General features: G+C 69.0%; 52 protein-coding genes and 1 tRNA gene. 27 read left to right on the forward strand and 26 right to left on the reverse strand.

Translation table 11 applies throughout. The features are described 5' to 3' along the window. Positions 1–231: 231 nt before the first annotated feature. Both tyrS and KBY90_RS13710 read right to left on the reverse strand, forming a co-directional pair. Complete coding sequence (tyrS, locus tag KBY90_RS13705; protein WP_254969218.1) at positions 232–1,566, reverse strand: tyrosine--tRNA ligase; 1,335 nt, start codon at positions 1,564–1,566, stop codon at positions 232–234. A 55-nt stretch (positions 1,567–1,621) separates the two neighbouring features. Then, positions 1,622–1,945 carry a DUF1825 family protein gene (locus KBY90_RS13710; protein WP_254969219.1) on the reverse strand — a complete coding sequence of 108 codons (324 nt, stop codon included), beginning with the start codon at positions 1,943–1,945 and terminating at the stop codon, positions 1,622–1,624. 152 nt (positions 1,946–2,097) lie between these two features. On the opposite strand from KBY90_RS13710, the gene KBY90_RS13715 reads away from it, so the two are divergent. The 5 genes from KBY90_RS13715 (at position 2,098) to KBY90_RS13735 (ending at position 6,101) form a co-directional block, all read left to right on the forward strand. Continuing rightward, positions 2,098–2,811: a response regulator transcription factor gene (locus tag KBY90_RS13715; protein ID WP_254969220.1), complete on the forward strand. Its 714-nt coding sequence runs from the start codon at positions 2,098–2,100 to the stop codon at positions 2,809–2,811. Positions 2,812–3,019: 208 nt separating this feature from the next. Continuing rightward, positions 3,020–3,553: a hypothetical protein gene (locus KBY90_RS13720; RefSeq protein WP_315858744.1), complete on the forward strand. Its 534-nt coding sequence runs from the start codon at positions 3,020–3,022 to the stop codon at positions 3,551–3,553. A 95-nt stretch (positions 3,554–3,648) separates the two neighbouring features. Beyond that, positions 3,649–4,218, forward strand: a complete 570-nt coding sequence (locus KBY90_RS13725) for a GIY-YIG nuclease family protein (protein WP_254969222.1) — start codon at positions 3,649–3,651, stop codon at positions 4,216–4,218. A 38-nt stretch (positions 4,219–4,256) separates the two neighbouring features. Beyond that, on the forward strand, positions 4,257–5,774 hold the full coding sequence (locus tag KBY90_RS13730; RefSeq protein WP_254969223.1) for a leucyl aminopeptidase: 1,518 nt from the start codon (positions 4,257–4,259) through the stop codon (positions 5,772–5,774). A gap of 42 nt (positions 5,775–5,816) precedes the next feature. Then, on the forward strand, positions 5,817–6,101 hold the full coding sequence (locus KBY90_RS13735) for a hypothetical protein (protein WP_254969224.1): 285 nt from the start codon (positions 5,817–5,819) through the stop codon (positions 6,099–6,101). Positions 6,102–6,135: 34 nt separating this feature from the next. Here the strand turns inward: KBY90_RS13735 and KBY90_RS13740 are convergent, their stop codons facing one another. The 9 genes from KBY90_RS13740 to KBY90_RS13780 form a co-directional block, all read right to left on the reverse strand. Next, complete coding sequence (locus KBY90_RS13740; protein WP_254969225.1) at positions 6,136–6,339, reverse strand: hypothetical protein; 204 nt, start codon at positions 6,337–6,339, stop codon at positions 6,136–6,138. Positions 6,340–6,367: 28 nt separating this feature from the next. Then, positions 6,368–7,030 carry a peptide-methionine (S)-S-oxide reductase MsrA gene (msrA, locus tag KBY90_RS13745; RefSeq protein WP_396122597.1) on the reverse strand — a complete coding sequence of 221 codons (663 nt, stop codon included), beginning with the start codon at positions 7,028–7,030 and terminating at the stop codon, positions 6,368–6,370. A 65-nt stretch (positions 7,031–7,095) separates the two neighbouring features. Continuing rightward, the gene (lpxB, locus tag KBY90_RS13750) at positions 7,096–8,310 is read right to left on the reverse strand and encodes a lipid-A-disaccharide synthase (protein WP_254969226.1); all 1,215 of its coding nucleotides are present in this window, start codon (positions 8,308–8,310) and stop codon (positions 7,096–7,098) included. Continuing rightward, positions 8,310–9,116: an acyl-ACP--UDP-N-acetylglucosamine O-acyltransferase gene (gene lpxA, locus KBY90_RS13755; protein WP_254969227.1), complete on the reverse strand. Its 807-nt coding sequence runs from the start codon at positions 9,114–9,116 to the stop codon at positions 8,310–8,312. Before lpxA ends, lpxB begins: the two co-directional genes overlap by 1 nt. Before the next feature lie 5 nt (positions 9,117–9,121). Continuing rightward, the gene (fabZ, locus tag KBY90_RS13760) at positions 9,122–9,550 is read right to left on the reverse strand and encodes a 3-hydroxyacyl-ACP dehydratase FabZ (protein WP_254969266.1); all 429 of its coding nucleotides are present in this window, start codon (positions 9,548–9,550) and stop codon (positions 9,122–9,124) included. Between the two features lie 56 nt (positions 9,551–9,606). Next, complete coding sequence (gene lpxC, locus KBY90_RS13765) at positions 9,607–10,476, reverse strand: UDP-3-O-acyl-N-acetylglucosamine deacetylase (protein ID WP_254969228.1); 870 nt, start codon at positions 10,474–10,476, stop codon at positions 9,607–9,609. Beyond that, the gene (locus KBY90_RS13770; RefSeq protein ID WP_396122598.1) at positions 10,476–12,680 is read right to left on the reverse strand and encodes a BamA/TamA family outer membrane protein; all 2,205 of its coding nucleotides are present in this window, start codon (positions 12,678–12,680) and stop codon (positions 10,476–10,478) included. The genes lpxC and KBY90_RS13770 overlap by 1 nt, the downstream gene beginning before the upstream one ends. Before the next feature lie 42 nt (positions 12,681–12,722). After that, entirely contained in the window at positions 12,723–13,481 is a 759-nt protein-coding gene (purC, locus tag KBY90_RS13775; RefSeq protein ID WP_254969230.1) for a phosphoribosylaminoimidazolesuccinocarboxamide synthase, read from the reverse strand. Next, positions 13,478–14,443: a hypothetical protein gene (locus KBY90_RS13780; protein ID WP_254969231.1), complete on the reverse strand. Its 966-nt coding sequence runs from the start codon at positions 14,441–14,443 to the stop codon at positions 13,478–13,480. The genes purC and KBY90_RS13780 overlap by 4 nt, the downstream gene beginning before the upstream one ends. A gap of 58 nt (positions 14,444–14,501) precedes the next feature. On the opposite strand from KBY90_RS13780, the gene purD reads away from it, so the two are divergent. Together purD and nblS are read left to right on the forward strand one after the other, a co-directional pair. After that, on the forward strand, positions 14,502–15,806 hold the full coding sequence (purD, locus tag KBY90_RS13785) for a phosphoribosylamine--glycine ligase (protein ID WP_254969232.1): 1,305 nt from the start codon (positions 14,502–14,504) through the stop codon (positions 15,804–15,806). Beyond that, positions 15,803–17,806 (forward strand): two-component system sensor histidine kinase NblS, encoded by a 2,004-nt coding sequence (nblS, locus tag KBY90_RS13790; RefSeq protein WP_254969233.1) that lies wholly within the window; start codon positions 15,803–15,805, stop codon positions 17,804–17,806. Before purD ends, nblS begins: the two co-directional genes overlap by 4 nt. Positions 17,807–17,824: 18 nt before the next feature. On the opposite strand, the gene kaiC is transcribed toward nblS, so the two are convergent. From kaiC to KBY90_RS13805, 3 genes are all read right to left on the reverse strand, one after another. After that, entirely contained in the window at positions 17,825–19,375 is a 1,551-nt protein-coding gene (gene kaiC, locus KBY90_RS13795; protein WP_254969234.1) for a circadian clock protein KaiC, read from the reverse strand. Positions 19,376–19,448: 73 nt separating this feature from the next. Then, positions 19,449–19,805, reverse strand: coding sequence for a circadian clock protein KaiB (gene kaiB, locus KBY90_RS13800; RefSeq protein WP_254969235.1), 357 nt, complete (start codon positions 19,803–19,805; stop codon positions 19,449–19,451). 16 nt (positions 19,806–19,821) lie between these two features. Beyond that, positions 19,822–20,667 carry a circadian clock protein KaiA gene (locus KBY90_RS13805; RefSeq protein ID WP_254969267.1) on the reverse strand — a complete coding sequence of 282 codons (846 nt, stop codon included), beginning with the start codon at positions 20,665–20,667 and terminating at the stop codon, positions 19,822–19,824. 215 nt (positions 20,668–20,882) lie between these two features. Here KBY90_RS13805 and rplU point away from each other — a divergent pair, with 215 nt between their 5' ends. After that, positions 20,883–21,266 (forward strand): 50S ribosomal protein L21, encoded by a 384-nt coding sequence (rplU, locus tag KBY90_RS13810; RefSeq protein WP_254969236.1) that lies wholly within the window; start codon positions 20,883–20,885, stop codon positions 21,264–21,266. A gap of 69 nt (positions 21,267–21,335) precedes the next feature. After that, the gene (rpmA, locus tag KBY90_RS13815) at positions 21,336–21,599 is read left to right on the forward strand and encodes a 50S ribosomal protein L27 (protein ID WP_254969237.1); all 264 of its coding nucleotides are present in this window, start codon (positions 21,336–21,338) and stop codon (positions 21,597–21,599) included. Between the two features lie 21 nt (positions 21,600–21,620). Here the strand turns inward: rpmA and KBY90_RS13820 are convergent, their stop codons facing one another. After that, the gene (locus KBY90_RS13820) at positions 21,621–22,379 is read right to left on the reverse strand and encodes a bifunctional 2-polyprenyl-6-hydroxyphenol methylase/3-demethylubiquinol 3-O-methyltransferase UbiG (protein WP_254969238.1); all 759 of its coding nucleotides are present in this window, start codon (positions 22,377–22,379) and stop codon (positions 21,621–21,623) included. Between the two features lie 48 nt (positions 22,380–22,427). Continuing rightward, positions 22,428–23,135: a queuosine precursor transporter gene (locus KBY90_RS13825; RefSeq protein ID WP_254969239.1), complete on the reverse strand. Its 708-nt coding sequence runs from the start codon at positions 23,133–23,135 to the stop codon at positions 22,428–22,430. 41 nt (positions 23,136–23,176) lie between these two features. Here KBY90_RS13825 and truB point away from each other — a divergent pair, with 41 nt between their 5' ends. After that, positions 23,177–24,076 carry a tRNA pseudouridine(55) synthase TruB gene (truB, locus tag KBY90_RS13830; RefSeq protein ID WP_254969240.1) on the forward strand — a complete coding sequence of 300 codons (900 nt, stop codon included), beginning with the start codon at positions 23,177–23,179 and terminating at the stop codon, positions 24,074–24,076. A 33-nt stretch (positions 24,077–24,109) separates the two neighbouring features. Then, positions 24,110–24,928: a YebC/PmpR family DNA-binding transcriptional regulator gene (locus tag KBY90_RS13835; RefSeq protein WP_254969241.1), complete on the forward strand. Its 819-nt coding sequence runs from the start codon at positions 24,110–24,112 to the stop codon at positions 24,926–24,928. Here the strand turns inward: KBY90_RS13835 and KBY90_RS13840 are convergent. Both KBY90_RS13840 and KBY90_RS13845 read right to left on the reverse strand, forming a co-directional pair. Beyond that, entirely contained in the window at positions 24,925–25,695 is a 771-nt protein-coding gene (locus KBY90_RS13840; RefSeq protein ID WP_254969242.1) for a glucosamine-6-phosphate deaminase, read from the reverse strand. The two genes, KBY90_RS13835 and KBY90_RS13840, sit on opposite strands and share 4 nt — an antisense overlap. Before the next feature lie 6 nt (positions 25,696–25,701). Continuing rightward, positions 25,702–27,030 carry a SpoIID/LytB domain-containing protein gene (locus KBY90_RS13845; RefSeq protein WP_254969243.1) on the reverse strand — a complete coding sequence of 443 codons (1,329 nt, stop codon included), beginning with the start codon at positions 27,028–27,030 and terminating at the stop codon, positions 25,702–25,704. A 68-nt stretch (positions 27,031–27,098) separates the two neighbouring features. Between KBY90_RS13845 and rnz the strand changes: the two genes are divergently transcribed. Next, complete coding sequence (rnz, locus tag KBY90_RS13850; RefSeq protein WP_254969244.1) at positions 27,099–28,091, forward strand: ribonuclease Z; 993 nt, start codon at positions 27,099–27,101, stop codon at positions 28,089–28,091. Between the two features lie 98 nt (positions 28,092–28,189). Beyond that, a complete protein-coding gene (psbV, locus tag KBY90_RS13855) occupies positions 28,190–28,732 on the forward strand; it encodes a photosystem II cytochrome c-550 (protein WP_254969245.1) in 543 nt (180 codons plus the stop codon). A 35-nt stretch (positions 28,733–28,767) separates the two neighbouring features. Here psbV and KBY90_RS13860 read toward each other — a convergent pair whose 3' ends face one another. The 4 genes from KBY90_RS13860 to serA all read right to left on the reverse strand — a co-directional run bounded on the left by KBY90_RS13860 (position 28,768) and on the right by serA (position 32,389). Then, positions 28,768–29,169 (reverse strand): hypothetical protein, encoded by a 402-nt coding sequence (locus tag KBY90_RS13860; RefSeq protein ID WP_254969269.1) that lies wholly within the window; start codon positions 29,167–29,169, stop codon positions 28,768–28,770. 185 nt (positions 29,170–29,354) lie between these two features. After that, positions 29,355–29,654 (reverse strand): ferredoxin, encoded by a 300-nt coding sequence (locus KBY90_RS13865; protein WP_254969246.1) that lies wholly within the window; start codon positions 29,652–29,654, stop codon positions 29,355–29,357. Between the two features lie 178 nt (positions 29,655–29,832). After that, the gene (gene prmA, locus KBY90_RS13870; protein ID WP_254969247.1) at positions 29,833–30,762 is read right to left on the reverse strand and encodes a 50S ribosomal protein L11 methyltransferase; all 930 of its coding nucleotides are present in this window, start codon (positions 30,760–30,762) and stop codon (positions 29,833–29,835) included. A gap of 40 nt (positions 30,763–30,802) precedes the next feature. After that, a complete protein-coding gene (gene serA / locus KBY90_RS13875; RefSeq protein ID WP_254969248.1) occupies positions 30,803–32,389 on the reverse strand; it encodes a phosphoglycerate dehydrogenase in 1,587 nt (528 codons plus the stop codon). Between the two features lie 110 nt (positions 32,390–32,499). On the opposite strand from serA, the gene KBY90_RS13880 reads away from it, so the two are divergent. The 6 genes from KBY90_RS13880 (at position 32,500) to KBY90_RS13905 (ending at position 37,065) form a co-directional block, all read left to right on the forward strand. Next, entirely contained in the window at positions 32,500–33,000 is a 501-nt protein-coding gene (locus KBY90_RS13880) for a hypothetical protein (RefSeq protein WP_396122601.1), read from the forward strand. Further along, positions 33,000–33,785 carry a photosystem II S4 domain protein gene (locus KBY90_RS13885; protein ID WP_254969249.1) on the forward strand — a complete coding sequence of 262 codons (786 nt, stop codon included), beginning with the start codon at positions 33,000–33,002 and terminating at the stop codon, positions 33,783–33,785. The genes KBY90_RS13880 and KBY90_RS13885 overlap by 1 nt, the downstream gene beginning before the upstream one ends. Before the next feature lie 404 nt (positions 33,786–34,189). Beyond that, positions 34,190–34,261 (forward strand) — tRNA-Val (locus KBY90_RS13890). 28 nt (positions 34,262–34,289) lie between these two features. Then, positions 34,290–35,690, forward strand: coding sequence for a UDP-N-acetylmuramoyl-L-alanine--D-glutamate ligase (gene murD, locus KBY90_RS13895; RefSeq protein ID WP_254969250.1), 1,401 nt, complete (start codon positions 34,290–34,292; stop codon positions 35,688–35,690). A gap of 110 nt (positions 35,691–35,800) precedes the next feature. Continuing rightward, positions 35,801–36,256 carry an EVE domain-containing protein gene (locus KBY90_RS13900; protein WP_254969251.1) on the forward strand — a complete coding sequence of 152 codons (456 nt, stop codon included), beginning with the start codon at positions 35,801–35,803 and terminating at the stop codon, positions 36,254–36,256. Continuing rightward, positions 36,256–37,065, forward strand: a complete 810-nt coding sequence (locus KBY90_RS13905) for a hypothetical protein (protein WP_254969253.1) — start codon at positions 36,256–36,258, stop codon at positions 37,063–37,065. Before KBY90_RS13900 ends, KBY90_RS13905 begins: the two co-directional genes overlap by 1 nt. On the opposite strand, the gene KBY90_RS13910 is transcribed toward KBY90_RS13905, so the two are convergent. After that, the gene (locus tag KBY90_RS13910) at positions 37,041–37,331 is read right to left on the reverse strand and encodes a DUF2811 domain-containing protein (protein ID WP_396122600.1); all 291 of its coding nucleotides are present in this window, start codon (positions 37,329–37,331) and stop codon (positions 37,041–37,043) included. The genes KBY90_RS13905 and KBY90_RS13910 overlap by 25 nt on opposite strands. A gap of 397 nt (positions 37,332–37,728) precedes the next feature. Between KBY90_RS13910 and KBY90_RS13915 the strand changes: the two genes are divergently transcribed. Next, entirely contained in the window at positions 37,729–38,643 is a 915-nt protein-coding gene (locus KBY90_RS13915; protein WP_254969254.1) for an NAD(P)-dependent oxidoreductase, read from the forward strand. 2 nt (positions 38,644–38,645) lie between these two features. On the opposite strand, the gene KBY90_RS13920 is transcribed toward KBY90_RS13915, so the two are convergent. Further along, complete coding sequence (locus KBY90_RS13920; protein ID WP_254969255.1) at positions 38,646–39,032, reverse strand: DUF1818 family protein; 387 nt, start codon at positions 39,030–39,032, stop codon at positions 38,646–38,648. A 2-nt stretch (positions 39,033–39,034) separates the two neighbouring features. After that, positions 39,035–39,265 (reverse strand): DNA-directed RNA polymerase subunit omega, encoded by a 231-nt coding sequence (locus tag KBY90_RS13925; protein ID WP_254969256.1) that lies wholly within the window; start codon positions 39,263–39,265, stop codon positions 39,035–39,037. A 92-nt stretch (positions 39,266–39,357) separates the two neighbouring features. On the opposite strand from KBY90_RS13925, the gene KBY90_RS13930 reads away from it, so the two are divergent. From KBY90_RS13930 to KBY90_RS13940, 3 genes are all read left to right on the forward strand, one after another. Next, entirely contained in the window at positions 39,358–40,908 is a 1,551-nt protein-coding gene (locus KBY90_RS13930; protein WP_254969257.1) for an Hsp70 family protein, read from the forward strand. A 172-nt stretch (positions 40,909–41,080) separates the two neighbouring features. Beyond that, a complete protein-coding gene (locus KBY90_RS13935) occupies positions 41,081–41,908 on the forward strand; it encodes a hypothetical protein (RefSeq protein WP_254969258.1) in 828 nt (275 codons plus the stop codon). Between the two features lie 44 nt (positions 41,909–41,952). Further along, positions 41,953–42,171, forward strand: a complete 219-nt coding sequence (locus tag KBY90_RS13940) for a ferredoxin-thioredoxin reductase variable chain (RefSeq protein ID WP_254969259.1) — start codon at positions 41,953–41,955, stop codon at positions 42,169–42,171. A gap of 43 nt (positions 42,172–42,214) precedes the next feature. Here the strand turns inward: KBY90_RS13940 and pyrR are convergent, their stop codons facing one another. Beyond that, positions 42,215–42,745 (reverse strand): bifunctional pyr operon transcriptional regulator/uracil phosphoribosyltransferase PyrR, encoded by a 531-nt coding sequence (gene pyrR / locus KBY90_RS13945; RefSeq protein WP_254969260.1) that lies wholly within the window; start codon positions 42,743–42,745, stop codon positions 42,215–42,217. Positions 42,746–43,073: 328 nt separating this feature from the next. Between pyrR and gpmI the strand changes: the two genes are divergently transcribed. From gpmI to KBY90_RS13965, 4 genes are all read left to right on the forward strand, one after another. Next, the gene (gpmI, locus tag KBY90_RS13950) at positions 43,074–44,648 is read left to right on the forward strand and encodes a 2,3-bisphosphoglycerate-independent phosphoglycerate mutase (protein WP_254969261.1); all 1,575 of its coding nucleotides are present in this window, start codon (positions 43,074–43,076) and stop codon (positions 44,646–44,648) included. Between the two features lie 27 nt (positions 44,649–44,675). Next, a complete protein-coding gene (secG, locus tag KBY90_RS13955) occupies positions 44,676–44,906 on the forward strand; it encodes a preprotein translocase subunit SecG (protein ID WP_254969262.1) in 231 nt (76 codons plus the stop codon). A gap of 13 nt (positions 44,907–44,919) precedes the next feature. Next, positions 44,920–45,423 carry a peptide-methionine (R)-S-oxide reductase MsrB gene (gene msrB, locus KBY90_RS13960; protein ID WP_396122602.1) on the forward strand — a complete coding sequence of 168 codons (504 nt, stop codon included), beginning with the start codon at positions 44,920–44,922 and terminating at the stop codon, positions 45,421–45,423. A gap of 164 nt (positions 45,424–45,587) precedes the next feature. Continuing rightward, positions 45,588–46,673 carry a M12 family metallopeptidase gene (locus tag KBY90_RS13965; protein ID WP_254969263.1) on the forward strand — a complete coding sequence of 362 codons (1,086 nt, stop codon included), beginning with the start codon at positions 45,588–45,590 and terminating at the stop codon, positions 46,671–46,673. Positions 46,674–46,809 lie beyond the last annotated feature (136 nt).

The following is a 46,809-nucleotide window of genomic DNA, read 5'->3' on the forward strand; positions in this document are numbered from 1 at the left end:
CTCCCGGTCCCGCAGGCCCCGCGCTTCACGGCACACTCAGCTCCGCCTCCAACCACCCTCTCAGGTGACCCTCGGCTCGCTTCGCTCCCGCTTGCGCAGTCCAATACTGTAGCACCCGCTGCATCACCGCAAACCCTTGACCAACCGCCCGGTGACGAGCGACCGGCCAGGCCAAAGGCGGCGCCGGAGACCGGGAGGCAGACCAGGAAGGCGGCAGGAGCGCAGCCTGCTTCAGACCTGCTGGACCAGCCGCCGGAAGGTCTTCCTGCCCAGCTGGAGCACCTTGCCCTCCAGCTCAGAGGCGCTGTTGAACTCAAGGTTCGGGTCGACGAGCTTCTCGCCATCGAGGCGCACGCCACCGCCCTGGATCTGCCTGCGGGCCTCACTGCTGCTGGAGCACAGGCCCACGGCGCTGAGCAGGTAGAAGGCCTTGGCAGGGAAGGTGACCGCAGCGAGTGAGGCCTCGGGCACATCCGCTTCAGCGGCACCAGCCCCACCCGTTCCCGCCACCAGACGTGCGGCATCGGTCTGGGCCTGCCGAGCCGCCGTCTCGCCGTGCCTGAGCCGGGTGATCTCCAGGGCCATGGCCTTCTGACGCTCCCTCGGGTTCTCCGGAAGGCGGGCCAGATCGAGGTCTGTGAGCAGCGTGAGGTAGTCGTTCACCACGGCATCGGGCACCTTCTCGAGCTTCGAGTACATCGACAGCGGGTCCTCGAGCAGGCCCACGGTGTTGCCGAGGCTCTTGCTCATCTTCTGAACGCCGTCGAGCCCCGGAAGGATCGGCAGCAGCAGGCCGAACTGGGGGCGATGGCCGAAGTGGCGCTGCAGATCGCGGCCCATGGCCACGTTGAACTTCTGGTCAGTGCCGCCGAGCTCCACATCGGCCTGCACCTGCACCGAGTCATAGCCCTGCAGGAGGGGATAGAGAAACTCGTGCAGGGAGATGGGCGTGCCGGATCCGTAACGCCTGGCGAAGTCCTCCTTGGCGAGCATCTGGCTCACCGTGCTGATCCCCAGCAGCTCAACCACCCGGGGGAGATCCAGACGAGCCAGCCACTCGCTGTTGCGACGCACTTCCAGCCGGCCCGGCGTGCGGAAATCGAGCAGGGCTCGCGCGGGATCCTGCCCCTGCCCCAGCTGGGCCAGATAGGTGGACGCGTTGGCCTCCACCTCCTCGGCGGAGAGCTGCACGCGGGTCGTGCTCTTGCCGGTGGGATCGCCGATCCGCGCCGTGAAGTCGCCGATGATGAGCACGGCCGTGTGGCCGGCATCCTGGAAGGCCCGCAGCTTGCGGAAGAGCAGGGAATGGCCGAGATGGATGTCGGCGCCGGTGGGGTCGATGCCCAGCTTGACGCGCAGAGGCCGTTGCCTGGCCTCGGCCTCGGCAAGACGGGCGGCCAGTGACTGATCGGCGCTGACGTCCTGATCGGCGCTGGCCTGAGCGTCCCGGCAGGGGAAGAGGTCGGCCACCCCACGCTGCAGCCAGGCCGGCAGGGACTCGCCGCTGACGGCAGATGCTGGTGACACGGCAGCGACGGGGCCGGGTGTCTCGGTGCCTGGGTTCATGGGCCCGGCGGGTGCGGCTGCAGCCGCTGATGGTAGGCAGACGCTGGTGAGCGGCTCAGGGCTCCTGCTCGAGCTGGCTCTTCATGCGCTCGAGGGTCTGATGCATCTGATGGAACATCGTTTCGGGCGTGAGGCCGAACTGCCCGAGCTGCGTGCGCAGCTGCTCCACCGTGAGCTTGGCCTGGAAATCCTCGGAGAGTTCAAAGCGCTTCATGAACACGCGATAGCGGTCCATGACGTCTTCCATGCGCTCGATGTAGAGCTTCTTGCCCTCACGATCGAACTTTCCGTATTCGCTACCCAGCTGCATCAGCTGCTGGTAGTCGCCGAACAGGCGCTTGGCCTCATCCTGAACGATCTGGGAGTCGAAAAAGGCCATCAGCCCAAGGCCTGGGAAGCGCTGGGTCTGATTCTGAACACCCAGGTGGGCGGCAGCGAGTGCGGAAAGGCGTAACAGCCCGAACCAGCCTGCTGACAGGCGGCGCTGTAGGGCCCACATTGAGAGGTACCCATGCCGCTGCCGTGCAGCTCGTGGACCTCACACCCATCCTGGCCCAGTTCCAGGAGAATGCCAGCCGCAGCCGCGAGCTCCTGCGCGATGCACGGCTGGTGTTCTGCCTGGGAAACCGGGCGATGCTCAGCCTCCTGGCCGGCCAGGCCATGCCCTCGGCCCGGGTTCTCGGGGCCTTCACCACAGCCCCGGAAGCCCGTGGGGCGGTGGCCCATGAACGGCCGGGGCTGCTGGTGATCAGCGACGTGCTCGAAGAGGGGGACGGCATCGAAACGGCGGTCAGCCTCAAGGCGTGCCACCCGGACCTGCACGTGCTGCTGCTCATCCACCGGCAACATCGGCTGCATGCCATCCGCCGGGCGATCCAGGGCGACTGTGACGGGCTGGTGCTGGAGTCGAGTTTCGGCACCGGCGCCCTGCTGACCGCCCTGCAGGTGGTGAACGGGGGCGGCATCTTCATCGACCGTCCGCTGCGCCGGGAATTCCGCCGCGGTCATGAATCCGGGGGACCGCTGCAACCCTTGAGTGAACGGGAGCTCCAGGTGCTCACCCTGGCGGCCAACGGACGGAAAAATGCCGAGATCGGCAGAACCCTGTTCCTGTCGGCGGAAACGGTGAAGACCCATCTGGGCAACGCACTCGTGAAGCTGCCGGCCCGCGATCGCACCCATGCCGCGGTGCTGGGGCTGCGCTGGGGTCTGATCGACTGGCCGGAGGTGGAACCCTGCCGCTAGGTTCGACTGACGGCTGCGACCCGGCATCTTCCCCATGGCCAGGCGGCACTGGCTGGATCCACTGGCACGGCAGCTGCTGATCGCCAGCGGACAGCTGCCTGCGCCCCCGGCTGCCCGCCCCTCTCCGGCTTCGCCGGGGCGGACATCTTCAACCCCTGAACCGCAGGCAGCGGACCACCAGGACGGGATCGAGCGCGATCTCCTGGAGATGAAGCTGCGCCAAGACCCCTCGCGGCCGCTCGGCAGCGCGATGGAGGTGAGGCTCGCCGCCGAACTGGGGTGGCGGCTGGATGTGAACAGGGCCAGCGCCAGCGACTGGCTGCGCCTGCCCGGCATCCGGCAGGACCAGGTGGATCTGCTGCTCCGGCTGCAGGCCGGGGGGGTGCAGCTCAGCGGCTTTGACGACCTGCAACGGCTGCTGGAGTTGCCGCCGGTGCTGCTCGAGAGCTGGATGCCGGTGCTGGTGTTCCGTTGGTATGGGGAAACGGCGGCGCCACTCGCCCCGTCTGTGCGGGTTGACCTGAACCGCGCCGGACAGGCCCAGCTGGAACGGCTGGGCCTGTCCGCGGAACGCGGGGAACGGCTGCTGCGGGAGCGGACGCGCAGGCCCTTCCGCGATCTGGCCGACCTGCAGGAGCGGCTTCAGCTCCCGCCCGACCTGGTGGAGAGCTGGATCGGCAAGGTGATGTTCAGTCCGGCCACCCCTGGCCCGGAGCTGCCGCCGGCCCGCCGCACCCCGTGAGTCGCGGCACGTCATGGGACAGACAGGAGCGGAAGACGTACCGGCCGCGACAGGGAGAGCTCTTCCCTCCTTCAGCCGCTCTGGGGGCAGGATCCATGGCCGGCGAAGAGTTGCCACTGCTCAGGCGCCAGCTGGAGGGCTGGCGGATGGCGCTGCGCCGCCACCAGGCCCCCCTGTTCGCGGCCGGCGCTGACCGGAGCGTCGACCAGCCCCTTCAGGGAGCGCTGTTCGAGACCGGCTGCACGGCGCGGACCCAGGCCGCAGAGGGGATCCACCCCCTCCAGTTGCGGGCCCAGCCCCTGAGCTTCTGGCGCTGGCCGGATCCACCCCAACGGGGGGCGGCGCTGTACTTCGTGCTGGACAGCGTGCCGGTGGGAACGGCGCATGACCCGCAGCCCGTGCTGCTCTATGTGGGCGAGACAGGCCGGGCGGATCGGCGCTGGAAGGCTGAGCACGACTGCAAGCACTACCTGGCGGCCTACAGCGAGGCGCTGGCCCGGGCCGGGCTGGCCAGCAGGCTGAACATCCGCTTCTGGCTGGACGCTCCCAGCGGCAGCCGCGAACGGCGGGCCCTGGAACAGGCCCTGATCCGGCGCTGGCTGCCGCCCTTCAACAAGGAGACCCGCCAGCGCTGGGGAACACCCTTCACGGCAGAACCGGACTGAGCGATCTGGCTACGATCGCGGCCCATCCGGCGGTTGCCATGGAGTTTCGCTGCATCCCCGACGAGCTCGCTGCCGCCCTGAACCAGTGGAGCGGAGACACCCTGGCGGTAGGGCTGTTCGCGAAAGCCGAGGAACGTCCGGACCATCCCCTGTGGTCCCAGCTGATCGGCGCCTGCGGCGAGGAGCTGCAGCAGAGGCTCGAGCAACGGCGCTTCAAGGCCAAGCCAGGGGAGTGCCTCACCCTGGATCGCCTGGGGGCCAGCCCACGCACGCTGATCCTGGCGGGACTGGGCGATCCGGCCGACTTCGACCTCGACGCGCTGCGGGGTGCGGCAGCGGCGGCAGCCCGCGCTGCGCAGGCCGCCGGGGCAGAGCAACTGGCCCTGGCCCTGCCCGTGGAAGCCCTGGCCACTTCCACGGCAGCCCGGGCGATCGCCGAGGCCGTGCGGCTGAGCCTCTACAGCGACCAGCGCTTCAAGAGTGAACCCGACCCGAAGTCCCCGCCGGCCGTGGTGAGCCTGATCGGTCTGCCGGCAGGCGCCGACGAGGCCCTGGCCCAGGTGCCGGGCATCTGCGCCGGCGTGGAACTGGCCCGTGAACTCGTGGCGGCCCCCCCCAACGTGGCCACCCCTCAGCATCTGGCCGACACCGCCGCCCGGATCGCCGCCGACCATGGTCTTGAGCTGAAGGTGCTGGAACGGGAGGACTGCCGGGAGCTCGGCATGGGTGCCTACCTGGGAGTGGCTCAGGGATCGGATCTCCCCCCCAAGTTCATCCACCTCACCTACCGACCCTCCGGCGGAGCCTCACGACGTGTGGCTCTGGTGGGCAAGGGGCTCACCTTCGACTCCGGCGGGTACAACCTCAAGACCGCCGGCTCCCAGATCGAGATGATGAAATACGACATGGGTGGCAGCGCCGCCGTGCTGGGGGCTGCCCGTGCCATCGGCGAACTGCGGCCGGAGGGCGTTGAGGTGCACGTGATCGTGGCGGCCTGCGAAAACATGATCAGCGGGGGGGCCCTGCACCCCGGCGCCATCATCACGGCCTCCAACGGCAAGACCATCGAGATCAACAACACCGACGCCGAGGGGCGGCTGACCCTCGCCGACGCTCTGGTGTACGCCTGCAAACTCGATCCCGACGCCGTGGTGGACCTGGCCACCCTCACCGGAGCCTGCGTGATCGCCCTGGGAGAGGAGATGGCGGGTCTGTGGAGCAGCAGCGAAGACCTGGGCAGAGCTCTCCAGGCCGCCGCCGCCGCGGGGGGCGAGGCGCTCTGGCCGATGCCGCTGCGCGCGTCCTACAAGGCCGGGCTGAAGAGTCCGGTGGCCGACCTGAAGAACACCGGTCCCCGGCCCGGGGGCTCGATCACCGCCGCCCTGTTCCTGCAGGACTTCGTGCCCGGGGGCCTTCCCTGGGCACACCTGGACATCGCCGGCACGGTGTGGAGCGACAAGGGCCGGGGACTCGACCCTGCCGGGGCCACGGGGTTCGGGGTGCGCACCCTGGTGAACTGGATCTGCGCCGGCGCCCCGCTGAGCCCACAGCCCTAGGTTGGCCTCACCGCCACGCCACCCTCCTCGAGCCCTGTTCCCATGGCCGTCAAGAAGATCCGCTGGTACGTGAAGGCTCAGCTGGGGGTGCTGCTCCTGCCGGCCGGTCTGTGCCTGTTCGGCGAGGCCGTGATCCGCAAGGGACTCGAGGAACTGATCAAACGCACCGAGCTGGCCGCCGGGGCCGGCGGGACCGTGCCGATGAAGCTGCTGCAGGCCCCCGGACCGTGGTTCTGGTACGGCACCTTCGGGCTCATCCTCATCAACGCCGGGGTTGGCCTGATGGTCGAGAGCGGACTGCTGCGGGGGTATCCACGCCAGAACTGACGCCCCGTCGTGGAGGCTCAGGAGGCAGTGCTGCTCAGGCGGCAGTGCTGCTCAGCCGGCCGGACGGCCGCAGGCTGGCGAGCAGATCCTCCGGGGCTTCAAGGGCATGAATCTGCCAGCGGGCCCTGTCACTGCACAGGGGCAGCAGCCGATCGAGATCGTCGGCAGCCTGCTTGGGGCTCTGGTAGGGGCCCACGTGCCTGGTCTGCAGGCCGTCTCGGATGGTCAGCAGATACATATGAACCCTGCACTGCGCAGGTTCCACGCTAACCGCGCGAACCGGATGGGCCAAGGGGCGCGGCCCAGGGACGGGAGGAACGGGCCCGCGCACCCCACACGGCCTCCAGACGCCGATCGCGCCCGCAGGCCCAGCGGTAGTAGCCGTAGCGGATCGGATTGCGCTCGGCGTAGTTCTGATGGTGCTCTTCCGCCGGCCAGAACCGGCTCAGAGGACGGATCTCCACCTTCAACGCCGACTCCGGGAGGCCCAGCTCCTGGGAGGCGGAGCTGCGGCTGGCGAGGGCCAGGCGCCGCTGCTCCGCATCGGCGGTGAAGATCACCGGGCGGTAGGAGTCACCCCGATCGCAGAACTGGCCGCCGCCGTCGAGGGGATCCACATTGCGCCAGTAGGCGCGCAGGATGGTCTCGTAGCTGACCGCTCCGGGATCGAAGCGCACGCGCACGCTCTCCTGATGGCCGCTGCCGCCGGTGGACACCTGGCGATAGGTGGGCCGTGCCAGGCGGCCGCCGCTGTAGCCGCTCTCCACGTCGACGACGCCGCTGAGGGAGTCCAGATCGTGCTCCAGACACCAGAAGCAGCCCCCGGCCAGCACCGCCTCGCCGGAGGGGGAGCCAGGCCCGGCGGCCCAGGCGGCCGGCGGCCAGCTGCTCAGGCCGGCGATCAGCACAAGCAGAGAGGCGAGAGCCACCAACCAGCGCCGGGCCGGTGCCGGTGCCTGACTCTGCCGGGGGTCTGAAGCGGACGGCAGGGGGATCACGGCGTGGCAGCGGAGCGGGCTGCCGGCCAGCCTGCCTCCACCTGATCGAGAATGGCGGCGGCGGCGCGGTCGGTGACGCCGGGCTCCCCCAGCTGACGACGGAGGCGCCGGTAGCCCTCGAGCATGGCCAGCCGCTGCGGGCTGCCATCCTCCAGCAGCGGCAGCGCCTGTTCGACGATCGCCGCGGGATGGAGGGCCTCCTGGAGGAGTTCGGGAACCAGCCGCTCGCCAAGCACCAGGTTGACCGGCGAGATATGGGGCACGCTGAAGCGGAGCAGATGGCGAGCCACGAAGGCCGTGAGCCAGCTGACGCGATACACCACCACCTGGGGCACGCCCCGCAGAGCCAGCTCCAGGTTCACGGTGCCGGACTTGGCCAGGGCCAGGTCGGCTGCCGCGCACAACAGCGGCTTGAGCCGGTCGGCATCGGCTGCCGAGACGACGGTCGCCCGCAGGCCGGCCCGCTCGAGCTGGTGGTTCAGCCGGACCTCGAAACCCGCCAGGCCCGCCGGCACCAGCACCTGCAGATGGGGTTGCCGGCGCTGCAGCTCAGCCGCGGCAGCAACCAGATGGGGCAGGAGGTAGTGCAGTTCCTGACGGCGTGAGGCCGGCATCAGCAGCAGCACCGGCGCCTCGCGATCCAGGCCCAGCTCAGCGCAAGCCTGATCGCGGCCGGGCGGGTCGCCGATGGTGTCGAGCAGAGGATGGCCCACGTAGGTGACATTGGCTCCCCGGCAGCGGTAGTAGCGGGCCTCTTCCTGGAAGATCGCCAGGATCTGATTGGTGAAGCGGATCAGATTGGTGCGTCCCTCGGAACCGAACTTGAAGGCCCATTCCTGGGGAGCGATGTAGTAGGTGATGGGAACCTGCGGGAAACGGCGCTTGGTGCGCAGCCCGAGGTTGACGTTGGGCCCCATGTAGTCGATCAGCACGACGCCATCGGGAGGCTGCTGGAGAAACCAGCGCCTCAGGCGGCGCTGCAGGCGCAGGGTGGGAAGCAGAAAAGGGATCGCCTCCCACAGACCGATGGCCCCCATGCGGGTGGTGTCGGCCAGCAGCTGGGCGCCGGCCCGCTGCATGCGCTCGCCGCCCAGGGCGAGCACCTGCAGCGCCAGGCCCCGGCGCCGGGCCTCACGGTGCAGGGCCTCCACCAGCAGGGAGCCCTGCAGATCCCCGGACACCTCGCCGGTGCTGACCAGCAGGCGGAGCATCAGCGGCTCCCCGGAATCGGCCCGCGCCGCCCCTCGGCCACGGAGGCCTCCAGAAACGCCACCAGCTCCTCGGCTGCGGCCGTGAGTGGCTGCCCCCGCAGCTGGGCCAGGGACTCCGCCAGGGTGAGCCGGCTGCGGTAGATCAGCATCCAGGCCCGCTTGAGATCCTCCAGCTGACGCCCGTCATCGCGGGCCGCGAGACCACTGCGCTGCAGACCGATGCGGTTGAGTGCCCGAACCCGGGCCGGGTGACCTTCCACGGTGCTGAACGGGGGCACATCGCGCTCGATGCGGCTCATGCCGCCCACCATCGCCAGGGTGCCGACGTGCACGAACTGGTGAATCCCCAGCATGCCGCCGATCACCGCACGATCGCCGATCTCCACGTGGCCGGCCACGGCCACCCCGTTGGCGATCACGATGCGGTCACCGAGCACGCAGTTGTGACCGAGATGGCTGTAGGCCATCAGCAGGTTGCCGCTGCCGATCCGCGTCACCTGCTCGCCCCGGGTGGCGCGATTGATGGTCACGCACTCGCGGATGGTGTTGTCATCGCCGAGCACCACCCCGGTGGGATCGCCGGTGTATTTGAGATCCTGGGGCTCCAGACCGATGCAGGCCCCGGGGAAGAGTCGGTTGCCGCTGCCCATGCTGACGCGGCCTTCCAGCACCACATGGGGGCCGATGCGGCAATCCGGGCCGATGCGCACCTGGGGACCGATCACGGCATAGGGACCGACCTCGACACCGCTGGCCAGCTCGGCCCGCGGATCGACAACCGCCGTGGGGTGGATGCTGGTGGACATGGCCGTCAGTCGACCAGCGAGAACATCAACTCACCGGAACACACCAGCTCGCCATCCACCGTGGCTTCAGCCTGCACCTTGCCGAAGCGCCTGCGCCTGAGGCTGATGAGTTCACAGGTGATGCGCAACTGATCGCCGGGCACCACCGGACGCCGGAAGCGCACGCCATCGATGCCGGCGAAGACGAACAACCCCCGTGGCAGGTCCGGCATCTGGGTGACGATCAGCCCCCCCACCTGGGCCATCGCCTCGACGATCAGAACCCCCGGCATCAGCGGGCGGCCGGGGAAATGCCCCTGGAACTGCGGTTCGTTGATGGTGACGTTCTTGATCCCGACCGCGCGCTTGCCGGGGTCATGCTCGATCACCCGGTCCACCAGGGCGAAGGGGTAGCGATGGGGCAGCAGTCCCTGGATCTGCTCAACAGCGAGCAGCGGGCTCGCAGGCGGCGCAGGGGTGTCCGGGACCGGGGAAGGCTCAGGCAAGGTGTTCAGGCGGGGAGAAGGGCGGGTGCGTCAGCCAGGGCCGCAGCGACGGCCCTGGCGAGATCGGTGTGCAGACGGTGGGAGCCGCGGAACGCGAACACCTGGGCGCGGGGCAGTCCAACCAGGGCCAGGTCGCCCAGCAGATCGAGGATTTTATGGCGCACCGGTTCGTCCGGGTAGCGCAGGGGCGGGTTCAGCCAGCGCGGGCCGTCACACACCAGGGCGTTGTCGAGGGCACCGCCACGGATCAGTCCCGCAGCCCGCAGCTGATCCACCTGGGAGCGCAGGCCGAAGGTGCGGGCCGGCGCGATCTCGGCCACAAACGCCTGCGGAGTGAGCGCCAGGGAGAACACCTGGCGCCCGATGGCGGGCTCGGTGAACTCGATGGCGGCCCCCAGGTGCGGCTGCGGGGCCGGCACGGCGGTGACGAAGCCGCCCGAGTCGTGCACGGTGATGGGGCGATGCAGCTGCCGCCGATCAGACGTCGCCGCCAGGGGCTGCAGACCGGCCGAGGCGATGGCGTCCACCCAGGGCAGGGCCGAGCCGTCCAGGAGTGGCACCTCCGGCCCCTCGACACGGATCTCGACCTGCGTCACGCCCGTGCCCGCCAGGGCCGCCAGCAGATGCTCCACCGTGGCCAGGCGTCGTTGCCCCACCTGCAGGGCCGTGCAGAGGGTGGTTTCACACACCTGGGCCGGCGCCAGGGGAATCGCTTGGGAGCCGGCCTCATCAAGCCAGCCGAGCCGGTAGCCGGGGAGCTGGCTGGGCAGGAGACGGAGGCGGCAGCTGGCCCCGCTGTGCAGTCCCACCCCGGTGAGCTCCACCTCTGCGGCCAGGGTGAGGGAGCCGGCATAGTCGGCAGGCCACTGGGTCACTAGAACTTCCAGCCCACGCCGAGGTTGAAGCGCCATTCATCGGTGAAGTTCTCGCTGGCCACCTCCAGGCGCAGCGGACCCACGGGCGTGGTCACGATCACACCGATGCCGGGGGAGTAACCCTCGCCGCTCTTGCCGAGAACACCGCCGGGATTGCCGGGAATGTCGGACTGGGTGCCGAAGGTGGTGCCGGCATCGAAGAAGACACTGCCGCTGACGATGCTGAAGAGGGGGAAGCGGTATTCCACGGTGAACTCGGCGAAGCTCTTGCCCACACCGAGATCGCAGTCGAAGTAGCCGCGCACGGAGTTGCCGCCGCCGAGGCAGAACGCTTCATAGGGGGGGATCTCATCGCCGATGAGGGTGCCGCCGGACACCTGGAAAGCCAGTGCCTGCTTGCAGTCCTCCGGCTCGCCCGGGCCCGGGCGGCAACCTTTGTAGATCTTCAGCCAGTTGACGGGGATGAAGTGGCTGAAGCTGCCGCGAACGCGGTTGAAGGTGGGCGAATCATCACCCACCGAGATGAACTGCTCGGTGCTCAGGCTGAAGAAGTTGCCACGGGTTGGATTGCGGGGATCGTCGAGGCTGTTGTAGGTGGTGCCGATCCGGAAGCTGAGCAGCTGGTTCTCGGACGCGCAGTTGTAGGCGATGCAGATCACCTGGCGCTTCGACACCACATCCGGCGACTTGTTGGCACCCACCACCGCCTGGGAGAACTTGCTGCCGGAGAAGTTCATCGGCGTGACCTCCTGGCCGCCGAAGGCCAGGATCATCCGCCAGGGGGCCTCCTTGAAGGGATCACCACCATTGAGCGGGCGCACGAACTGCACGCTGGCACCGATGCGCTCGATGGCGACGCTGTCGAAGTTGGTGCGCACCAGCTGATCACCGCCGCCGATATCGAAAGGCTTGTTGGTGACGACCTCGAAGTCGGCACCGCGGATCCGCTCGGAGCCCTCCTTGAAGACACTGTTGCGGCTCTGGAAGACCTGGGGCAGCTCACGGCTGAAGAAGGCCCGGGCCCGGAAGGAGGTGCGGTTGCGATCTCCCTTGATCCAGGGATCGAAGAAGGTGATGTCGCCGAGTCCACCGAACTGTCCGTAGGAGATGTTGGTGCCGAGATCCCAGGCCCTGCCCAGCAGATTGCTGTCCTGGAGCTGAATCTGTCCGAACACACCCTGGCTCTGGCTGTAACCCACGCCGCCGGAGAGCGAGCCGCTGGACTGCTCGACGATGCCGAGGACCACGACCACTTCTCCCGGCTGGGCCGGCACGGGCCGCAGGGTGACCCTCACATCGCTGAAGAGGCCGGTGCCGTAGAGGCGCCGGATGTCGGCCTCCAGCTGGCGCCGGTTGAACACCGAGCCGGGCTGGAGGGAGACCTCGCGGGTGATCACCCAGGGCTGGGTCTTGCCGCGGATCGGCTCGCCCTGGTCATTGGTGGCATTCCCGTCGCTGTTGATGAACTGCACCTCGACGCCCTGCACGCTTCCCTCGCGCACGCTGAGTTCCACCACACCGTCAGGAGTGACCCGGGAGGGACCGGTGACCCGGGCGAGGGAATAGCCCTGGTCGGTGTACCAGGTCTGCAGCTCCTGCATCCGGGTCTGCAGGGTCTTCAGGTTGAGGGTGCGGCCGTAGTCGGGAGCGAAGGTGTCGGCAACGACAGTCTCCGGCAGCTTGATCTCGCCGGCGGGCTGGAGCGTGATGCGGCTGAGCACCGGGTTGGGGACCACCGAGACGATCAGCCTCACCCCCAGGGGACCGTCCTGGGGCTGGATGCGCACGTCGGAGAACCAGCCCGTGGCGAAGATGGCGGCCAGGTCGGTCTCGAGCTGGGAGCGGGTGACGCGGCTGCCCGGGATCGTGGCCATCGCCTCGTAGGCGGCGATCTCGAGCCGGTCGGCATCGGGATGGCCCTCGAGTCCCTCGACCACCACCTCGGCGATCAGCACCTGGGGTTCAGCCGGAGACTGGGCAGCTGGGGGTTGGGCAGCAGGCTGATCCCCCCCGCTGGCGGGAGAGGGGCTGACCGGAGCCGGACCGCCGGGAAGGGGGACGGGTGTGTCGACCTGCTCGGAGAACGGCGTGGAGGGGGCCGGCGTGGAGGGGGGCGACTCCTCCTGGGCGAGCACGGGGCCGGCGGCGAGGACGCCCAGGCCCAGCAGGGTCAGGACAGCCTTCGAAGCCAACATGCCGGCCATGTGGATGCAGTTCGGTGCGGCGACGCCGCAGACGCCGGAACGTTACTGGTAGACCCTGGGTTGGGGACAGGTCTGCTGGAGCCGTTTGAGAACCTGCCCATAGGCTTCCACCACGCCGCCGAGGTCCTGGCGGAAGCGGTCCTTGTCGAGGATGCGCTCCTGGCTGTCCGCTACGGCCCGGTTCCAGAGGCGGCAGGTGTCCGGGCTGATCTCGTCGGCCACCACCAGCTGCTCATCAGCGGTGAAGCCCAGCTCGATCTTGAAATCCACCAGCTGCAGCCCCACGGCATCGAACAGCTGGCGCAGTTCATCGTTCACCCGGCGGGCCAGCCGCTCGATCCCGACCCGCTGATCCGCATTCACCAGATGCAGCCGCTCCAGTCGTGCCTCGGTGAGCAGCGGATCCCCGAAGGCATCGTCCTTGTAGTACAGGTCGCAGAGGGGCGGATCAAGGGCGGTTCCAGGCTGGATCGGCAGCTCACGGCAGAGGGAGCCGGCGGCCACGTTGCGGATCACCACCTCCAGCGGAATCACCCGCACCGGGCGCACCAGCATCCAGTTGTCGGCGTCAGCGACCCCCAGGTAGTGGGTGGGCACGCCCCGGGCGGCCAGCTGTTCGAACAGCAGGGCCGAGATCTGACAGTTGAGGGTGCCCTTGCCGGGGAGGCTGGCCTTCTTGAGGGCATTGAAGGCCGTGGCGTCGTCCTTGAACTCCACGGCAACCACGTCCGGGCGGTCGGTGGCGTACACCCGCTTCGCTTTGCCTTCGTGGAGCAGGGATCCGGGCTGGACGGCGGTCATGGCTGCACGGGGGAGGACAGGGGAGAATCCGGGAGCTGCGCCGGGCCGGCATGGCCACCGGGAAGCCGGGGCGAGCGCAGCAGGAGCTCCAGCTCCCGGTTGCGAGCCTCGTGGTCGGGCCCCGAAAGCTGGCGGCGCTGCAGCCACTCACCGTAGGCATCGTCGATCCGCTCCCCCAGCCTGAGGCGACGCTCGAGAGCCCGGCTGGAGGCGGGATCGCTGACGCCCGCTGCCAGCTGCTGATCCAGCAGCGCCGCCACCAGACCCCAGGCACCGGCGGCGGCGGCCTGCTCGAGCGCCTGCTCGAGGATCTGGTCGCGCTGCTGCAGGGGCATGGCCTCGGCAAGGGCCGCCGCACGCCCCCAGCGGGCGGCGGTGAGCGCCCCGGGGGTGCTGCTGAGCAGGAGCACCCGGGCCGCCTGCTGGCGCTGTCCCAGGCTCTCCAGATGCTCGGCCAGCAGATCGAGGGCCGAGCGGGTGGACGGCTTGCCTCCGGAGGCACGGCCCGTATCACTCGCCCCCGGCCGCACCAGGGGCAGGGCCACATCCTCGAGCCGGCGCAGATCGCCCTCCGCCAGCAGGGTGAGGGCCTGCACGGCCAGCGCATGGTTGAGGCCGGCCTGAGCCGCCCGCCACTGCATCACCAGCCAGCGGCGCCGTCCCTCGCCGGGGCCGGGAGAAAGGCGGGCCAGCACAGCCAGTGCCGCCTGGGGCGCGGAGCAGGCCAACAGCCGCTCGGCGTCGGTCAGGACCGCCTCCAGGGATGGCTGGGACTCCTGAACCGCAGGCGGCCGCTCGCACCCGGGCGGCGGCGCAGCAGCGGCCCGGGCGGGGGCGATGCCGGTCGCGAGCAGGGACAGCAGGGCCGCCAGCCCAGCCTGGGTGGGCCGGCGGCGGAAGACCGGCCGGGCTGCCCGTTCGGAGACAAGATGGGGCACGGCGACCCGTCCGGCGGAGGTCATCTGCGCCGGTCAACCTAGGGGAGCCGATCCGACGCATCTCCTCCACCCGCACCCCCGCATGGCTCCAGTGGCAGCGCCCAGTCCGGCCCGGATTCTGGTGGTGGGTGGCGGGGGGCGGGAAAACGCCCTCGCCTGGGCCCTGAACCGCAGCCACGGCGTCGAGGGTGTGTGGGTGGCCCCCGGCAACGGGGGCACTTCGGAGCTTCCAGGCTGCCGGCAGCTGGCCATCCCCGAAACCGATGCTGAAGGCCTGCTGCAGGCCTGCCGGCAGCTGGCCATCGATCTGGTGGTGGTCGGTCCCGAAGCGCCCCTGGCCGCCGGCCTCGCCGACCGGCTGCGGGCGGCGGGGCTGGCGGTGTTCGGCCCCGGGGCCGACGGCGCCCGCCTGGAGGCGAGCAAGCACTGGGCCAAGACGCTGATGCAGGAAGCGGGCGTGCCCACCGCCCGTCACTGGCGGGCGGAGTGCGAATCCGAAGCCCTGGACCTGCTGGAGACGCACGGGCGTCCGCTGGTGGTGAAGGCCGATGGACTGGCGGCCGGCAAGGGCGTGACCGTGGCCGACACCATGGAGGAGGCGCGGGCTGCCATCCGCGACATCTTCGACGGCCGCTTCGGCGCGGACGCCGGGGCGGCACTGGTGCTCGAGGAACGCACCGAGGGGCCGGAAGTGTCCGTGTTCGCCCTCACCGACGGCCGCGATCTCGTGCTGCTGCCCCCGGCGCAGGATCACAAGCGCATCGGCGAGGGGGACACGGGCCCCAACACCGGGGGGATGGGGGCCTACGCCCCGGCACCGCTCCTCGATGCGGCAGGCCTGGAGGAGGTGCGTCAGCGGGTGCTGGAACCCACCCTCGAGGCCCTGCGCCGCCGCGGCATCGACTACCGCGGCGTGATCTACGCCGGCCTGATGCTCACCGAGCAAGGTCCGAGCGTGATCGAGTTCAACTGCCGCTTCGGTGACCCCGAATGCGAGACGCTGATGCCCCTGCTGGGAGCGGAGCTGGCCACGGTGCTGCTGGCCTGCGCGCAAGGGCGGCTGGCCGCGGCTCCTCCCCTGGCGGTCAGCCCGCTCTGCAGCGCCTGCGTGATCGCCGCCGCCGCGGGCTATCCCGGCAGCGTGCGCCAGGGGGACGTGATCCACGGCGGCCTGCAGCCCGGGGAGCGGCTGCAGCTGTTTCACGCCGGCAGCCGCCGCGACCCCGATGGGATGTGCCGCACCAGCGGCGGACGGGTGCTGGCCCTGGTGGCCCAGGCGGAAGACTTCGACACGGCCTTCCAGCAGGTGTACACAGGCCTGGAGCAGGTGCGCTTCGAGGGCATGCTCTACCGCCGTGACATCGGTCATCAGGTGCGCAGCCGATGAGCAGCGACCAGGCACCAGCGCGACACGGCTGGCGCCAGGCCCTGGCGCGCTGGTGGGCGGAGTTCAGTCTGCAGACCAAGCTGCTGGCGGTGGCCACGCTGGTGGTGAGCCTGCTGATGACCGGCATCACCTTCCTGGCCCTCAACGGCATCCAGCGCGATGCGCGCCTGAGCGACACCCGCTACGCCCGCGATCTGGGGCTGCTGCTCTCGGCCAACGTCGCCCCGCTGGTGGCGGAGGGGAACGACCGGGAACTGGCGTCGGTGGCTGATCGCTTCTGGCGCTCCAGTCGCAGTCTCCGCTACATCTTCTTCGCCGATCCGGAAGGAATCATCTATCTGGGCATTCCGATCGGCTCGAACAACGGCACCAGCGAGCTGCTGCTGAGCCGGCGCCTGGAACTGCCGGCCGACATCCAGAAGCGTCCGGACAACCCCCTGGTGCGCCAGCACCTCACCCCGGATGGGCAGGTGACGGATGTGTTCGTGCCGATGGTGAGCAACGGCGACTACCTGGGCGTGCTGGCCCTGGGCATCAACCCCAACGAAACCCTGCTGGCCAGTGCGGCCCTCACCCGGGAGGTGACGGTGGCGGTGTTCATCTCCATCTGGGTGCTGGTGATCCTGGGCTCGGTGTTCAACGCCCTCACCATCACCCAGCCGGTGAAGGAGCTGCTGCGGGGGGTGCGGCAGATCGCGGGGGGCAATTTCGAGGCCCGGATCGCGCTGCCGGTGGGTGGGGAACTGGGGGAACTGCTGGAGGGATTCAACACGATGGCGGCCCAGCTCGAGGAGTACAAGGCCGCCAACATCGAAGAGCTGCGGGCAGCGCAGGTGAAGCAGGAATCGCTGATCGCCACCATGGCCGATGGGGCGGTGCTGCTCGACGCCGAGGGCGCGATCGTGCTGGCCAACCCCACCGCCCGACGCTTCTTCCGCTGGGAAGGCCGCAACCTCGAGGGCAATCCCCTGATCCAGGAACTGCCGGAACGGCTGGCCATGGACCTGCAGGAGGCCCTCGACAGCGTCACCGCCGGTGGCCAGGACAGTACCGACGTGCGCTGCAGCCTCGGCGAACCGGCCCGCACCCTGCGCATCGTGCTGCAGTCGGTGCGGGACGCCAGCGGCGAGACCCTCAAGGGCATCGCCATGACCGTGCAGGATCTCACCCGGGAGGTGGAGCTGAATGCCGCCCAGAGCCGCTTCATCAGCAACGTGTCGCATGAACTGCGCACACCCCTGTTCAATATCAAGAGCTACGTGGAAACGCTCCACGATCTCGGCGATCAGCTCAGCGAAGAGGAGAAGCAGGAGTTCCTCGGCATCGCCAATGCCGAAACCGACCGGCTCACCAGACTGGTGAACGACGTGCTCGATCTGTCCCGGCTGGAGGCCGATCGCCAGTGGAGCTTCGAACCGCTGGAGGCGAGGGCGGCCATCGAGCAGACCCTCCGCACCTACAGGCTGAATGCCGAGGACAAGGGAGTCAGCCTGACGTTCCAGGCTGACCCTGAGCTGCCGCGCGTCCTCGGCAACTGGGATTTGCTGCTGCAGGTGTTCGACAATCTCGTCGGCAATGCCCTCAAGTTCACGCCCCAGGGAGGGCAGGTGATGCTGCGCGCCTACCCCTGGCCCGATCACTGTGCCCTGCCTGCCGTGAACCAGGGCGATGAAGAGGGACCGAGCTGCGAATTCCGTTCACCCCTGCCGCGGCTGAGGGTGGAGATCACGGACACCGGCAGCGGCATCGCTCCCAGTGATCAGGAACGCATCTTCGAGCGCTTCTATCGGGTGGAGAATGCCGTGCACATCGAGGCCGGCACAGGCCTGGGACTCTCGATCGTGCGTGGAATCCTTGACAAGCACGGCTCCGCGATCCAGATGGCGAGTGAGCTGGGCGTTGGCACGACCTTCTGGTTCGAACTGCCGCTGGAGGATGCCGACAATGACGAGGTGCAGCTGACTGCAGATCGCCAGCGGCTGGCTCTCAGCAAGGCCTGAACACCCACCCCACAGCCTTCAACGGCCACGCTCTGATTCGTCGGCGACACTCTGAACGATGCGGGCCAGCTCACTGCGCTCGTCGCCGATGATCCGATGGGGAACTCCGGAGATGATGCGCTCGAAGTTGGAGAAGGAATCCTTGATTTCAGGGCCCTGGCCAGTGATGACAAACTCACGAATGCCCTTGTCGTGCCAGGAACCACGCATCTTAAACACATTCAAGGCCCGTGCCATCTCGCCACGAATCTCCACATACTGAAGCAACAGGATGGTATCGGTGATCGTCGAAATATGGGAGTCGGTGATGGAATGGCTGCCCATAAATTCCTCGGATGTATTCGTGAAGAATCCTGCAATCTCCTCCTGCTTGGCATAACCGGTAACGCCAATCACGAACTGACGGAAAGCGTTGTGGCTGACGCCCCGAGCCAACGCACTGAGGGAGTCGATCGCCATGCGGGAAGGCTTGAACTGGCCGATTTCAGTCTTGATGATCTGAAGGTGATCCTCGAGACCGGTGGATTCCGGATAGGCACAGATGATCTTCAGCAAGCCATCCTGCTCCATCTGCTCGAAGTCAATCCCCCAGCTGGTGGCATTGCGCAACAGCTGCGAGCGTGATTCCTCGTAGGCAAAGAGGATGGCGCGCTCCTTGTTGGCACAGGCATCCTCGATGAACTTGGAGACCAGAAGCGTCTTGCCGGTGCCCGTGGCGCCGGTGGCCAGAATAATGGAGTCCTTGAAGAAGCCGCCACCACACATGGCATCGAGCTTCGGCACTCCCGAGCTCAGTCGCACATTGGAACTGCGCTGCGTGAGGCGCATCGCCCCGAGAGGGAACACACTCATGCCATGGCTGCCGAGCGTGAATGGGAACTCCCCCTTCATGTGGGTGGTGCCGCGCAGCTTGAGGATTTCCACAGTGCGGCGACGGCGCTCCCCCTCCAGAACATTGCGAAGAATGACCACGTTATCCGATACAAATTCCTCCACGCCGTAGCGGGCCACAGGTCCGTATTCCTCCACACGCTCTGTGGTCATCACCGTGGTGACACCGATCTCCTTGAGCCTGGCAATGAGACGGAAGATCTCACGACGCACCACAGAAACGGCGTCATATTGCTGAAACACGGCTGTGATGGAGTCAATCGCCACCCTCCTGGCTTTATATTTTCGGATCGCGTAATTGATGCGCTCAATCAGGCCCGAAAGGTCAAAACTACCGGCCACATCCTGACCTTCGGGATCCGGCGAGGCATCCAGTATGAAGAGCTTGTTCTGCTCTACCATCTCCTGAAGATTCCAGCCAAAACTGGCCGCATTGCGCATGATGTCAAGTGGTGACTCCTCAAATGTGACAAAGATGCCAGGCTCGTTGTAGTGCTGAATCCCGTTGTAGAGGTAGTTCAGTGACAACACGGTCTTCCCGGTTCCAGACGTTCCCGAGACCAGCGTGGAGCGCCCTATGGGCAGACCACCATGACAGACGTCATCAAATCCCTCGATGCCCGTCGGCAGCTTCTGCACCAGCGCTAACGGCGTTGCAGGGGAGGAGAGATCTGACATCACAGAGTGCGTTTCGAAAAGGGAAGGGGGGTTGGCGTTGGCTGGCTCAGGTCAGGGACGGAGACCCAAAGACTCAGGCGGAGCCCTCTGGAGAGGAGTCCGGAGACTCCAGCAACTCATCACCAAGCAGGGCATCGTCCACCAGTTCGTCGTAAAGGAGATCAAGACCGATCAGCACCTTCTCCCGGTCACTGAGATCGCCGATGATGCGCCGCACTGGTGGCGGCAGAATCTTGGAGAGTGTGGGCGTGGCCAGAATCTTGTCTTCCTCGGCAAGCTGTGGATTCTTCAGCACATCAATGACCTTGAGGGCATAGACTCCCTGAAATTCCGTCTCCAGAATGTTGCGCAGAGTTTTCAGAGCCCGCATTGAGCTTGGGGTGTTACCCGCAACATACAACTTCAGGATGTAGGTCTTTCTGGCTGGCATGAGGGTGATGAATTCTTCAGCTTGCTGAAGTAGCTTTCTGCATGGGCAGGTCAGGGGGCATGGACCGCCGATACATTTCACAGAGATGGGCCAACACGTCCAGGAGGGCCAAGCGGTAGTCCTGGAGAAACCCACCTTTGTGACCTTCGAGCTTAAGCTGCTTGGCAAAGGCATCGATCAGATCGATGTGAATCTCGATGGTTTTGGTGATCGGCAGATCACTGAAGAATGCCGTATTCACGAAACTCTCAAGCGCCTGGTTGGCCGCAGCGGGATCCCGGAAATACTGGATCAGATAGTCACGGTAGGTGCGCTGCAGGGACTGCAGCAACTCAGAGGCATCCCCAGGGGAGAGATTGCGCAGAAACCGTGACGGATCGCGCTTGTAGAACACACCCGCCAGGCCAAGCCGCCCCTGCAGCCGATCGGCGAGGCGCCAGCGGTCGGAAAGAGCGGTGTCGCCCACCGGCGCGCCATTGCCCAGGGAACCCTGGCTGCCGCGCGCGAGGAATCGTGAGACGGCCGCATCGAGGTTGTAGCTCAGCTGCTCCAGCTGATCCGAGGGCAGGTGCACCTCCGCCTCGTGCAGGTCGACCCGGCCGCTCATCACACCGATCACCACCGCCGGCAGCAGCAGGGACCTGTCGCTGAGCTCCTGGACCTGGACGGGGGTGAGACAGCCCTGCTGGACCAGCAGGGCATCAATGCTGTCGCCTCGCCGCTCCAGCTCGGCCACCGGATCCTGGCCGGGTTCGCAGCGCTCCAGGCGGTAGCGCTCCTGGCCGGCCAGCCAGCGGTCCACCGCTGCCTGGAGAGCTGGGTCATCAACGAGGGCAAGGACGGTGAGCGGCGATGCGGACATGGAAAGCATTCCGCGGCGGTGTGACCGCCGAGGGCAGAACCATGTTGACGAGAGGCGGGACAAAGAGCGAAGATTTCGGATTGTCTTCTCAAACGTGCGCCAGGCCGCAATGGCGGTGATGCCGGTGCTGTCAGCCCAACCGGTGCTGTCAGCCCAGCCAGGGCTGTCAGCCCAACCAGCCAGCATCGATCGCCAGCCTGGCCATGCCCTTCACCATGGCCCAGCCCACCCCCTCCCCAGCCAGCTCCAGCGCCCATGAGGCTCCGGCTCCCTACGCCATCGTCGAGACCTCTGGCCAGCAGTTCTGGCTCCAGCCCAACCGCTACTACGACCTGGACCGGATCGCGGCCGAGGTGGACAGCACCGTGACCCTGGAGAACGTGCTCCTGGTCAACGACGGCAGCACCCCCACCCTCGGCCAGCCGTACGTCAAGGGCGCCAGCGTCGAGCTGAAGGTGATGGCCCATCGCCGGGGCCCCAAGGTGCTCGTCTACAAGATGCGGCCCAAGAAGAAAACCCGCCGCAAGACCGGTCACCGTCAGGAACTGACCCGGGTGATGGTCCAGTCCATCACGGTGAACGGCAAGGCCCTGGCCTGAGCGAGCGGACCTGGACCCCTGGGCTCATCCGCACGCCACAATCTCCCCACCTCCTGAATCAAGCTCCCCATGGCCCACAAGAAAGGCACCGGTTCCACCCGCAACGGCCGCGACTCCAACGCCAAGCGTCTGGGCGTCAAGGCCTACGGCGGTGAGACCGTCAGCGCCGGTTCGATCCTGATCCGGCAGCGCGGCACCTCGGTGCTGCCCGGCACCAATGTGGGCCGCGGCTCCGACGACACCCTGTTCGCCCTCGTGGATGGCGTTGTGAGCTTCGACACGATCAAGCGCGGGCTGCGGGATCGCAAGCGCATCAACGTCGGCCTGGCCTGATCGGCCGTCAGCGCTCCGGCTTCAGGCGAGCCGGTAGGCACGGGTCGTGATCAGCAGGGGGTGAAACACCTCCAGGAAGCGGTGCTGGAGGGTGCGGAAGAACCGCTCCACCAGCACCGGATCATCGACGTGAAAGGGATACTCGCCGTTGTGTCCCTTGAAGAAATACCAGTTGAACAGGGCCGTGGCCTCGGGCGTCATGCGTGCGGCGAACTGCTCCAGCTGGGCCGCCGGATCGCTGAGGTGCTCCAGCACATCGAGGCAGATAACGGTGTCGAAACGCTCGGTGAGTGCGGGATCGTCGAGGTCGCGCACGCACTGCAGCTTCGCCGCCAGTCCCAGCCGCTCGGCCCGGGCCGTCACGAAGTGCCTGTTGTGGGGGTTGAGATCCACCACCCACACCCGCTCCACCGCCTCCAGGCCAGCCGCGGCCAGGGCATGCGTGCCGATGCCGCCGCCGAAGTCGAGCACCTCGCCGCGGGCGAACAACTGCTGCAGTCGCAGGGTGTCGGCGATGTAGTCGGCGCTGTCCAGATGCCAGGCCGCCAGCTCGAGCAGGTGGGTGGTGCCCACCGTCTCCTCGTAGAACCGCCCTGTCTGCTCCGCGCTCAGGCCGCCGGGGTGCAGGGCCGCCAGTTCGGCGGTGCTGTGGGGCAGGCGGCGCTCCAGCTCCTGGAGACCGATCCCGAGGTGGTCAGCGAGCTGGCGGCGCAGATCGAAGCCGTCACGCAGAAAGCGCTCCACGCTCAGGAGGCCGGCAGCCCCCTCGAGCCGGTCCATCTGCTGTCCTGGAGACACAACCATCCTGCTGGCGCCGACGGGGCCAAGTTAGGCATCGGCCAGCTCCGCCCCCGCACCCGGCACCTCCAGCCAGCGGCGCAGCCAGCTCACCAGCAGGTAGAAGGGCAGGGTGTCGATCAAGGCCGCCAGGGCCTTGAACAGGTAGCCGCTGGCGATGTAGCCCGCCAGCTGGGGCAGCACCGGGGCCTCCGCACGCAGGGGCAACAGGTGGTTGGCGTAATGGCTGATCAGCACCACCGCTGTGGTGTCCACCAGCTGGCTCACGAGCGTGGAGCCGTTGTTGCGCAGCCACAGGGCCCTGCCGTTGCTGACGCGCTTCCAGAAGTGGAACAGGCGCACGTCGGTGAACTGGGCCGCCATGTAGGCCGCCATCGAGGCCCCCACGGCGCCGAAGGACAGGCGCCGCACCTCGAAGAAGGTGGCCTCCGGGGCGCCCTCCAGCCCCGGCAGTGCGCCGCCGAGCCAGAGGATCAGCACGATCCAGCCGTTGAGCAGCAGCCCCACCCACACCAGCTGGCTGGCCCGGCGCTCCCCCCAGAGTTCACTGATCAGGTCGGTGCACAGGAAGGTGACCGGGTAGGGCAGGGCTCCCACCGCCACCACGATGGGCCAGTGACCGATGCTGCCCAGCTGCAGGAAGCGGGTGAGGCCGAGGATGTTGAGCATCCCCATGGTGCCCAGGAACAGTCCCGCCAGCACCAGAAACGCCAGCTCACGGCGCTGCTGCAGGGTCATGGCGGTGGAGCATGGGGAGGTCCAGGCTGACGCGCGCTGCCATGGTTGACCACCCCTGGGGGTTCCTGGTGCTCGACAAGCCGGCGGGCCCCAGCTCCCACGCCTGCGTGGGCCGGGTGCGGCGGGCCTACGGTCTGCGGCGGGTGGGCCACGGCGGCACCCTGGACCCGGCCGTGACCGGTGTGCTGCCGGTCGCCCTGGGATCGGCCACCCGCCTGCTGCCCTACCTGGAGGGCGACAAGAGCTACCGCGGCGTGGTGCAGCTGGGCCTGGCCACGGCGACCGACGACCTCCAGGGGGAGGTGCTGGAGCGGCGGCCGTTGCCTCCCCTGGAGGTGGCCGACCTGGCGGCCTGCCTGGAGCGGTTCCGCGGGCGGATCGAGCAGGTGCCGCCGCAGGTTTCGGCGGTGCATGTGGACGGCCAGCGGGCCTACCAGCGGGTGCGGCAGGGCGAGACCGTGGCCCTGCCGCCCCGGCCGGTGCACATCCACCGGCTGGAGCTGCTGAGCTGGGACCCGGCCAGCGGGCGCCTGGAGCTGGAGGTGACCTGCTCAGCCGGCACCTACATCCGCTCCCTGGCGCGCGACCTGGGCACGCTGCTCGGTTGCGGCGGGACCCTGGCCAGCCTGCGGCGCACGGCCGCCCTGGGCTTCGACCTGGAGCAGGCGGTACCCCTGGAGGCGCTGGACCGCACCCCGCCGCCGCCCCTGCTGGAGCCCCTGCAGGCCCTGCGCCATCTGCCCCGCCAGCACCTCAGCCCCGAGCAGCTCAGCGGCTGGCGCTGCGGCCGCCGCCTGGCCGCCGAGCCCGTCGACGCGTCGGCGTTCAGGGAGGGCCAGGCCGTGGTGATCGTGGCGCCGGATGGCAACCTGGCCGGCATGGCCCGGGCCACCGCCGACGGCCAGCTGCAGCCCAAGCTGGTGCTCGAGGCGGCCGGGTGACACCGTTCCCTGCCCCTTTCCCTTCCGCGAGTCATGGCCGGCCACAGCAAATGGGCCCAGATCAAGCGCACCAAGGCGGTGGTGGACGCCAAGCGTGGTGCGGTGTTCACCCGGCTGGGGCGCGAGATCATGGTGGCGGCCAGGGGTGGCGCCGACCCGGCGGGCAACTTCCAGCTGCGCACGGCGATCGAGAAGGCCAAGGCCGCCGGGGTGCCGAACGCCAACATCGAGCGGGCGATCGCCAAGGGCTCCGGCCAGCTCAGCGGCGGCGCCGACCACTTCGAGGCCGTGCGCTACGAGGGCTATGGGCCCGGGGGGGTGGCCGTGCTGGTGGAGGCCCTCACCGACAACCGCAACCGCACAGCGGCCGACCTGCGGCTGGCCTTCGGCAAGCACGGCGGCAACCTTGGGGAAACGGGTTGCGTGGGCTACCTGTTCGAGCAGCGCAGCGTGGCCCGGGTGGCGCGACCCAGCCTCGATGAGGACACGCTCCTGGAGGCTCTGGTGACCCTGGAGAGCGACATGGGCGTGACCGTGCTGGGCTATGAGTTCGGCAGCGACGGAGACGCCCCCGGAGCCACCGGCGACTCCGAACACCCCGATGAGTCCGCCGAGGTGTTCGCGCCCTTCGCCCAGCTGGAAGCCCTCCAGGACGGACTGCGCCGGCAGGGGCTGGCCGTGGGCGGCTGGGAGCACCGCTGGATCCCCCAGGTGAGCTGCAGCGTGGGCGAGCCGGAGCAGCTGCGCGCCTGCCTGCGCATGCTCGATGCCCTCGAGGAGCTCGACGACGTGCGCAGCGTGACCTCCAACCTGGAGGCCGACGCCGCGCTGATGGAGCAGCTGCTCAGCTAGGCGCCAGTGGCGCCGAGGGCGGCGCGATCGGCGATCACCTGCACCGCCGGGTGCCGCTGCAGCCAACTCGCTGGCAGCTGCGGACACGGTTCGGCCTGGAGCATACGCCGCAGCACGCCCGCCTTGGCGGCACCGGTGACGACCAGCAGAATCCGCCGGGCCGCCAGGATCTCGGCCAGGCCGAGCGTGATCGCCTGGGACGGCACCGCCGCCGGATCGCCGCCGAAGGCGGAGGCGTTGTGGCGGCGGGTTTCGGGACTGAGCTCCACCGGCCGGCAGGATGCGGTGGCGGCGCAGGGTGGCTCGTTGAAGCCGACATGACCGTTGAGCCCCAGGCCCAGGAGCTGCAGGCCGATGCCACCGGCGGCATGGATCTCAGCGCTGTAGCGCCGGGCCTCGCCGAGCGGATCGGCGGCCATGCCGTCGGGCAGCCGCACCGTGGCGGGATCGAGCTGCAGGGGTCCGGCGAGCCGGTCGTGCATGAAGAACGCGAAGGAGCCGGGATGGTGCGGCGGCACCCCCAGGTACTCGTCGAGGTTGTAGCTGCGCCACTTCTGCTGCAGCCGCTGCCGCTGGCTGGCCGGCAGCTTCCATGCCTCGGCCACCAAGGCCTCGTACACCGGGACCATGGTGGCGCCGGTGGCCAGGCCGAGAGGCCGCGGCGTCAGGGCCAGACGGTCGGCAACAACCCGGCGGGCCACATGCCGGGCGACGGTCTGCGCGTCATCGAGAACTGTGAGGGGGAAGCGCTGGGGGGCGACGGTCAAGCGGGCTCAGCGCTGGCCAAAGGGCCGCAGCACCGTACCTCGGTAGTAGTGGCTGAGGATCCGCTCATGACTCTGGCCCTGGCGGGCCATGGCGTAGGCGCCCCACTGGCTCATGCCCACCCCATGGCCGAAACCGCGGCCCACCGCCAGCAGAACGGGCTGGGGCACCTGCACAGGACCGGGCGAGTCCGTTGAGGCGCCTCCGGCGGCGGCTTCGCCAGCGAATGCCGCCGCCGGGCCGGAGAGGGCGCTGGCGGGGCGTGCCGTGGGCACCGGAGGCGGCGGCAACCGGAGCCCGGGAGCGGCGGCCAGCTCCGGAGACAGGAGCTCGAAGCGCACCTGGGTGCTGCGCAGGCCGAGACGCGAGCGCAGCTGCGGGCCGGTGACCACCAGGGTGCCGCTCGGACCGACCACCCGGGCCTGCCGGACACGGCCCGTGGCCGTGGTGGCCAGCACATCGATGCGATACACCCCACCGGTCTCGGTGAAGGCCTGGCGCAGCCGGTCGGCCGGCAGCAGCTCCTGCCACTGGTGCACCGGACTGTCGTGATCGAAATCGGGGACGCTGACCAGATAGGGCAGCTGCTGCTGCCAGATGTCGCCGCTGTTCTCGGTGAGCCCGCCGCTGCTGCTGTGGAACACCGCGTTGGCGAGGTTCGATCCGAACATCAGCACCTGGCCGCTGGTGCTGGCGACTGCCTCACGGGTGGAGGCGGTCTCCGCCTCCAGGCCCTTGTACACCTGGCTGCTCACCGTGGCCTTGAGGTCGTAATCGGCGGCGGGCCGGAGCTGGCGCAGGGCGTAGGTGCGGGCGGCGACGGCCTGGGCCCTCAGCGCGGCCTGGGGCCAGCTGGCGGGCATCTCGCTGCCCACGACGCTGGGCAGATAGGACTCCAGCGGGACGTGGTTGATGGCCTGAAGCCTGCCGCCGCTGGCCAGCACGCGCAGCCGCCCCCGGTAGCGGCGCTGCTGCAGCTGGAAGACACCGGCATCGTCGGCGCGGCTGCCCGGAACGGGCTCCAGCCAGTAGGCCGCGGCGGGAGGCAACAGGATGGGGTCCGGCCCTGAAGCCCGCTGGAAGGCAAGCCTCACCCGTCCGCCCTGCAGGGACAGGGTTGCCGAGGTGCCGGGGGGCAGCTGCACTCCGCCCGGCTGGAGCTGAAGGGGCTGGCCCAGGGAGGCCAGCGGCAGGCTGGTGCCCTCGGCCAGCAGCACGCGCACGGTCTGGTCCGCCTGGCGGGCCTGCAGCGCCGGATCTCCGGCCACTACCACGGCCGGCACGGTAACGGCCACCAGGGACAGCAGCGGTGTCCAGGAACGCAGGGACAGGGCCACGGCGGACGGCGGAATGACGGGCGCCCATTGTGGCCGGCGTGGCAGCATGCGCCAGAGGCCGTCAACCCGTGCAGGTCACCTTTCTCGGCACGAGTTCCGGGGTGCCCACCAGGGGCCGCAACGTCTCCGCCGTGGCCCTGCGCCTGCCCCAGCGGGCCGAGCTCTGGCTGTTCGACTGCGGCGAGGGCACGCAGCACCAGTTCCTGCGCAGCGAGCTGCGGGTGAGCCAGCTGCGCCGGGTGTTCGTGACCCACATGCACGGGGACCACGTGTTCGGCCTGCCCGGACTGCTGGCCAGCCTGGGGCTGGCCGGCAGCTGCCCAGGAATCGACCTCTACGGCCCGGACCGGCTGCGGGAGTATCTGGAGGGGGTTCTGCACACGAGCTCCACCCGCATCACCTACCCCCTGCGGCACCACCGGGTGCGGCAGGCAGCAGCCAGCGGCGAGCCGTTGCTCGAACAGGAGGACATCCGCGTGCGCTGCGCTCCGCTGACCCACCGGGTGCCCGCTTTCGCCTACCGGGTGGATCAGAAGGCCCGGCCTGGCCGCTTCGATGTCGCCAGGGCCCGGCAGCTCGGCATCCCCCCCGGACCGATCTATGCCCGGCTGAAGCAGGGAGCGAGCGTCACCCTCGAGGACGGGCGGATCATCAACGGGGCCAGCCTGTGCGGGCCGGAGCGGCCCGGCGCCAGCATCGTGTACTGCACCGACACGGTGTTCTGCGAGGCGGCGGTGGACCTGGCCGCAGGCGCCGATCTGCTGATCCACGAGAGCACCTTCGCCCACGCCGAGGCCGAGCTGGCCTTCGCCCGCCAGCACTCCACCAGCACCATGGCCGCCCAGACCGCCCTGGCCGCGGGCGTGAAGCAGCTGGCCCTCACCCACCTCAGTCCCCGCTACGTGCCCGGCAACCCCGTCACCCCCGACGACCTGCTCGCGGAGGCCCGGGCGATCTTCCCCAACACCGTTCTGGCCCGCGATTTCCTGACCATCGACGTGCTGCCGGAGGAGCCGGACGAGGCGCCGGGAGTGGATGCCGCAGTCGCCGCTCCCGCCTGAGCCTGCAACAGTTCTCCCGAATCCGGACCGGAGCCCCCGGCCCCCGTGATACAAGGTCTGCGACGCGGTTGCTCCCGCCACACCTCCGGCTTCTCCCCATGGCCTTGACCCCTCCGGCCTTCGCCGTCCCCTCCCTGCGCAGCGCCCTGCGCGCTGCGGTCCGTACGCTCGTGGCTCTGCCCCTGGTGCTGCTGATCTGTGTCGGATTCAGCGGGCAGGCCCTGGCTGCCCGGTGGACCACCGATCAGCTCACCGTGCCCGCCGGCCCCGACGGCAGCACGGTGACCTTCACCGAACAGGAAGTCAAGGCGGGGCGCAAGCTCTTCAACAGCAGCTGCGGCGAGTGCCACGCCGGCGGCATCACCAAGACCAACCAGAACGTTGGGCTCGATCTGGAGACGCTGGCTCTGGCCACACCCGCGCGGGACAACGTCGAGGCCCTGGTCGACTATCTGAAGGATCCCACCAGCTACGACGGCGAGTACTCGATTGCCGACGTGCACCCCAGCATCCGCAGCAGCGACATCTTCGTGAAGATGCGCGACCTCGATGACGAGGATCTGCGTCTGATGGCCGGCTTCATCCTCACCGCTCCCAAGGTGCAGGGCGTGCAGTGGGGCGGCGGCAAGATCTATTTCTGAGCCCGTGCCCCTACCCGGCTGCCATCACCGGTGCCTCAGGCACCGGTTTTTTTGTGGCTCTGCGACCCGGCGGGGTTCGGGACGGCGGCCAGCGGAGGTGAGACATTGGCCGGGTCGAGGGAAGCGGGCAGCTTGCTGTACCACCATTCCTGCAGCCCCGGCTGCAGGCGCACCGGGAACAGGGTGATCACCGTGCGGGTGGGGCGGGCACCGGGCAGGAGCAGTTCCACCGCATAGGAGGGGCAGCGCCGGGCGGCCAGATCGGGCACGAAGCGGCGGCCGATGCGCCGCCAGCTGGGCTCCTTGCTGCGCCAGGCCAGGCGGCAGCAGGGCCAGGGCAGCTCCTCCCGATCGAACAGTCGGCAGCAGGGACCGAGGATGCGGTAGCTGTGCTGGCCCCCGGCGCTGGTGTGCTCCGAACCGGGAGGCAGCAGCAGCTCGCCCGCATGGGCGGCGGAGAGGGCCGGCGGGGAGCCGTTGGTGAGGGGTGAGGGCAGGGACAGACGAGGAAGCGGATTCAGCGGGATCCGGGCATGAAAAAGCCACCCCGAAGGGTGGCCGAGACTGTGGCTGGGATCAAGCCCAAGGCAGCAGACAGAGGGATGAAAGCTGGGCGAAGGGCTCAGTAGAGCTCTTCCTCGGCGTGGGTGGTGATGGTGCAGTCGCTGGTGGGATAGGCCACGCAGGTGAGCACGAAGCCGGCTTCGATCTGGTCGTCGTCGAGGAAGCTCTGGTCGGACTGGTCGACGGTGCCGGCGGTGAGCTTGCCGGCGCAGGTGCTGCAGGCACCGGCACGGCAGGAGTAGGGGAGGTCGATGCCCTGCTCTTCAGCGGCGTCGAGGATGTACTGGTCGTCAGGAACCTCGATGGTCTTGTTGAGGCCCTCGCTCTCGTTGATGAGGGTGACCTTGTAGGAAGCCATGGAAGGGATTGGGGCTCACAGGCACCCGGAAATCCGGGCCTGCAGGACTAGCCCTTCATACATCGGGCAGCAGCCGTTCCTGTCGATTTCCAGGACCGGACGGGAGAAGCCCAATCAAAGCCAGATCACCTATCAGCGTGCCTTATGTAACAACCCTGCCCATTGGCATGGCGAGGGATCAGGCCCGCCGCATGGTCATCAACCCCCAGTCGCTGCTGCTGGCGGTCAGCTCCGCGGCCCACCCCTGGGCCGCCAGCACCGTGCGCAGGCGCGGGGCCTGGCTGACCAGCAGGCCGCTCAGCAGCGCCACGCCCCCGGGGGCCAGCACGGTGTGGAAGGCGGGGCAGAGGGCCTCGATCACCGGCGCCAGGATGTTGCACAGCAGCAGGTCCGCAGGCCGCCCCCCCAGCAGCTCTGCCAGCGCCTCCACCGAGCCCTGGCGCACGTCCAGGCGGTGCTGCAGCCCGGAGGCGGCGGCGTTCTCCGCCGTGGCCCGCACCGCCAGCGAGTCGGTGTCCACCGCCGCCGCGGTGCCCGCCCCCAGGAGCAGGGCGGCGATGGCGAGGATGCCGCTGCCGCAGCCCAGGTCGGCCACGCGTACCCCCTCCAGACCGATCCAGCGACCATCGGCAGCCAGGTGTACGGCGGCCAGCTGTTCGAGACCCTCCAGACAGAGGCGGGTGGTGGGATGGCTGCCGGTGCCGAAGGCACTGCCGGGATCCATGCGGATGACCAGCCGATCCGCATGGCCGGGGGGCACCTCCAGCCAGGCCGGCAGGATCAGCAGCCGCTCCCCCACAGGATCGGGCTGCCAGTGCTGCTTCCAGCTCAGGCTCCAGTCCTCGTCGGCCTGGCGTTGCCAGCGGATCGGGGGCAGCTCCAGGCCGAAGGTGGCGGCCAGGGGGGCCAGGGCCAGCTCCAGCTGGTCCCGCTCGGCGTCAGGCCAGTCGGTCTCGGGCAGCCAGGCCAGCAGCTGGCGTCGCTCGGGCTCCTGGGGGCGATGACGCACGGCCACCCGTGGAATGCCCAGGGTCTCCAGCTTCCAGACCAGCGATTCCTCCAGCTCCGGCGGACAGGCGAGCTCCATCCGCCACCAGGCGAGGGTCATGGACACGGAGAGGGTTGCGGCGGCGGGTCGGGAAGGCCGGTCAGAGGGTCACCGGGTGGGCCTGCTGGATGCCCTCGATGCCGTGGATGGTGTCCAGCAGGCTGGCGGGAATGGGATCGTCGAGGCTCAGCACCATCACAGCGTCGCCGCGCACGATCCTGCGGCCCACCTGCATCGAGGCGATGTTCACGTTGTGCTCCCCGAGCACCGAACCGATGTGGCCGATGATCCCGGGCATGTCGCGGTGCCGGGTGAACAGCATGTGGCGACTGGGGCTCACGTTCACAGGGAACTCGTCAATGGAGGTGACCCGCAGCTCCCCGTCGGCGAACACCGTGCCGCTGACGCTGTGGTTGCCCTTGCTGCTGCTGGAGCGCAGCTGCAGCGAGCCGCCGGCGAAGTCACGCACGGCTTCGTCCTTCACCTCCAGCACGTGAATGCCCCGGTCCCTGGCCTCCAGGGCGGCATTGACGTAGTTGATCGAATCGCCGAGGGCGGTGGAGAGCACCCCCTTGAGCACCGCCACCACAAGGGGCTGGGCCGGATGGGCGGCGAATTCACCCTGCAGGCGCACCTCCAGCTCGCTGATCTGGCCACCGGCCAGCTGGCTGAGCAGCTGGCCCAGGGTCTCGGCCAGCTGCAGATGGGGCTTGAGCTGCTCCATCACCTCGGCATTGAGGCCGGGGATGTTGACGGCGCTGCGGGCCGGCAGCCCCAGCAGCACGTCCCGGATCTGCTCGGCCACGTCGATGGCCACGTTCTCCTGGGCCTCCTCGGTGCTGGCCCCCAGGTGGGGGGTGAGCACCAGCCGCTCCTTGACCGTGCGCAGGGGTGACTCGGCCGCCAGCGGCTCCTTGGCGTACACGTCGAGGGCGGCGCCGGCGATCACGCCGGCCTCCACCGCCTCGGCCAGGGCCGCCTCATCGACGATGCCGCCGCGGGCGCAGTTCACGAGCCGCGCCGTGGGCTTCATGGTGCGCAGCAGCTCCGCGTTCACCAGGTTCTCGGTGTCGGGTGTGCGCGGCAGGTGCAGGGTGATGTAGTCGGCCTGGGCGAACAGATCGGCCAGGGGCAGCAACTGCACCTGCATGCTCTGGGCCCGTTCGTCGGAGACGAAGGGGTCGTAGGCGAGCAGCTCCATGCCCATGGCCTTGGCCACCCGGGCCACGTGGGAGCCGATCTTGCCCAGTCCAACCACGCCGAGCTTCTTCTTGTAGAGCTCGTTGCCCACGTAGGTCTTGCGGTCCCAGCCACCGGCCATGGTGCTGGCGTGGGCATGGGGCACGTGGCGCGAGAGGGAGAGCATCAGCGCCAGGGCGTGCTCGGCCGCGGCGATGGTGTTGCCCTCAGGGGAGTTCACCACCAGCACACCCCGGCGCGTGGCGGCGGGCACATCGACGTTGTCGACGCCCACACCGGCACGGCCGATGATGCGCAGCCTGGTGGCCGCCTCGATGATCTCGCCGGTCACCGTGGTGCCGGAGCGGATCATCAGAGCTTCGTAGTCGCCGATGATGGCGCGCAGCTCATCGGCAGCGAGGCCGGTGCGCACATCCACCGACGCCACCTGGGAGAGGATGTCGATCCCCGCCTGGTCGATGGGATCCGAAACGAGAACCTTGGTCATGCCCGGCGGGTGAAGGTCGGCCGGGGGTGCAGTGTAGTGAGCTGCAGCGCGCCGGCCCGCCGGGGCTGCAGCGAGAATCGGTCGGCAACGGCCGCAACGGAGAGCGCGGTGTGACGAGCGTGGTGGTGGTGATCAGCGACCGCAGGCGGCTGCATCAGCTGCGGGACCGGCTGGCTGAGCTGAAGCCGCCGCCGGCGCGGGTGCTGACGGTGGGCGAGGGTGAGACCCCGCTGGAGGAGGTGGAACCGCTCAATCCGGCCGCGGCCCGGCGGCGGCGCCAGCGCTCCATGGCCCGCTGGCTGATTCCCTTCGGCTTCTTCGCCGGCCTCACGTTCACCTACATCACCGATCTCGACACCTTCGCCTTCGCCGGCGCCTGGAGCCAGCACCTGATCGGCGGCCTGCTGGGTCTGGGATCGGGCTGGATGGGCAGCTATGCGGCGGCGGCGAGCGTGCGCTCCGAACAGGACGACCGCGTGCGCAGCCTGCGCAACCGGCTCGAGGAAGGCAACTGGCTGCTGCTGGTGGAGACCGCGGCGGGGGCGGAGATGCCCTGGTCGCTGCTGCAGCAGGCCCGCCCCCAGTCGGTGGTGCGGCTGGCTGACTCCTGATGCTGCCGCGCCGGCAGCTGCTGGAAGGCAGCCGCCACCCGGCGGCCCTGGAGGCCGTGCTGGATGCGGCCGAGACGGCCCTGCGCACCTGGGAGCCGACCTGGACCGGTTTCCTCGACGGTGCGGTGCGCGAGGAAGCGACGGAACGGCTGGCACCCCTGGCGGAACTGCAACTGCATGCCGAGGGCGGCTTTGCGGGCGCCGAACGCCAGCGCCTGCTGCTGCTGCGCCGCGAGACCGGCCTGGACCCGCAGGTGCTGCCGGCGGATCTGGGCGGGCTGGAGATCAGCGGCAACTTCCTGTTCGATCCGGCCGAGCCTGCCGACCTGCGCCAGGCCCTGCTGGATCTGGGCACCGAGCCCGCCTCGATCGGTGACCTCTGGATGCGCGGTGACCGCGGCGGCCAGGGAGTGCTCACCGGCCCGGCGGCCCGGGCCCTCGACGGTCGGCAGGCGCGGGTGCGCACGGTGGAAGTGCAGCTCGGCGCCCGGCCTCTGGCAGACCTGCAGCCGCCGGTGCAGCGCCGCCCGCGCCGCTGGCACACCGTGGAGGCCTCGTGCCGGCTCGATGCCGTCGCCTCGGCCGGCTTCGGGCTGTCCCGCGCACGCATGGCCGAGCTGATCCGCGGCGGGCAGGTGCGGGTGAACTGGACCGTGATCGACAGCCCCTCCCGGGAACTGGCGGCGGGCGACCGGGTGCAGATCGGCGGTCGTGGTGAACTGGCGCTGATCGCCGTCAACCCCACCAAGCGCGAGCGCTGGCGCATCGACCTGGAGCGCCGCTGAGCGCTCACCGGGCCCGGGGCTGACTGGGCCAGGCAGGGTGGACGGAAAGGCGGGCTGCTAGGTTTTCGACTCCTGAAGATCAACCGGAGCATCACCGCAGGCGCTGCATCACCACCGCCTGCATCACCACCGCATCGGGGCCTGATCAGCGGAACGTCCCGCCGGCCATGCCAGCAGGTGCGCGGTTTCCACCAGCCCACCTGCAAGCTGCAGCTCCCGGTCGTCGTCAGGTCCTGTCACCCCACCGGGGAAGGCAGGACAGGCCACTGTTCACTTGATGATCAATGGCCATCGAACACAGGCACTCTCGCTTGAGAGAGTCACAAACAGAGTCTGATTAAACTCGTCAGACAACCGCGATCACAGATCTCGATCGCAGACCCTGATCACAGACGTGATCTCAAGGGCGATTAGCTCAGAGGTAGAGCACTACCTTGACACGGTAGGAGTCACTGGTTCGATTCCAGTATCGCCCATGCCAATCAGCAGACCGTTCCGCTAACCATGACCGGCACCAGGGATCTGTCGGTGGTGATCGGCCTGGGGCGCTCCGGCGCTGGAGCCGCCCGCCTGCTGCAGTCGCTCGGGGACCGGGTGGTGGTGCTGGAAAGCCGCAGCGACGCCGAACTGGAACGCCAGGCCGACGAGCTGGGCCGACAGGGGATCGAGGTGCACCTGAACCACGGCCTGGACACCAGCGACATCCTCGGCCTAGGGCCACAGCTGCGGCGGCTGGTCGTGAGCCCCGGCATCCGCTGGGATCACCCGGTCTTCGAGGCCCTGCGCGCCCGGGGGGTGACGGTGCAGGGTGAGGTGGAGCCGGCCTGGCAGGCCAGCCGGCCCGTGCCCTGGATCGGCATCACCGGCACCAACGGCAAGACCACGGTCACCCACCTGGTTCAGCACCTGCTCTCCAGTGCCGGGATGGATGTGGAGATGGCCGGCAACGTGGGCCAGTCCGCAGCTGAAACCGTGCTCCGGCGGCGCGCCTCCGGCGAGGGACTGCCGCAGTGGATGGTGGTGGAGCTCAGCAGCTATCAGATCGAGTCCTCCGCGGCCGTGGCTCCCCGGGTGGGGATCTGGACCACCCTCACCCCCGACCACCTGGAGCGGCACGGCACCCTGGACAACTACCGCAGCATCAAGCGCCGCCTGCTGGAGCGCAGCGCCGTGCGGGTGCTCAACGCCGATGATCCTGACCTGAGGGCCCACGCCGCCAGCTGGGATGCGGCCACCTGGGTGACGGCCGGCGCACGCCGCGAGGTGGCGCCCGGAATCGAGCCGGACCTCTGGATCGAGGCGGGACGGGTCTGGTGCGACCGGGACGGGCAGCAGTGCGATCTGATGGCCGCCGATGCCCTGGCGATGCCGGGATCCCACAACCTCCAGAACATGCTGCTGGCGGTGGCGGCGGGGCTGGAAGCGGGCCTGGATGGCCCCGCCATGGAACGGGCCCTGCGCCACTTCCCCGGCGTGCCCCACCGGCTGGAGCTGATTCGCACCTGGCAGCAGGTGCGCTTCTACAACGACAGCAAGGCCACCAACTACGACGCCGCCGAAGTGGCGCTGCGGGCCCTGGAGGGCCCGCTGGTGGTGCTCGCCGGCGGACAGGCCAAGATCGGCGAGGCCGGCCCCTGGGTCCAGGCCCTGAGCCGCTCGGCCCGGGCGGTGGTGCTCTATGGCCAGGCGCGGGAACTCTTCTGGCAACGCCTGCAGGAGGGCGGCTACCCAGGTCGCAGTGAATCCTGTGCCGGCCTGGACGAGGCCGTGCCCCTGGCCGCCGCCCTGGCCCGGGATCTGGGCTGCACGGGGGTGTTGCTGTCGCCGGCCTGCGCCAGCTTCGATCAATACACCGACTTCGAGGCCCGCGGTGAGCATTTCCGGCGTCTGGTCGCCGAGCTCTGAAACCGATGGCACCGAGATCGGTCGTGCTGAGGGCGGTCGTGCTCAGGCCGCTCGCCTGGTGCAGAACAGTCAATCCCTAGCATCAGCCGAATACTGGACGGGCGCCGGCCATGGCCTACTGGCTGATGAAGAGCGAGCCGGATGTCTACGGCATCGAGCATCTGCGCCGGGAAGGCACCACCCTCTGGGACGGCATCCGCAACTACCAGGCCCGCAACTTCATGCGCGCCATGGCCATCGGCGACCAGGCCTTCTTCTATCACTCCAACGCCAAGCCACCGGGCATCGTCGGGCTGATGGAGGTGGTGGAGACCGGACTCGTCGATCCCACCCAGTTCGACCCGGCCTCCAAGTACCACGACCCCGCCTCCAGCCGGGACAGGCCGCGCTGGGACTGCGCCCGGCTGAAATTCCTGCGGCAGTTTCCACGCCTGCTGCCCCTCGAGACCCTCCGCGACAGCTTCACCGCTGAGGAACTGGGGGTGGTGCGGCGCGGCAACCGTCTGTCGATCCTGCCGGTACCGGACACCACCGCCCAGCGGCTGCTGACGCTGCTGGAAGCCTGATGGGCGGTCGGAGCGGGCCTGATCCGGCGCAGCCACCCCCGATCGCCATCCGCCGGGCCCTCGAGCAGGGCTGGCAGGCTTTCCGGCAGGCGCCGGGGACCCTGATCCTGTTCACGCTGCTGATGGGCGGCCTGATCATCGTCTTCCAGCTGACGATCCGGTTCAGCACCGCCAACATCGTCAATGACTACGGCCAGACCGACCCGCTGGCGTGGGCGGTCTCCCGTCTCGCCGTGGTCGCCTGGATCCTGGGTTTTCTCTGGCTGGTGGTGGGTCTGCTGCGGGGCGCCGACGCCGTGCTGCAGAACACCCGGCCCCGGCTGCGGGATCTGCTGCGGCTCGAGGGCCGGGCCCTGCTGCGCACCGGCGGCACCCTGGCTCTGGAGCTGCTGGTGCTGGGCGTGATCGTGCGGCTGGCCCAGGCCAGTGCCTGGCTTCTGGCCCTGCTGGAACCGCCGCTGATGGCGCTGCCGCTGCTGGCGGGGATCGCCGCGGTGGTGTACGTGCTCACCGATCAGATCCTCAGCCTGCCGCTGTGCGTGCTGGGCGGCCGGGGCCCCCTGGAGGCCTTCCGCCGCGGCCGGACCGCCATCGATCCCCACTGGTTGCAGGCCCTCGGGCTGACGCTGCTGCTCGGGCTGGTGGTGCTGTCGGGATTCCTTCTGCCGCTGGTGGGCCTGGCAGCCAGCCTGCCCCTGGCCGCCTGCATCCAGGTGGCCGCCTACCGGCAGCTCTTCGTCTCCGGCCGGCAGCAGCAGCTGCGGCGGCGCCAGCCGCAGCCGGTTCAGCCACAGCGGAACCGGCCCTGAGCGGGGAACAGGTTGGCCAGGTAGCAGCGGGTGATCTCCCGGGTCTGCACACCGTTCTGCACCAGGAACCCGGCCAGTGCGGCCTGGAACAGCCGGTACTGGTCCCAGTTGGGATGGCGTTCGATGAACTGACGCATGCACACCAGCAGGGCCTCGGGCACCTCCGCCCGGAGGCTCACCATCAGCTCGCTCAGCGCCTGCGCAGCCGGCTCGGCCGCCGGTGCTTCGGCGCTGGCAGGGCTGTGGGCGGTGGCGTTGGCGGTCATGGGACATCCCCGGAGTGGGCCCAAGATTCCCGGACGGGGGAGGGGGCGTCAAATGGCCTCCGGCCGGGCCGCTGCAGCGGCTCCCAGCCTGAGAATCCGGGTCTGAGCTGGGTTCTCAGGCATGGTCGGGCGACAGGGCGCCGGACCGGCCCGGCCTCGGACGGCTGTCAAGGGGCAGGGTCCCTGTTCAGGCGTATTCCCCAGCACAGGGGCGGGGGCAGGGGTGGTGGGGCCCTCCCCTGGGGAGAACCTGGGGAAAGCACAGGCCCCGGCTGGGGGATCGGGGCCGTGCCGGAACTGATCAGCAGTGCTGATCAGCGCCCTGGATGAGAGCCGATCTCACCACCCCGGCTCCTGCATGCTGGTCCCTCGATCCAGACCTCTCTGCGCCGCCGTCATGTCCGTCGCCCTGCTGGGAACCGGCCTGCTCGGGACCGCCATCGGCCAGCGGCTGCTGGAGCAGGGCCAGTCCCTGCACGCCTGGAACCGGCACGCCGACCGCCTGCAGGCGCTGACCGCGCTGGGGGCCAGCGCCTGCGCCGATCCCGCCACGGCGGTGCGGGCCAGCGACTGGGTGATCACGGTGCTGAGCGATGGACCGGCGACACGGTCGGTGCTGGAGCGCAGCGGGCTGATCGCGGCGGACGCCGCCGACGCGGCGGGCGGAACGGACACAGGCAACGGCCGCCGCCGGGTGGTGCTGCAGATGGGCACCATCGCGCCCGGCGAAAGCCGTGAACTGGCCAGGGCGGTCACCGGCACGGGCAACGCCTACCTGGAGCTGCCGGTGCTGGGCAGCCGGCCCGAGGCCCTGACCGGCACCCTGCAGGTGATGGCCGCCGGACCCGAGCCGCTGTTCCAGGAAGCCCTGCCACTGCTGCGCCTGCTGGGCACCGAGCCGCAGCTGCTGGGGCCGGTGGGGGCGGCTCTGGAGACCAAGCTGGCGCTCAACCAGCTGATCGCCAGCCTCACCCACGCCTTCAGCCTCTCCCTGCATCTGGTGCGCGGCAGCGGCGTGGAGGTGGAGCGGTTCATGGGCCTGCTGCGAGCCAGCGCCCTCTATGCCCCCACCTTCGACAAGAAACTCCAGCGGATGCTGGAGAACGACTACAGCCAGCCGAACTTCCCCACGGCCCATCTGCGCAAGGACCTGGAGCTGTTCCTGGCGGCGGCGCGGGCCCGGGGCCTGGACACCGGCGGATTGGAGGGACTGGCCCGGCTGCTGGCGGCGGCCGCCGGCGGCGAACTGGACGATCTCGACTACAGCGCCCTGCACCGGCTCACGGCGCCGGGCGAAGCGGGGGACGGCTGAGCTCAGGGCAGCGCCAGGGGACCGGCTTCCCGCGCCTGCCGCAGGGCCGCCAGCAGCGCCATGGTGGCGGTGTCACTCCAGCCCGCCTCCACCCCCCTGTCCATGGGGCCGGACGTGAGCACGAAGCGCAGCCGCCAGGACGAAGGCTGGCCGTCCAGCTCCAGCCAGAGGGGCCCCCGTTCCAGCTCCAGGGTGACGCGCTCCTCGGGCATCAGCCGGTCGGCCATGGCCGCCAGCTCGTCGGCCAGCCGACAGCACCCCTCGAGCAGGGCCCGGGCCTCGGCGGCGTGGAGCTCGACGGCCCAGCCGTCACCGCCGATCAGCACCGGGTAGGGATCGCGGCTGGGATCGACGCAGAAACGCCAGCCCGGCCCCTCCTGAACCTGCAAGCTCAGCCCGGCAACAGGGCGGGCTGGTCCTGCTCATCGCTGAGCTCGATGATCGCCCGCTGAACGGGTTTGATCATCGAGTCGTCCAGGAGGCCGTCGAAATCGTCGAAGCGGCGCTGCTTGGCCCGGAAGGCGATGCGCACGGTGGTGAGGTAGCGGTTGCTGGAATGCCGGATCAGGCTTTCGGCCCGCTGGGCCAGATCCTTGGAATTCACCTCGATTCCGGTTTGCATCCATCGGCAGCCACAGCCTCCAGGCTAAAGGACGGCGATCGGGCCGGTGCCTCGCCCTCCGCACCCGCCGGGAGAGCGGCTAGAAGACCCTGATGCAGGGCACCGTGGCGATCGACCTGGGCAGCAGCACCACCGTGGTGGCCTACCAGGCCCCCGGTGCCGCCGCCGAGCTGCTGGCGCTGCCGCCCTACAGCCTGAGCGAACCGGTGGTGGTGCCCTCGCTCCTGTGGCTGAGCGGCCCAGACCAGGCCCGTCCCCTGATCGGCCGGCAGGTGCTGGAAGCCGGGCTGACCCACCACGACGACGCGGCTCTGCAGCGCGACTTCAAGCGGCACATCGGTGCCGATGCCGGCGCGTCGGCAGAGGCCACCAGCCGCTGCGCCGAGAGGGCCGGCCGCCTGCTCCTGCATCACCTCTGGCAGGCCCTGCCGGCCAGCCTGGAACCCCGCCGGCTGGTGCTCACCGCTCCGATCGAGGCCTATCGCGGCTACCGGCAATGGCTCCTGACGGTGTGCCGCGGCCTGGAGGTGCCGGAGCTGGCCCTGGTGGACGAGCCCACCGCGGCCGCCATCGGTGCGGGCCTCCCCCCCGGCAGCACCGTGCTGGTGGTGGATCTGGGTGGCGGCACGATCGATCTGTCGCTGGTGCAGCTGCAGGGAGGGGAAGGCCGGGCGGCACCGATCGCCCAGCTGCTGCGCTTCGCCGGTCGCGACCTGGAGGACAGCCGCCAGCAGCTGCGCTGCGCCCGTGTGATCGGCAAGGCCGGGGTAAGGCTGGGAGGACGGGACATCGACCGCTGGATCGCCGATCAGCTCTGCCCGGACCACCCCCCCAGCGGCGCCCTGCTGGAGGCCTGTGAACGGCTCAAGTGCCAGCTCAGCGAGCAGGGCGAGGCCCTGGCGCTGTGGAGCCCGCCGCAGGGCTCCACCCGGGAGCTGCGTCTCAACCGCCCGGGCCTGGAGCAGTTGCTGCGCGATCGGGGACTGCTGGGGCAGCTCGATGCCCTGCTGGAGGAGGTGCTGGCTGCAGGCCGCGGCGCCGGGCTGCCCCTGGAGCGGATCAACGCCGTGCTGCCGGTGGGCGGCAGCAGCAAACTGCCGGCGATCCGCGACTGGCTGCGCCAGCGCTGCGCTGGGGTGCCGATCCGGGATCAGCGGCCGGTGGAGGCGGTGGCGCTCGGGGCCCTGGCCCTCACCCCCGGGGTGCAGGTGAAGGACGTTCTCTCCCGGGGAGTCTCCCTGCGCTGCTGGGAGCGGCGCAGCGGCCGGCATCTCTGGCACCCGCTGTTCGCGGCCGGTCAGAGCTGGCCCATCGACAGGCCCCTGGAGCTGGTGCTGGCCTGCAACCGCGACGGCCAGGAGGCGATCGAGCTGGTGCTGGGGGAGCCGGACATGGAGAACCGCAGCGAGGTGATCTTCGAAGCCGGCCTGCCGGTGCTGCGCCGCCGGCAGGCCGGGGCGGGCCGGGTCCAGCCATGGGCGCAAGCCCCCATCGCCCTGCCTCTCAACCCAGCCGGGCGGCAGGGTGAGGACCGGCTGCGGCTGGCCTTCACGATCGACGCCGACAGTCAGCTGCTGGTGGAATCCACCGATCTCAGCAGCGGCGAGCACCGCGGGCCGCTGCGGCTGGGAACGGTTCGGTGAGAGCTGTGCGCTGAGACCTGTGCGCAGGCGGTGAATTGCCCAGGCGGTGGATCACGACACCAGCGGAGAATGAGACCAGGGCCAGTGGACAACGAGGCTGCCGCACCCGTGGGTCTGCACTGATCCGGGCGCTGCCCATAATGATGGGATCAGGAGCGATCGCGCTTTTCCCTTGGCCCTGCGCCAGCACAGGCTGCCCCGACTCTGGCTGGGTCTCACCCTCGGGCTTGTGGCCGCCGCCCTGGGGGCGGCCTACTGGTGGGACCGGCAACTGCCCGCCCGGCTGGACGCCGCTGCGGCCCGCGGCGATCTGGATGCCTGTCTGCGCTATGGCGAGCAGCTGCAGGCCCTGCGCTGGCTGGGAGACGGGGCCCCTGGAGCCCAGGGTGAATGCCGGCGCCGCAAGGCTGCCCAGCTCTGGGAGCAGCGGCAGTGGGCCGCAGCTCTGCAGCTGCAGCTGCAGGTGGTGAATTCGGAGGCCGGCCAGACCGATGACCGCCGCCAGCTCGACAGCTGGCAGAACGACCTCAAGCAGCAGGCGCTGGAGCTCTTCCAGGCCGGCGATCTGGAGGGCAGCCTGGCCAGGCTGGAGCCGATGGGCGAGCACCGCCGCGCCGACCGCTCCGCCCTGGGCGACCAGCTGCGCCAGATCTGGGAGCGCAACCGCCAGGGACTGGAGCGTGCCAGCCGCCTGGCCAATGAGCAGCGCTGGTGGGAAGCCCTCGACGCCGTCAACCGGCTGGACCATCCCTGGTGGCAGGAGCAGGGCAAGACGGTGCGCGCCCAGGTGCAGCGCGGCATCAGCCGCCTGAGCGCAGAGGAGAGGCAGCGTGACGGCCACGGGGAACTGCCCCATGGAGTTCCCATCGAGCGTCTCGACGCCGAGGTGAGCAGGCTCATCGCCCAGGGGATGGACGACTGGGAGGCCTTCAACAAAGCCTGTCAGAGCCTGGGGGGCCGGGTGGTGCAGATGGGGCCGGAATCGGCCTGCCAGCGCTGACCCCATCGCGTGACAGGATTGGCCGCGGGAAACCGAGCGGTGCCATGCAGCCAGGGGATCAGGTGAAGGTCTGCCAGAGCGTTGTGGTCTACCACCATCCCAAGCACCGGGGCGAGGCGTTCGACCTGCAGGGTGAGCAGGGTGAGGTGGTCTCCGTCCTCAACGACTGGAAAGGCCGGGTGATCAGCCCCACGCTTCCGGTGATCGTGGCCTTCGGCAAGTTCCGGGCCCACTTCCGGCCTGACGAACTCGAGCCGGCTTGAGGGTCCGGCGATCAGGCACGCCGTTCAGGGGCCAGGGCACAGCTCAGGGGCGCAGCAGGTAGACCCCTTCCTCCCCGTCGACGCCCATCAGACACAGCTGAATGCTCTCCTGCCGCCGCGTCGGAACGATGCGGCCACAGAAGTCGGGCTGGATCGGCAGCTCCCTGTGTCCACGGTCCACCATCACCAGCAGGCTGACGCGACGGGGACGGCCCCAGCCCTGCAGCGCATCCAGCGCGGCCCTCACCGTGCGGCCGGTGAAGATCACGTCATCCACGAGAACCACGTGGCGGCCGTCAAGGTCTGAAGGCAGATCGGTGGCCTGCACGAGCCGTGTGCCGATGCGTTCGAGATCGTCCCGGTGAAACGTGGGATCGAGACTGCCCTTCGCCACGGTGTGGCCGCAGCGCTGGGCGAGACGCGCCCCCAGGACCTCCGCCAGGGCCACGCCGCGGGTGGGGATGCCGAGCAGCACCAGGCTGCGGCTGTCACCCACCTCCTCCAGCACCTGGGTGGCGAGCCGGTCGAGCGTGCGTGCCAGCTCGGCGCCGGAGAGAAGCTCGAGGCGCTCCATCGGGCCGCCGCGGTTGGCAGCATCCTAGAAACCGCCAGCATGTGACCAAAGCCTGACCTGGACGAGACCCCGCCGGGGAGCAGCCAGAGGCGGGCTGTAAGTTTGGTTACTGAAGGCCGTTGCCTTGCGTCGAGAGCTTGCGTCGAAAGGTGAATCGGGTGGACGCAGTCCGGTGAAATCGAGTCCGTTCCAGATGCCAGGCACCCCCATCCACCAGCCTCAGGCCGACAGCGCCACCTCCGGCCGGTCCAGCAGCGGTGATGGCACTCCTGGGCCAGCCGATTCGCCGACTCCCCTCTCCCCATCCGGATCCACGCCCGTGGCACCCGTGGTGCTCACAATCCTGGATGGCTGGGGCTTCCGCCCCGGAGACGATCACAACGCGATCCAGGCCGCCGACACCCCGGTGATGGATGCCCTCTGGCACGCCTATCCCCACACGTTGATCGAGGCAAGCGGCGCCGCCGTCGGCCTCCCCGACGACCAGATGGGCAACTCGGAAGTCGGGCATCTGACGATCGGCAGCGGCCGCATCATCCGCCAGGAACTGGTGCGCATCAGCCAGGCGGTGCGTGATGGCTCCCTGGCAGCCAATCCCGCCCTCAATGGCCTCGCCGATCGCCTGATCGCCCGGGGCGGCACCCTGCACCTGATCGGCCTCAGCTCCGACGGCGGGGTCCACAGCCACATCGACCACCTGGGCGGACTGCTGCGCTGGGCCGCCGGCCGCGGTCTCAGCGACGTCTGTGTACACGCCATCACCGACGGTCGCGACACCGCCCCCAGCAGCGCACCCTGCTTCATCGCTCAGGTGGAGCAGCAGATCGCCGAGGCCGGCGTGGGCCGCATCGCCACCCTCTGTGGCCGCTACTGGGCCATGGACCGCGACAGCCGCTGGGAGCGCACGGAAAAGGCCTACCGGCTGCTCACCGAGGCCGGCCCGGTTTCCTCCCTCAGCGCAACTGAGGCCATCGAGGCTTCCTACCGGGAGGACATCGGCGATGAGTTCCTCGAACCGCTGCGTCTGGGCGACGGCGTGGTGAAGGCCGGCGACGGCCTGGTGTGCTTCAACTTCCGCCCGGATCGCGTCCGGCAGCTCATGCGCGCCCTGGTGCTGCCGGACTTCGCAGGCTTTCCGCGAACCCCGATCCCCGACCTCGATGTCGTCACCTTCACCCAGTACGAGAAGGGACTTCCGGTGGCCGTGGCCTTCCCACCCGAGTCCCTGGACGGGCTGCTCGGACAGGTGGTGTCGGAAGCGGGGCTGCGCCAGTTCCGCACTGCGGAAACCGAGAAATACCCCCATGTCACCTATTTCATGAACGGGGGCATCGAGCAGGCGTTTCCCGGCGAGGACCGCCATCTGGTGCCTTCACCCCGGGTGGCCACCTATGACCAGGCGCCGGCAATGTCGGCCGATCAGCTCACCGACAGCTGCATCGCCGCCATCGGCAAGGGGATCTATGCACTGGTGGTGATCAACTACGCCAATCCCGACATGGTGGGCCACACCGGCCGCATGGAGGCCACCACGGAAGCCATCAGCACCGTCGACCGCTGCGTGGGGCGGCTGCTGGAGGCCACCAGCCGCATGGGCGGCAGCATGCTGATCACCGCCGATCACGGCAACGCCGAGGTGATGCAAGGGCCCGATGGCCGCCCCTGGACGGCGCACACCACCAATCCGGTGCCGGTGATCCTGGTGGAAGGTGAGCGGCGCAAGCTGGTGGGTCACGGCAATGACATCCGCCTCCGCGACGAAGGGGGTCTGGCCGACATCGCCCCCACGCTCCTGGAACTGCTCGGCCTGCCCCAGCCCGACACCATGACCGGTCGCTCGCTGGTGGTGCCGGCGGCCGTGGGATCGGCGCCCACGCGCGTGCCGCAGACCCTGGGCGTCTAGCCTTCCCCCAGACCCTCAGCGCCGCCGATGCTCACCACCGTGCTCACCTGGGTGTGGTTCACCTCGGCGCTGCTGCTGATCATCACGGTGCTGCTGCACAGCCCCAAGGGCGACGGCATGGGCGGGCTGGCCGCCAGCGGCGGCTCGATGTTCACCAGCGCCCGCAGCGCCGAGCAGACCCTCAACCGCATCACCTGGACGCTGCTGCTGGTGTTCCTGGGCCTGGCGGTGGTGCTCAGCGCCGGCTGGCTGGGCTGAGGTCACTGTGCCGATCAGCCGCCGGATCCTGCTGACCACACTCGGCATCGGCGCCGTGCCTCCCGCACTGGCCGCCCTGCTGGGTCGCGCCAGGCCGGCTGACGCCGCCAGCCCGGCCAGCGATCCGGCCTGGCGTCTCAGCGACAGCGCCTGGCGGGAGCGTCTCAGCCCCGAGAGCTATGCCGTGCTGCGGCGCGAAGCTACCGAAGCGCCCTTCTCCAGTGCCCTCAACCAGGAGAAACGGCCGGGCACCTATCTCTGCGCCGGCTGCGGACTGCCGCTGTTCAGTTCTCAGGCGAAATACGACAGCGGCACCGGCTGGCCGAGCTTCTTCGCGGCGCTGCCGGAGTCCATCGGCAGCAAACGCGATTTCAAGCTGATCGTGCCGCGCACGGAGTATCACTGCCGCCGCTGCGGCGGCCATCAGGGCCACGTGTTCAACGACGGTCCCCGGCCCACCGGCAAGCGCTACTGCAACAACGGCGTGGCGCTCACCTTCATTCCCAGCGACAGCTGACACTGACAGTCCCGGCGATCGCTGAATGACCTGGTGGGAAACCACACCTAGACGGGGTTGTGAAGAGCGATGAACCAGGCGGCAGGGAGCTCTGTGGCAACACCGGCCTGACGCTACCAAGGGGTCATCAACACCATTCCCTTCCATCCCGAAGGCGGTAGCCGATGTCACCATCGATGCAGAACCACCCCTCAGCCCAGGAGGATGGCCGACAGCCTCTCTGCCGGGTACCAGAGGTCCCTGCCAGGGCTCTCGCTTCGGACGTCAGCGAACACCGCGCTTCGCTGATCCGGGTCACCGAGAAGAAATGGGTGAACAGCACCGTACTTCATTTCTGCTTTCTCGATGAGCCCGCCACCATCCGTGGCGCCGACGACCAGAAGGATGCAGTCCGCAACGCCTTCTCGGAATGGAAGCAGCTAGGCATCGGCCTGGTCTTCACCGAAGTGGCGGATCCACGTGAGGCGGAGATCAGGATCGGCTTTGATTGGAATGATGGATCCTGGTCCTATGTGGGGAGAGACAACATCGACTATGCGACCGATCCACGTGAGCGCACGATGAACTTTGGGTGGGATCTCACCACGAACTATGGACACGACACCGCCCTGCATGAAATCGGTCACGCCATTGGATTCTCCCATGAACACCAGAATCCGAAGGCCGGTATCCAATGGAACGAGCAGGCTGTTCTTGCATACTTTTCAGGGCCACCGAACAGTTGGCCAGAGGAGCAGATCCGGCATAACATTCTGCGCAAGATTCAGGCCAGCGAATCCGATGGAAGTGACTGGGACAAGAATTCGATCATGCATTATCAGTTTCCGAGTGGCCTGATCACGAAGCCAGAGGAATACCAGGAAAATCCCCTCATCCCCGATCCAGGCCTCTCAGCAGCAGATATCACCGAGGCGCTGCGCTTCTATCCCAGCCTTACCCAGGTTCTGCCGGAACTGCGGCCATGGGAGTCGCATCGAATCCGGATCGCCGCCGGCCAGCAACTTGACTTTGTCATCCGGCCAAAGTTCAGCCGCGAATACACCATGCAGACCTTCGGCAACATGGACACAGTGATGGTCCTGTTCGAAGAGATGAACGGCGAAAATATTTTCTACGCCGGCGATGATGACAGTGGCACTTCCTACAATGCACGGATCACCGCACGTCTTGTACGGGACCGGACCTACGTGCTGCGTGTGCGCCTCTATTTCGCCCAGCGGGCCGGGGAAGGGGCCCTGATGCTTTGGTAATTGCCTCGCCGGCAAATGAAAAGCGTCCCCGCGGGGACGCCTGATCGTAGTGATGAAAGGGGTGGACAAGCCACCCCGATGAGCCTCGGCAACGATCAGTAGTCGAAGTCGCCGCCCATGCCGCCGCCGCCGGCGG

The organism is Cyanobium sp. CH-040 (assembly GCF_024346135.1).
Taxonomy (GTDB): domain Bacteria; phylum Cyanobacteriota; class Cyanobacteriia; order PCC-6307; family Cyanobiaceae; genus NIES-981.

Excerpts from the sequence above, each read along its gene's own strand:
- tyrS (WP_254969218.1), bottom strand. The coding sequence starts at position 1,566 with ATGAACCCAGGCACCGAGACACCCGGCCCCGTCGCTGCCGTGTCACCA.
- KBY90_RS13710 (WP_254969219.1), bottom strand. The coding sequence starts at position 1,945 with ATGGCCTTTTTCGACTCCCAGATCGTTCAGGATGAGGCCAAGCGCCTG.
- KBY90_RS13720 (WP_315858744.1), top strand. The coding sequence starts at position 3,020 with ATGAAGCTGCGCCAAGACCCCTCGCGGCCGCTCGGCAGCGCGATGGAG.
- KBY90_RS13725 (WP_254969222.1), top strand. The coding sequence starts at position 3,649 with ATGGCCGGCGAAGAGTTGCCACTGCTCAGGCGCCAGCTGGAGGGCTGG.
- KBY90_RS13730 (WP_254969223.1), top strand. The coding sequence starts at position 4,257 with ATGGAGTTTCGCTGCATCCCCGACGAGCTCGCTGCCGCCCTGAACCAG.
- KBY90_RS13735 (WP_254969224.1), top strand. The coding sequence starts at position 5,817 with ATGGCCGTCAAGAAGATCCGCTGGTACGTGAAGGCTCAGCTGGGGGTG.
- KBY90_RS13740 (WP_254969225.1), bottom strand. The coding sequence starts at position 6,339 with ATGTATCTGCTGACCATCCGAGACGGCCTGCAGACCAGGCACGTGGGC.
- lpxB (WP_254969226.1), bottom strand. The coding sequence starts at position 8,310 with ATGCTCCGCCTGCTGGTCAGCACCGGCGAGGTGTCCGGGGATCTGCAG.
- lpxA (WP_254969227.1), bottom strand. The coding sequence starts at position 9,116 with ATGTCCACCAGCATCCACCCCACGGCGGTTGTCGATCCGCGGGCCGAG.
- KBY90_RS13770 (WP_396122598.1), bottom strand. The coding sequence starts at position 12,680 with ATGGCCGGCATGTTGGCTTCGAAGGCTGTCCTGACCCTGCTGGGCCTG.
- purC (WP_254969230.1), bottom strand. The coding sequence starts at position 13,481 with ATGACCGCCGTCCAGCCCGGATCCCTGCTCCACGAAGGCAAAGCGAAG.
- KBY90_RS13780 (WP_254969231.1), bottom strand. The coding sequence starts at position 14,443 with ATGACCTCCGCCGGACGGGTCGCCGTGCCCCATCTTGTCTCCGAACGG.
- purD (WP_254969232.1), top strand. The coding sequence starts at position 14,502 with ATGGCTCCAGTGGCAGCGCCCAGTCCGGCCCGGATTCTGGTGGTGGGT.
- nblS (WP_254969233.1), top strand. The coding sequence starts at position 15,803 with ATGAGCAGCGACCAGGCACCAGCGCGACACGGCTGGCGCCAGGCCCTG.
- kaiC (WP_254969234.1), bottom strand. The coding sequence starts at position 19,375 with ATGTCAGATCTCTCCTCCCCTGCAACGCCGTTAGCGCTGGTGCAGAAG.
- kaiB (WP_254969235.1), bottom strand. The coding sequence starts at position 19,805 with ATGCCAGCCAGAAAGACCTACATCCTGAAGTTGTATGTTGCGGGTAAC.
- KBY90_RS13805 (WP_254969267.1), bottom strand. The coding sequence starts at position 20,667 with ATGTCCGCATCGCCGCTCACCGTCCTTGCCCTCGTTGATGACCCAGCT.
- rplU (WP_254969236.1), top strand. The coding sequence starts at position 20,883 with ATGGCCCAGCCCACCCCCTCCCCAGCCAGCTCCAGCGCCCATGAGGCT.
- rpmA (WP_254969237.1), top strand. The coding sequence starts at position 21,336 with ATGGCCCACAAGAAAGGCACCGGTTCCACCCGCAACGGCCGCGACTCC.
- KBY90_RS13820 (WP_254969238.1), bottom strand. The coding sequence starts at position 22,379 with ATGGACCGGCTCGAGGGGGCTGCCGGCCTCCTGAGCGTGGAGCGCTTT.
- KBY90_RS13825 (WP_254969239.1), bottom strand. The coding sequence starts at position 23,135 with ATGACCCTGCAGCAGCGCCGTGAGCTGGCGTTTCTGGTGCTGGCGGGA.
- truB (WP_254969240.1), top strand. The coding sequence starts at position 23,177 with ATGGTTGACCACCCCTGGGGGTTCCTGGTGCTCGACAAGCCGGCGGGC.
- KBY90_RS13835 (WP_254969241.1), top strand. The coding sequence starts at position 24,110 with ATGGCCGGCCACAGCAAATGGGCCCAGATCAAGCGCACCAAGGCGGTG.
- psbV (WP_254969245.1), top strand. The coding sequence starts at position 28,190 with ATGGCCTTGACCCCTCCGGCCTTCGCCGTCCCCTCCCTGCGCAGCGCC.
- KBY90_RS13865 (WP_254969246.1), bottom strand. The coding sequence starts at position 29,654 with ATGGCTTCCTACAAGGTCACCCTCATCAACGAGAGCGAGGGCCTCAAC.
- prmA (WP_254969247.1), bottom strand. The coding sequence starts at position 30,762 with ATGACCCTCGCCTGGTGGCGGATGGAGCTCGCCTGTCCGCCGGAGCTG.
- serA (WP_254969248.1), bottom strand. The coding sequence starts at position 32,389 with ATGACCAAGGTTCTCGTTTCGGATCCCATCGACCAGGCGGGGATCGAC.
- KBY90_RS13885 (WP_254969249.1), top strand. The coding sequence starts at position 33,000 with ATGCTGCCGCGCCGGCAGCTGCTGGAAGGCAGCCGCCACCCGGCGGCC.
- murD (WP_254969250.1), top strand. The coding sequence starts at position 34,290 with ATGACCGGCACCAGGGATCTGTCGGTGGTGATCGGCCTGGGGCGCTCC.
- KBY90_RS13900 (WP_254969251.1), top strand. The coding sequence starts at position 35,801 with ATGGCCTACTGGCTGATGAAGAGCGAGCCGGATGTCTACGGCATCGAG.
- KBY90_RS13905 (WP_254969253.1), top strand. The coding sequence starts at position 36,256 with ATGGGCGGTCGGAGCGGGCCTGATCCGGCGCAGCCACCCCCGATCGCC.
- KBY90_RS13910 (WP_396122600.1), bottom strand. The coding sequence starts at position 37,331 with ATGACCGCCAACGCCACCGCCCACAGCCCTGCCAGCGCCGAAGCACCG.
- KBY90_RS13915 (WP_254969254.1), top strand. The coding sequence starts at position 37,729 with ATGTCCGTCGCCCTGCTGGGAACCGGCCTGCTCGGGACCGCCATCGGC.
- KBY90_RS13925 (WP_254969256.1), bottom strand. The coding sequence starts at position 39,265 with ATGCAAACCGGAATCGAGGTGAATTCCAAGGATCTGGCCCAGCGGGCC.
- KBY90_RS13930 (WP_254969257.1), top strand. The coding sequence starts at position 39,358 with ATGCAGGGCACCGTGGCGATCGACCTGGGCAGCAGCACCACCGTGGTG.
- KBY90_RS13940 (WP_254969259.1), top strand. The coding sequence starts at position 41,953 with ATGCAGCCAGGGGATCAGGTGAAGGTCTGCCAGAGCGTTGTGGTCTAC.
- pyrR (WP_254969260.1), bottom strand. The coding sequence starts at position 42,745 with ATGGAGCGCCTCGAGCTTCTCTCCGGCGCCGAGCTGGCACGCACGCTC.
- secG (WP_254969262.1), top strand. The coding sequence starts at position 44,676 with ATGCTCACCACCGTGCTCACCTGGGTGTGGTTCACCTCGGCGCTGCTG.
- KBY90_RS13965 (WP_254969263.1), top strand. The coding sequence starts at position 45,588 with ATGTCACCATCGATGCAGAACCACCCCTCAGCCCAGGAGGATGGCCGA.